Source organism: Micromonospora olivasterospora (assembly GCF_007830265.1).
Lineage (GTDB): Bacteria > Actinomycetota > Actinomycetes > Mycobacteriales > Micromonosporaceae > Micromonospora > Micromonospora olivasterospora.
Genome location: NZ_VLKE01000001.1, coordinates 288006 through 345483 on the forward strand (window position 1 = coordinate 288006; position 57478 = coordinate 345483).

The 57478-nt window shown below is 68.5% G+C and carries 51 protein-coding genes and 2 pseudogenes (2 of these 53 only partly in view); 20 read left to right on the top strand and 33 right to left on the bottom strand.

All coding sequences use genetic code 11. From position 1 onward, the window contains the following. From JD77_RS01050 to JD77_RS01060, 3 genes are all read right to left on the bottom strand, one after another. Nucleotides 1-6106: the 5' portion of a LamG-like jellyroll fold domain-containing protein gene (locus JD77_RS01050; protein WP_145772633.1), read on the bottom strand. The gene continues 4649 nt to the left of window position 1, outside the view; the window shows 6106 of its 10755 coding nt (coding positions 1-6106); the start codon lies at nt 6104-6106; its stop codon lies beyond the left edge, outside the window. A gap of 117 nt (nt 6107-6223) precedes the next feature. Further along, nucleotides 6224-6664, bottom strand: coding sequence for a BMP family ABC transporter substrate-binding protein (locus JD77_RS01055; protein WP_145772634.1), 441 nt, complete (start codon nt 6662-6664; stop codon nt 6224-6226). 264 nt (nt 6665-6928) lie between these two features. Continuing rightward, nucleotides 6929-7771, bottom strand: a complete 843-nt coding sequence (locus tag JD77_RS01060; RefSeq protein WP_425463555.1) for a transposase family protein — start codon at nt 7769-7771, stop codon at nt 6929-6931. A gap of 328 nt (nt 7772-8099) precedes the next feature. Between JD77_RS01060 and JD77_RS01065 the strand changes: the two genes are divergently transcribed. After that, complete coding sequence (locus JD77_RS01065) at nt 8100-9353, top strand: ISL3 family transposase (RefSeq protein ID WP_145772635.1); 1254 nt, start codon at nt 8100-8102, stop codon at nt 9351-9353. A 722-nt stretch (nt 9354-10075) separates the two neighbouring features. Here the strand turns inward: JD77_RS01065 and JD77_RS31745 are convergent. Both JD77_RS31745 and JD77_RS01080 read right to left on the bottom strand, forming a co-directional pair. Next, on the bottom strand, nt 10076-10462 hold the full coding sequence (locus JD77_RS31745) for a hypothetical protein (protein ID WP_170286298.1): 387 nt from the start codon (nt 10460-10462) through the stop codon (nt 10076-10078). A gap of 142 nt (nt 10463-10604) precedes the next feature. After that, complete coding sequence (locus JD77_RS01080) at nt 10605-11312, bottom strand: hypothetical protein (RefSeq protein WP_145772636.1); 708 nt, start codon at nt 11310-11312, stop codon at nt 10605-10607. Nucleotides 11313-11350: 38 nt separating this feature from the next. On the opposite strand from JD77_RS01080, the gene JD77_RS01085 reads away from it, so the two are divergent. Together JD77_RS01085 and JD77_RS01090 are read left to right on the top strand one after the other, a co-directional pair. Further along, entirely contained in the window at nt 11351-12292 is a 942-nt protein-coding gene (locus JD77_RS01085) for an ISAs1 family transposase (protein ID WP_246140480.1), read from the top strand. Nucleotides 12293-12400: 108 nt separating this feature from the next. Beyond that, the gene (locus JD77_RS01090) at nt 12401-13849 is read left to right on the top strand and encodes an IS4 family transposase (RefSeq protein WP_170286341.1); all 1449 of its coding nucleotides are present in this window, start codon (nt 12401-12403) and stop codon (nt 13847-13849) included. A 16-nt stretch (nt 13850-13865) separates the two neighbouring features. Here the strand turns inward: JD77_RS01090 and JD77_RS01095 are convergent. From JD77_RS01095 to icmF, 4 genes are all read right to left on the bottom strand, one after another. Beyond that, nucleotides 13866-14782 (bottom strand): IS5 family transposase gene (locus JD77_RS01095; RefSeq protein ID WP_425463588.1). Its coding sequence is split into 2 segments (ribosomal slippage): nt 13866-14435 and nt 14438-14782, totalling 915 coding nucleotides; the frame shifts between segments, so codons are not numbered across the junction. 212 nt (nt 14783-14994) lie between these two features. Beyond that, nucleotides 14995-15780 (bottom strand): enoyl-CoA hydratase/isomerase family protein, encoded by a 786-nt coding sequence (locus tag JD77_RS01100; RefSeq protein WP_145772637.1) that lies wholly within the window; start codon nt 15778-15780, stop codon nt 14995-14997. 16 nt (nt 15781-15796) lie between these two features. Then, nucleotides 15797-16975, bottom strand: coding sequence for a thiolase family protein (locus JD77_RS01105; protein WP_145772638.1), 1179 nt, complete (start codon nt 16973-16975; stop codon nt 15797-15799). Nucleotides 16976-17053: 78 nt separating this feature from the next. Next, on the bottom strand, nt 17054-20302 hold the full coding sequence (icmF, locus tag JD77_RS01110) for a fused isobutyryl-CoA mutase/GTPase IcmF (RefSeq protein ID WP_145772639.1): 3249 nt from the start codon (nt 20300-20302) through the stop codon (nt 17054-17056). 145 nt (nt 20303-20447) lie between these two features. Here icmF and JD77_RS01115 point away from each other — a divergent pair, with 145 nt between their 5' ends. After that, the gene (locus JD77_RS01115) at nt 20448-20954 is read left to right on the top strand and encodes a MarR family transcriptional regulator (RefSeq protein WP_145772640.1); all 507 of its coding nucleotides are present in this window, start codon (nt 20448-20450) and stop codon (nt 20952-20954) included. A 162-nt stretch (nt 20955-21116) separates the two neighbouring features. Here the strand turns inward: JD77_RS01115 and JD77_RS01120 are convergent, their stop codons facing one another. After that, a complete protein-coding gene (locus JD77_RS01120; protein WP_246140482.1) occupies nt 21117-21533 on the bottom strand; it encodes a helix-turn-helix domain-containing protein in 417 nt (138 codons plus the stop codon). Between the two features lie 85 nt (nt 21534-21618). Between JD77_RS01120 and JD77_RS35335 the strand changes: the two genes are divergently transcribed. From JD77_RS35335 to dmpG, 4 genes are all read left to right on the top strand, one after another. Then, nucleotides 21619-21843: an aspartate racemase/maleate isomerase family protein gene (locus JD77_RS35335; RefSeq protein ID WP_170286343.1), complete on the top strand. Its 225-nt coding sequence runs from the start codon at nt 21619-21621 to the stop codon at nt 21841-21843. Nucleotides 21844-22113: 270 nt separating this feature from the next. Then, nucleotides 22114-22932 (top strand): 2-keto-4-pentenoate hydratase, encoded by an 819-nt coding sequence (locus JD77_RS01125; protein ID WP_145772641.1) that lies wholly within the window; start codon nt 22114-22116, stop codon nt 22930-22932. Then, entirely contained in the window at nt 22929-23876 is a 948-nt protein-coding gene (locus JD77_RS01130) for an acetaldehyde dehydrogenase (acetylating) (RefSeq protein ID WP_145772642.1), read from the top strand. Before JD77_RS01125 ends, JD77_RS01130 begins: the two co-directional genes overlap by 4 nt. Beyond that, a complete protein-coding gene (gene dmpG, locus JD77_RS01135) occupies nt 23873-24895 on the top strand; it encodes a 4-hydroxy-2-oxovalerate aldolase (protein ID WP_145772643.1) in 1023 nt (340 codons plus the stop codon). The genes JD77_RS01130 and dmpG overlap by 4 nt, the downstream gene beginning before the upstream one ends. 193 nt (nt 24896-25088) lie before the next feature. Here the strand turns inward: dmpG and JD77_RS35020 are convergent, their stop codons facing one another. Beyond that, entirely contained in the window at nt 25089-25664 is a 576-nt protein-coding gene (locus JD77_RS35020) for a transposase (protein WP_342799676.1), read from the bottom strand. Beyond that, nucleotides 25664-25930, bottom strand: a complete 267-nt coding sequence (locus JD77_RS01145; RefSeq protein ID WP_145772644.1) for an RNA-dependent RNA polymerase family protein — start codon at nt 25928-25930, stop codon at nt 25664-25666. The genes JD77_RS35020 and JD77_RS01145 overlap by 1 nt, the downstream gene beginning before the upstream one ends. 171 nt (nt 25931-26101) lie before the next feature. On the opposite strand from JD77_RS01145, the gene JD77_RS01150 reads away from it, so the two are divergent. From JD77_RS01150 to JD77_RS33210, 3 genes are all read left to right on the top strand, one after another. Then, nucleotides 26102-27184 (top strand): acyl-CoA dehydrogenase family protein, encoded by a 1083-nt coding sequence (locus JD77_RS01150; protein WP_145772645.1) that lies wholly within the window; start codon nt 26102-26104, stop codon nt 27182-27184. 23 nt (nt 27185-27207) lie between these two features. Beyond that, nucleotides 27208-28386, top strand: coding sequence for an acyl-CoA dehydrogenase family protein (locus tag JD77_RS01155; protein WP_145772646.1), 1179 nt, complete (start codon nt 27208-27210; stop codon nt 28384-28386). Nucleotides 28387-28451: 65 nt separating this feature from the next. Beyond that, on the top strand, nt 28452-28670 hold the full coding sequence (locus JD77_RS33210) for a hypothetical protein (protein ID WP_246140483.1): 219 nt from the start codon (nt 28452-28454) through the stop codon (nt 28668-28670). Between the two features lie 195 nt (nt 28671-28865). On the opposite strand, the gene JD77_RS01165 is transcribed toward JD77_RS33210, so the two are convergent. From JD77_RS01165 to JD77_RS35345, 4 genes and pseudogenes are all read right to left on the bottom strand, one after another. Next, nucleotides 28866-29648 (bottom strand): SDR family NAD(P)-dependent oxidoreductase, encoded by a 783-nt coding sequence (locus JD77_RS01165; protein ID WP_145772647.1) that lies wholly within the window; start codon nt 29646-29648, stop codon nt 28866-28868. A 40-nt stretch (nt 29649-29688) separates the two neighbouring features. Continuing rightward, nucleotides 29689-30593: pseudogene (locus tag JD77_RS35340) on the bottom strand (enoyl-CoA hydratase/isomerase family protein). Continuing rightward, nucleotides 30520-32217 carry a class I adenylate-forming enzyme family protein gene (locus JD77_RS01180; protein WP_145772650.1) on the bottom strand — a complete coding sequence of 566 codons (1698 nt, stop codon included), beginning with the start codon at nt 32215-32217 and terminating at the stop codon, nt 30520-30522. Before JD77_RS01180 ends, JD77_RS35340 begins: the two are co-directional and overlap by 74 nt. Beyond that, nucleotides 32214-32372: a hypothetical protein gene (locus JD77_RS35345; RefSeq protein ID WP_170286299.1), complete on the bottom strand. Its 159-nt coding sequence runs from the start codon at nt 32370-32372 to the stop codon at nt 32214-32216. Before JD77_RS35345 ends, JD77_RS01180 begins: the two co-directional genes overlap by 4 nt. A 155-nt stretch (nt 32373-32527) precedes the next feature. Between JD77_RS35345 and JD77_RS35350 the strand changes: the two genes are divergently transcribed. Together JD77_RS35350 and JD77_RS35355 are read left to right on the top strand one after the other, a co-directional pair. Then, on the top strand, nt 32528-32773 hold the full coding sequence (locus tag JD77_RS35350; protein WP_387227979.1) for a hypothetical protein: 246 nt from the start codon (nt 32528-32530) through the stop codon (nt 32771-32773). A 35-nt stretch (nt 32774-32808) separates the two neighbouring features. Continuing rightward, nucleotides 32809-33066 (top strand): hypothetical protein, encoded by a 258-nt coding sequence (locus tag JD77_RS35355; RefSeq protein WP_170286300.1) that lies wholly within the window; start codon nt 32809-32811, stop codon nt 33064-33066. 107 nt (nt 33067-33173) lie between these two features. Here the strand turns inward: JD77_RS35355 and JD77_RS01190 are convergent, their stop codons facing one another. The 11 genes from JD77_RS01190 to JD77_RS01240 all read right to left on the bottom strand — a co-directional run bounded on the left by JD77_RS01190 (nt 33174) and on the right by JD77_RS01240 (nt 44939). Next, the gene (locus JD77_RS01190) at nt 33174-34373 is read right to left on the bottom strand and encodes an NAD(P)/FAD-dependent oxidoreductase (RefSeq protein ID WP_145772651.1); all 1200 of its coding nucleotides are present in this window, start codon (nt 34371-34373) and stop codon (nt 33174-33176) included. 225 nt (nt 34374-34598) lie between these two features. Next, entirely contained in the window at nt 34599-34904 is a 306-nt protein-coding gene (locus tag JD77_RS01195) for a non-heme iron oxygenase ferredoxin subunit (RefSeq protein WP_246140484.1), read from the bottom strand. Nucleotides 34905-34972: 68 nt separating this feature from the next. Continuing rightward, the gene (locus tag JD77_RS01200; protein ID WP_145772653.1) at nt 34973-36283 is read right to left on the bottom strand and encodes an aromatic ring-hydroxylating oxygenase subunit alpha; all 1311 of its coding nucleotides are present in this window, start codon (nt 36281-36283) and stop codon (nt 34973-34975) included. A gap of 57 nt (nt 36284-36340) precedes the next feature. Then, nucleotides 36341-37084 (bottom strand): dienelactone hydrolase family protein, encoded by a 744-nt coding sequence (locus JD77_RS01205; RefSeq protein ID WP_145772654.1) that lies wholly within the window; start codon nt 37082-37084, stop codon nt 36341-36343. Nucleotides 37085-37112: 28 nt separating this feature from the next. Next, nucleotides 37113-38798, bottom strand: coding sequence for a CoA transferase (locus JD77_RS34605; RefSeq protein WP_145772655.1), 1686 nt, complete (start codon nt 38796-38798; stop codon nt 37113-37115). Between the two features lie 18 nt (nt 38799-38816). Continuing rightward, nucleotides 38817-39980, bottom strand: a complete 1164-nt coding sequence (locus JD77_RS01215; protein ID WP_145772656.1) for an acyl-CoA dehydrogenase family protein — start codon at nt 39978-39980, stop codon at nt 38817-38819. Continuing rightward, nucleotides 39977-41053 (bottom strand): phosphotransferase family protein, encoded by a 1077-nt coding sequence (locus JD77_RS01220; RefSeq protein ID WP_145772657.1) that lies wholly within the window; start codon nt 41051-41053, stop codon nt 39977-39979. The genes JD77_RS01215 and JD77_RS01220 overlap by 4 nt, the downstream gene beginning before the upstream one ends. Continuing rightward, nucleotides 41050-41796: an enoyl-CoA hydratase-related protein gene (locus JD77_RS01225; protein WP_246140485.1), complete on the bottom strand. Its 747-nt coding sequence runs from the start codon at nt 41794-41796 to the stop codon at nt 41050-41052. Before JD77_RS01225 ends, JD77_RS01220 begins: the two co-directional genes overlap by 4 nt. A 44-nt stretch (nt 41797-41840) precedes the next feature. Continuing rightward, a complete protein-coding gene (locus JD77_RS01230; protein WP_145772659.1) occupies nt 41841-42602 on the bottom strand; it encodes a 3-hydroxyacyl-CoA dehydrogenase in 762 nt (253 codons plus the stop codon). 43 nt (nt 42603-42645) lie between these two features. Next, nucleotides 42646-43824 (bottom strand): thiolase family protein, encoded by a 1179-nt coding sequence (locus JD77_RS01235; protein ID WP_145772660.1) that lies wholly within the window; start codon nt 43822-43824, stop codon nt 42646-42648. Nucleotides 43825-43874: 50 nt separating this feature from the next. Then, a complete protein-coding gene (locus JD77_RS01240) occupies nt 43875-44939 on the bottom strand; it encodes a DODA-type extradiol aromatic ring-opening family dioxygenase (protein ID WP_145772661.1) in 1065 nt (354 codons plus the stop codon). Nucleotides 44940-45174: 235 nt separating this feature from the next. On the opposite strand from JD77_RS01240, the gene JD77_RS01245 reads away from it, so the two are divergent. Together JD77_RS01245 and JD77_RS01250 are read left to right on the top strand one after the other, a co-directional pair. Then, complete coding sequence (locus JD77_RS01245) at nt 45175-46188, top strand: phosphotransferase family protein (protein WP_211372459.1); 1014 nt, start codon at nt 45175-45177, stop codon at nt 46186-46188. A 14-nt stretch (nt 46189-46202) separates the two neighbouring features. Continuing rightward, nucleotides 46203-47462 (top strand): acyl-CoA dehydrogenase family protein, encoded by a 1260-nt coding sequence (locus tag JD77_RS01250; RefSeq protein WP_145772663.1) that lies wholly within the window; start codon nt 46203-46205, stop codon nt 47460-47462. A 28-nt stretch (nt 47463-47490) separates the two neighbouring features. Here JD77_RS01250 and JD77_RS01255 read toward each other — a convergent pair whose 3' ends face one another. Next, the gene (locus JD77_RS01255; RefSeq protein ID WP_145772664.1) at nt 47491-48234 is read right to left on the bottom strand and encodes an SDR family NAD(P)-dependent oxidoreductase; all 744 of its coding nucleotides are present in this window, start codon (nt 48232-48234) and stop codon (nt 47491-47493) included. 32 nt (nt 48235-48266) lie between these two features. Next, complete coding sequence (locus JD77_RS01260; protein ID WP_145772665.1) at nt 48267-49019, bottom strand: SDR family NAD(P)-dependent oxidoreductase; 753 nt, start codon at nt 49017-49019, stop codon at nt 48267-48269. A gap of 230 nt (nt 49020-49249) precedes the next feature. Here JD77_RS01260 and JD77_RS01265 point away from each other — a divergent pair, with 230 nt between their 5' ends. After that, nucleotides 49250-50101 (top strand): alpha/beta fold hydrolase, encoded by an 852-nt coding sequence (locus tag JD77_RS01265; RefSeq protein WP_170286345.1) that lies wholly within the window; start codon nt 49250-49252, stop codon nt 50099-50101. A gap of 47 nt (nt 50102-50148) precedes the next feature. After that, nucleotides 50149-50799 (top strand): TetR/AcrR family transcriptional regulator, encoded by a 651-nt coding sequence (locus tag JD77_RS01270; RefSeq protein ID WP_145772667.1) that lies wholly within the window; start codon nt 50149-50151, stop codon nt 50797-50799. A gap of 69 nt (nt 50800-50868) precedes the next feature. Here JD77_RS01270 and JD77_RS01275 read toward each other — a convergent pair whose 3' ends face one another. Next, nucleotides 50869-51642: an IclR family transcriptional regulator gene (locus JD77_RS01275; RefSeq protein ID WP_170286346.1), complete on the bottom strand. Its 774-nt coding sequence runs from the start codon at nt 51640-51642 to the stop codon at nt 50869-50871. A gap of 38 nt (nt 51643-51680) precedes the next feature. Between JD77_RS01275 and JD77_RS01280 the strand changes: the two genes are divergently transcribed. From JD77_RS01280 to JD77_RS01290, 3 genes are all read left to right on the top strand, one after another. Beyond that, a complete protein-coding gene (locus JD77_RS01280; protein ID WP_170286347.1) occupies nt 51681-52139 on the top strand; it encodes a hypothetical protein in 459 nt (152 codons plus the stop codon). Between the two features lie 65 nt (nt 52140-52204). Continuing rightward, nucleotides 52205-53323 (top strand): acyl-CoA dehydrogenase family protein, encoded by a 1119-nt coding sequence (locus JD77_RS01285; protein ID WP_145772670.1) that lies wholly within the window; start codon nt 52205-52207, stop codon nt 53321-53323. An 8-nt stretch (nt 53324-53331) separates the two neighbouring features. Continuing rightward, on the top strand, nt 53332-54522 hold the full coding sequence (locus JD77_RS01290) for an acyl-CoA dehydrogenase family protein (protein ID WP_145772671.1): 1191 nt from the start codon (nt 53332-53334) through the stop codon (nt 54520-54522). Here the strand turns inward: JD77_RS01290 and JD77_RS01295 are convergent. From JD77_RS01295 to JD77_RS01305, 3 genes and pseudogenes are all read right to left on the bottom strand, one after another. Then, nucleotides 54519-55176 (bottom strand): annotated as a pseudogene (locus JD77_RS01295) (IS630 family transposase); the annotation flags it as partial. The gene JD77_RS01290 and the pseudogene JD77_RS01295 overlap by 4 nt on opposite strands. 73 nt (nt 55177-55249) lie before the next feature. After that, nucleotides 55250-56293 (bottom strand): amidohydrolase family protein, encoded by a 1044-nt coding sequence (locus JD77_RS33220; protein ID WP_145772672.1) that lies wholly within the window; start codon nt 56291-56293, stop codon nt 55250-55252. Beyond that, nucleotides 56290-57478 carry the 3' portion of an acyl-CoA dehydrogenase family protein gene (locus tag JD77_RS01305; RefSeq protein WP_145772673.1) on the bottom strand. The gene runs 8 nt beyond the window's last position, so the window shows 1189 of its 1197 coding nt (coding positions 9-1197); its start codon lies off the right edge, out of view — the gene reads right to left on this strand; the stop codon is at nt 56290-56292. The genes JD77_RS33220 and JD77_RS01305 overlap by 4 nt, the downstream gene beginning before the upstream one ends.

A 57478-nucleotide genomic window follows, 5' to 3' on the forward strand; every position in this document is an offset into this window, starting at 1 on the left:
ACACGCCGTCCTGGCCCAGGACCCGCCCAATGAGACCCGTGCTGGCCAGGTTGACCCACGCGGCGAAAGTCAGGCTTCGCTTGGTGTCCACCACCGGACCCGCGGTCTGGATCTTGGTGGTCGATCCGTTGGACACCGCCGAACCGCCACGGTCACTCGACCAGGTGACATTGTTGGCGGTAGCCGGGCTGTTGCCGGCAGAGTCGGCGGCCGTCGTCCCGGTGGTCTCGTTGAGCTTCCACCGGGCGACGGGGGTCAGCTTCGTCGACGGATAGGTCGTCTCGGCGATGGCCCGGCCCGCCGTGTCGTACAGCGCTTCGGAGATGCCGGTGGTGCCGTTCGGGCCGGAGGACACCGAGGACACGACGTTGTCATCGGCGTCGTAGGTCAGTGTGGTGGTGCGCTTGAGCCCGTTCGGGTCGACGGTGGTGGAGATCGTCCGCCCGGCCGCGTCGTAGGTGGTCGCGGTGGTGCTGCGGCCGTTGTTGGTCTTCTCGGTCACCTCGTTGCCGGCGGCGTCGTAGGTGGTCTCCTTCACCACGAACGTGCGGGTGCCGTCGGTGCGGGTGATCTTGGCTTCGAGGCCGTTGTCGGTGTACGTGTGCGACGTCGTCCAGCCCATCGCGTCGGTCTCGGACGCGAGCCGGCCCGCCGGGTCGTACGAGCGTTGGGTGGTGACCAGGTCGCGGGCCGCGGACGGGGTGTTCGGGTCTCCGACGAAGCCCACGAGTTTCGAGGTGAGCAGGTTGCCCTCGACGTCATAGGTGTTGACGGTGACCCCGCCGTCGGCCTCAGTCTCCCTGGCCACCTGCCCGTACGGGTTGTACTCGAAGGTGGTGGTCTGGTCGGCGGCGTTGGTGGTGCTCGTCTCCTGGCCGTACGCGTTGTAGCCGTGCTTCTCGGTACGCGGGGCGTCGCCGCCGGTCAGGTCGCTGACCTTCTGCTCGGTGAGGTTGCCGTCCACGTCGTAGGTGGTCTCGGTGTAGGCGGTGTGCACCGCGCCGGTGACCCGGTTGGTGACCGCCGGCTCGGTCTCGGTGAGCGGCCGGCCCTGCTTGTCGAAGGTACGGGTCGTGGTCAGCCCGGCCGGGAAGGTGTTGGTGATTTCGGTTTCGCTGACGGGGCGGCCCAGGCCGTCGTAGGCGTATCGGGTGATCTTGCCGCCCGGCTCGACGACCTCGGCGACGTCACCGCTGGCGTAGTAGACGACCTGTTGCGTCTGCCCGCCGGGGGTGGTCACGGTCGAGGGCAGTCCCGCGGGCGCGAAGCCGCCGTCCTTGGCCGCGATGGTGGTGCCGTCGGTGTACGTGGTGCGGGTGACCCGACCCAGCGGGTCGGTGATGGTGGTCTGGTTGCCCTTGGTGTCGTAGCCGTACGTGGTGAGGTACGTGTTGTCGGTCTCCGACGCCGACCGGCCGTCGCGCATGGTCAGCATCAGGTCGTTGCGGGCGTCCGGGCTCAGCGTGGTGCTGGTGGCGTCCGGGTAGTAGGTGTAGTAGACCGACGAGCACTTGTTGGCCGACTGGTCCTGGCAGGTGATCACCTGCTTGGTGTTGCCCCGGGCGTCCTGGAGTTCCTGCGTCCACACGCCGTTCGGGTCGTACGTCAGGTTGCCGAAACCCCCCACGTCGTACCCGAGCTTGGTGGTGTTGCCGAGGCCGTCGGTCTGCGCCACCATCCGGTTACCGTTGACCAGGTCGTAGCTGTAGGACAGCTTCTCCCCCGTCGGGCCGGTCACCGTCACCGTCTGCACCGGCATCGGGATGGCCTGGGTCTGCCCGGACACCATGGTCACCGCGACGGGCACGGTCTGCTTGGAGGCCTGGAAGTGGGAGCTGACCTGGTCGGCGCTGAGCTGGCTGCGGTAGAACGCGACCTCGGCGATCGAGCCCGGGAAGTAGCCGACCTCCGGGGTGCCGTGCATCGGCCAGGCGCCCGACCACTTGCCTGCCCCGACGTACGCGTGCACCGAGCTCGTCGCGGCCAGCGTGTAGTCGAGCTTGCCGACCGCCACGCCGTCCAGGTACAGCGACTGGGTGGCGGTGCCCGCGGACAGCGTGACGTGGTGCCATTTGCCGTCGTTGACCGTGCCGGCGGTGGTGATCATCCGGCCGGAGCTACCGCTGCCGGTCCAGAAGCCACCGCGCAGCTTGCCGTCGGTGCCGACGTACAGCGACGGATTCCAGCTGGTGACGGCCGCCGGGTCGGTGATTGGGCCGTTCTGGTAGCTGTAGAGAACACCGCCGGCGGTGTTTTTGTCCGGCATCTTGAACCACATCTCCACCGAGTTTGGCCCGGTGGTGGGCAGGTCCTCCGGCGGCAGTTGGAGGTAGGAGGTGGAGCCGTTGAACGAGGCTGCCTTGCTGTCGCTGAACGGGCCGGCGACGCCGAGGGTGGTGTTGTTGAAGGTGGCCGTGCCGCCCTCGACCTCGTTGACGGCGTCGGTGACGTCGACGGAACCGAGCCGCCAGTAGTCGGCGGGCTTCGCGCCGAGCACCGAGGCGGCGTACACGCCGCTGTCACCGGAGACGGTCGGCGTGCCCAGGCTCCAGGTGCCGCCGTTCTCGTCCTTGACGGTGGCGACCCGACCGGTGGCCTTGTCGTACGTGATCTCGGCGGTGACCCCGCCGGAGGGCCGGACGACCTTGCTGAGCACCGGGTGGCTGGTCCGGCCGGCGCTGTTCAGCGCGGCCACCGTGGTGCCGGTGAGCGCCTGGTTGAAGAACGCGACATCCGAGATGGAGCCGGAGAAGTAGGAGGCCACCGCCGGGGAGGCACCGCTGCGCAGGTGACTCGGCCAGGCGTGGCCGACGAAGCCGGCGCCGACCAGCACGTTCGTCGAGCCGTTCGGGATCAGGGCGATGGTGCCGGGGAGCGTGCCCTTGGCGACGCCGTCGAGGTAGAGCGTCTGGGTGTCACCCGCCCCGGTCAGCACGACGTGGTGCCAGGCGCCGTCGGTGACGGCGGCGTTGCTGGTGATCGGCGTCGCGCTGCCCTGCCAGAACTCGCCACGCAGCTTGCCGTCGCTGCCGATGTAGAGGGCCGGGTTGTAGTTGCCGGCCGTGGTGCCCTTGCTGATCGCGTCGGCGCTGTAGCTGAACAGCACACCGTTCGGGGTGGTTGTCTTGAACCACATGCTGATCGACTGGTACTGGCCGTCGGCGACCAGCTTGCCGGGCAGCTGCACGTACGAGCTGGTGCCGTTGAACGTCGCCGTGGTCGCCGTCGAGCCGGCCAGAGCGGCCGGCTGGCCCAGGGTGACGTTGGTGTAGCGGGCGTTGTCGACGCCGGCGTTGGTGAGCACCCGGCTCGCCGCGATGCTCGCGCCGCTGGCCTCGTTCAGCGGCCAGTACGAGTACGGGCCGGCGTTCACCAGCGCGTTGGCGTACTGGGAGGTGGTGTCGGCCTGGTAGGTGGTGCAGGCGACGGCGCTGGTGGGCGGGCACACCTTGGCGATCTGGTCGTTCGCGCCGTAGCTGTAGGACCAGGTCTCGGCCGTGGTCGCGTTGCCGGCCACCGCCGGGTTGGTCGACACGGTAGCGACGTGCGGCACCGTGGAGCCGCTCGGGGTGCTCCAGGTGACGTCGAGATAGCGGCCCGACGCCGAGGTGAGCCGGGACGCGTAACCCGACGTGTCGTACGCGACGGTCAACGCGCGGCCGCTGGCGTCAGCGATCCGGGTCACCTTGAACACGCCGCCGCCAGCGGACCGGCCGAAGGTGTAGACCGTGGCGTCCTTGTCGGTCAGCGTGTAGCCGGTGACCGCACCCGCGGTGTCCTTCGTCTCGACGAAGGTGGAGAACCGGCCGGACGGCGCGGTGAAGGTGCCGTCGTTCTTGCGGCCGAACGCGACGTCCTGCCCGGTCGGGTAGGTGACCAGCACGGACTGGACGCTGCCCGCGACGTCCTTGACCTGGGTAGCGCGCATGTCGAGCAGGCTGGACCAGCCGGTGCCGAACGCGTTGCCCCGCCGGGTGTCCAGGCTGTTGTAGCTACGGGTCACCGACAGCGACGGACCGACCGTCGGCACGCTCGCGTCGGTCGCCGAGGTGGTGTAGTTACCGATGCTGGCGTCGTAGCCCTTGCCGGAGTTCTGCGCCAGGTTCGCGGTCAGCAGCGGCTGCGGCACCGACGTGGTGAACGCGTACCCCGGAGACACCGGACTGTACGTGGCCTTGTCGTACACCTGCACCGTGTACACGTACGTCTTGTTCCAGTCCAGCTTGCCCGCCGGAACCGTCCAGCTCGGCGTGGTGATCCACCCCGAGCTCGCCTTCTGCGCGCCGGTCTCGGCGTCCTTGACGACGTAGCTGTAGGTCAGTCCCTTGGCCGGCCAATTGTCGGAGTCCACCGCCCGCGACAGCAGCTCGGGGGTGAGCGTCTGCACCAGGGTGTTGTTGGCCGGGTACCGGAGGTTGACCTGCGGCGCGACGTTGTTGGTGTAGGTGAACTCGATGTACGGCTTGTAGGCGCCAGCGCCGTAGTTCGCGGCGGTGAACCGCTTCCACGCCGTCGAGTCGGTCTCCGACGCGGTCAGGGCCAGGCCCTCGTTCATGCCGCCGGTGGACCAGTCGTTGAACGTCGCCACGTCCAGCGGCACGCTCACCCACTTGCCGACGCTGCGGTTCACCGGGTTGTCGTTCTGACAGGCCGGATAGTTGTCCCCGACGGTCAACGAGCCGATCGACGACGAGATCGTCGGCCCCGGGTAGTTGCCGGTGGTGAGGTCCGCGACCGTCCACGCCTGGGTCGTGCGGTGCACGTAGAACGGCTTGTGCGAGGTGCAGTCGTACGTCCAGGTCAGGTACAGCTTCAGCGTCGCCGCGCTGAACCGCTTCCCGAGCAGCCCGTCGTCGTCGAACTCGTCGAAGTGGATAAACGAGCGCGCCTTGACCGTCCCACCGTTGTACGTACCGACCGGCAGGTTGTCGCCGTTGTGGTTGGTGGTGTCGGGGTCGTTGTCGACGTACACGTCACCGGTCGTGCCCGTGGTCACGGTCGGGTCGACCCGGACCGGGTACACCCGGGCAGGGTCGTTCAACCAGGCCTGGTCCGCGGTCACCTTCAGTGCCGGCGCGCCGTCGACGGTAATCAGCTCCATGGCCACCCCGTCGGACTCGGCGGGAGCGCCGGACTGCGGGTGGACGTTCGAGTCCTGCATCGAGCCGTGCGGGAACCAGGCGACGGCCTTGCCGTCGGCGTCGAGCAGCTCCACCGAGCCCCGCGTCGTCAGCCGCGGGGTGAGCCCATCCAGCCGCAGCGGGAACACCCAGGTCGACGCCGCCTGCGGCGAGCGCAGGATCAAGGTTTCCTTGATGCCGGCGTCGAACGTGGTCAGCTCGAGATCGGTCTGCGGCAGGATGTCGTGATAGCGGGCGGTGGGGCCGTCGACCACCGGTGCGCTGACCGTCGCGCCCTGGAGCTGGTAGCCGACGCTCTCACCGGTGGGCAGGGTCAGCTGCGCGAGGTCACCGCTGGCGGTGCCGCCGGCATCGGCCGTCGCGGTCCGGTTGGTGGCGGCCCGGGCGGTGGTGCCGGCGACCGAGACACCGAGGCCATTCGCCTTCACGTGCAGCCGACCATCGGCCCACCGGGCCAGATCAGAATCGATCTTCTTCCAGGTGCCGTCGCTGGCCCGGTAGTTCACCGGCCGGTTGTAGGTCCGCTTCGTGTACGAGCCGTCCGCGTTCGCGTACACATCGGACCGCGCGCTGGACCGCGCGGCCAGCCGTGTGCTGGTCCGGCTGTTGAAACCCTGCTCGGCGGGGCCGGTGCTCTCCGGCGTCACCTCGACCTGGTGCGGCTGGTACGACTCGAGCGTGCCGGCCGCCGGCTTCGGCGCCCGACCGGCGCCCTGCCGGGCATCGGTCGCCGACGCTGGGACGTGGTGGTCGATCGTGGTCGGCCGGCCCTTCTGCTGCACGGGGAGGCCCAGGAACGCGGCGGTGGCCGACCAGGCGGGCCGCTGGACGAACCAGGACAGCCAGGTCAGCGGGAACTCGCCGCCAGGTCGCACCACGCCGGACGGCACGGCCACGGTGAGCGCGAAGACAGCCGCGACCACGATGGCCGAACGGCGCAAGGAACTGGTGACGGATCGGCGCATCGCCGGTCCCCTCCCCCGTGTAGTGAAACAGCCACGCGGAGTCTGCGGGCCAGCCGGCCGACGTCACAAGTCATCCGAACGGATGATCCTGGGAGGAGGCTGGGAGACGGACCTCGGTCAGGCGGCGAGCGAAGCGACCAGTTCCTTTGTCTTCCGGCGGGCAGAATCCGGACCATCCACACTCACAACGGACACGTTGTCTGCGGCGGATCCGCCCCCGATACCTACGAAATGGACACTCGGGAACCTTGCCGCGGTCGCCCGCAAAGCACCAACCGGCACCGAACCGACAGTGAGGATAAGATCACACTTGCTCTGCGCCAGGCTCGCCAGAAACGTCTCCGCGTTCTCGGCTGTCTGCGGACCGCTCACCTCCAGGTATTGAACCTTGACATGGGTGACCACCGACGCCTCCTGCATGCCGGCCCAGACCGGCGCGGCATCCGGGTCCGCGACGCCCTTCTCACCTGTCAGCAGGCACGCGGTCTCGGCCCGGTACTCACGCTCCCGCTTCGTCGGGTCAGCCGGCCACAGCAGCCAGACCAGGAACACAACCACGACCACCGCTCCAGCGGCCAAGGCCCACCACGGCGGCCGTACCCTCAGCCACGCCGGAAGCGGCACCTGCCGCGCAGGCCGCTGCTTCGCACGAGCCCGACGCCCCACACCTCCACCAAGCACGGCGCGAGACTACTCGCCACAACAACGGCACGGTGGCGAGGCAACCGCCCGGCCGCGGGCCGGGCGAGTAGCCAACTCGCGAATCGGCAGGCGACCACGCCGCAGGCGAGCCTGACACGCTTTATCAGCACTGAAGTGATCTCAACAAGATTCGGGTAGGTACTTGTACTCGAAATGAGTCAGATGCAGCGCGGCGGCGACGACGTCGCCGATCCGGCGTGGGCTGGCGGTGGTATGGCGTAGCGTTTTCCAGCGTCCGATCAGGATGGCGAAGCCGCGTTCGCCTTGCCAGCGCAGCCCGCGCAGCAGCCGGTTGTAGGCGCGGTTGTCGGGTGCGAGCCGGCTGCCGTCAGTAGGCTGCTTGACCGGGGTCTTGATGCCGTGGCCTGCGCTTTCGTAGCCGGAGTCGCCCAGTGCGGGTAGGTCCAGTTCGGCGGCGGACCAGTTCAGCGCGGCGGTCACCCCGAGTTCGCGGGCGCAGCTGGTGTCGTGCAGGTGCCCGGGCATCGCCGCCGATGTCCAGATCGGCAGTCCGTCCGGGCGGATGATCGCTTGGATGTTCGCGCCGAAGTCTCGGTGCTTTCCGGAGTACCAGGCGTCGATGATCTCGCCCTTGACCGACAGGGTGGTCTCGGTGAGCCGGTCGCAGTCGAACAGCTTGCCGTCGAGGATCACGTGGGACCAGCCGTCGTCGGCGACTCGGCGCAGCGCGGTGTGCAGATCCTGCGCCTGCGCGGCGAGCACGGCGATGCCCTCGTCGCGGTAGCGGTACGCGGTCGCCCGGGAGATGCCGAACCCGGCGCCGAGCAGGGTCACGTCCTCGGCCTTGCGGAACCAGACCAGCACCAGCAGTGCCTGGTAGAAGCAGGTCAACGCGCGGGTGCCGCGCCGTGTCCCCTTGGCTCGGCGTTCCGCGGCAAGCAGCCGGCTGAGGTACCGCACGAGTTCCCTCGGGACGTCAACCATGGCACGATATGCGATCACGTGGGGTCCTCACCGTGTGGGTGATCTTGTGGTGAGAACTACCTACCGAGGACCTCACGTCCACTTCCAGCACTGTCCGGCCTGAGTGCCTTCATCCGTGTCGCACCAATCAACACATTCGCGTCGCTGAGATCAGCTCACTGTTCGGCACTCGCCGACACAGCAGCCTTTTGATTCCGCGTCTTGTGCGGCGCACCGCGGATCGGGCCCAAATGCGGCTCTTGTGATGTTCTCGTGGGTGGGTTGACGCCCTGATCAACAGGGCACGCCGTGTCCCGTCTAGGTTTCTGGCTTGTCGAAGGTCAGAAACTGAAGATTGGGAAACGGCGTGCGTTTGACCAGGTTATTGCATCGACAGGCAGGGCTGGAACGGGCCGTCGTCGAGGGCGTGCGCCTCGATGACGACACCGACGGTGAGGTCTTGGTGATCTCTGCCCGGCCGCGCAAGGGCGCGGCGCGTCGCTGCGGGCGCTGCCGGGCTCGCGCGCCGTGGTACGACCGCGGCTGGGGCAGACGGCGGTGGCGGCACCTGGACTTCGGCACGCTGCGGGTGGTCATCGAGGCCGCCGTGCCTCGGGTCGACTGTGCCGAGCACGGGCCGACGGTGATCGCGGTGCCGTGGGCGCGTCACGGTGCCCGGTTCACCACGGCGTTCGAGGACACCGCGGCGTGGCTGGCCGCGCGCACGTCCGCGTCGGCGGTGACCGGGCTGCTACGCATCGCCTGGCGCAGCGTGGTCGCCATCGTCGGCCGGGTCGTCGACGCTGCCGCCGCCGGCACCGATCGACTGGCCGGACTCAAACGGATCGGTATCGACGAGGTCGCCTACCGCAAGGGCCAGCGCTACCTGACCCTGGTCGTCGATCACGACACCGGCCGCCTGGTGTGGGCCGCCGACGGGCGGGACAAGGCCACCGTCGCCGCGTTCTTCGACGAGCTGGGCGCGCAGCGGGCCGCGGCGCTGACCCACGTGTCGGCCGACGCCGCCGCCTGGATCGGTGACGTGGTGGCCGAGCGGGCGCCGCAGGCGGTCCGCTGCCTTGACCCCTATCACCTGGTCGCCTGGGTCACCGACGCCCTCGACGAGGTACGCCGGGCGGTGTGGAACACCGCCCGTGGCGGCAAAGGCGGCCGCACCGAGGCGTCCAAGACCCTCAAAGACGCCCGGTGGGCGCTGTGGAAGAACCCGCCGAACCTGACCGACAAGCAGAAGGCGACCCTGGCCACGATCCAGGCCACCAACCGGCCGCTGTACCGGGCGTACCTGCTCAAGGAACAGTTCCGGGAGATCATCGCGGTCAAGGGCGCCGACGGCAGGCTCCTGCTGCAGGCGTGGCTACGCTGGGCGAGCCGGTCGAAGCTGGCCCCGTTCGTCAAGCTGGCCAAGACGATTCGCCGTCACCTGCCCGCGATCCACAACATGCTCGACAGCGGACTGTCCAACGCCCGCATCGAGGCCAACAACGTCCACCTGCGCGTGCTGACCCGCCAGGCCTACGGCTACCACAGCGCCAAAGCGTTGATCACCATGGCCAACCTCCGCCGCGGCGGCCTCTGCCCACCACTACCCGGACGATCATGAACCCGACCCACGAGAACGGCAGTAGACCCCCAAATGCCACCATCCGGTCACGCCCATAGCGTCAAATGCCGACTTTCCTACGTTATCCAGAACCACAAAAAGACGATCGCGGTGGCCATCTGGTCACGACGATCGTCCAATGTGTTCGTTGCGAGCGTCTATTTCACCAGCTCACACCGTCGGGACGGCCGGATTCGAACCGACGACCCCTTGACCCCCAGTAGTCCGGTGGCCCAGCGGCATGCTCACGCACGTTTGCCCAGGTCGCCTGAAGCATAAACCGGCCGAGTAAAGGAGTCGTCACACCACTCCCCCGTTACAATCGATTTCCCTGCCGTCAGCCAAAGAAGCAGCACGTGACCTCCCGCCGACTGTCGGAGGAGTTCAGGTCCGATGATCGACCCGAACCGATACCCAGCATGGGTTGCGCCTTCTCGGCGCCGTCCCTACCGTGCCGCCCTTGCAGGGTTCGCCCTTCATTCAGGTATCTGACCGGGTGGTGAAGTATGCGACGGCCGACGTAGAGCGATGTCTCTCGGCCCGTCGAGTCGTCCCGAGGACCGCATGATGGCAGCTTGCCAGCACCGATCGGCGTACGGCTCGCCACCGATGTGGAGTTCCGCGCCGGCCGGGATCGCCCCTACCGGGCACGCGTCCGGTGGGTCGACGCAAGCGGGCGCCGGCTGTCCAAGTCCGACGGAGGGAAGCCCACCCGCCATGCCTCACTCCTCGGCCCACATCCCGGGGAAGCGTGCCCGCACAAGCTCGATCAAACCCGGGTCGACCTGCCGGATGACCCGGACAACGGGCGGGCCGTCCAACCCGTCGAGCACGTACATACCGAGTACGTGGGACACCTCGTACTCGTCCGGGCCGGTGTAGCCCAACAGGTCACGACAGAACAGGCAGAAGCGCCGCACCAGATCGAGGTCGAGTTCGACCAGGCCGAGGTCCCGGACCAGCGGACCGACGGCGTGCAACGCGTAGTTGTGCTGATCCACCGGTTCTGGTGCCCGGTCCTCGTCGATCGCGTCCTGCAACTCGGTGCAGACGAGGTCCTTGATCTCCTCCCGGGCCTCCGGGAGGTGTCGCCAAGCGGAGTCACCCACGGGGCCGAATTCCCACGGCTGAGCGGGCATATGTTTACCTCCGAAGAAGGGTGCTCGAATCGCGCGGGTAAGGACCTCCGGCCGTCACCGCTGAGGCGAACTCTACCGGTGACGGCCGGAGGCGGATCTTCACAGGCGCGTATCAGGCAGGTGGAATGACGATTGTCTCACCGTCGTCGCCCCGGATGTACTGGTGACCACTGTCCGTACCACCCAGATAGGGGCTGCAGGCCGGGGAGCCGAAGCCGCAGAGGATCTCGTTGAGCGCGTCCGCGGGATTGTCCGACGCGAACGCCCTGCCGACCTCATGCATGAGGATGAGATCCCCCACTACGCTCAGTGTGCCCGCGACGCCGACCATGCGCGGCGCCCCGCTGGGCTCGGGCACACCGACCACCCTGCCGTTATAGACCTTCGGCTTGAACGGCGTGCCGGTGATCTCCCTCACCGCGTAACGGCTCGCGCCCCTATCTATGTCCTTTTTCGCCTGTGCGAGCAATTCCCGACCCTGGGGAGTCGCCGTCACGTTGGCCTTGAACTTGCCGCTGGTGTCCTCAGTCTGGAGCGCCTTCCACAACTCTCGGGCTTCGTCGAGCGCGATCTGTCGCTCCCGGTCGGTCAGCAGCGGCGGCTTTCCGGTAGCGCGCGCTCTCCGGTCCCTCTCCAGCAGGTCGGAAAGGCCGTTGAACACCTCTGCGGCCTTGTCGTAGTGCCAGGGCCCCGGCAAGGTGGCGGTATGACCGTTGTGGGCGTTTGGGTGCGGACGCTCCGGATCATGGTGGTATAGAGACGGGCGTGGCCTTTCGATGATCATCCAGGTGTCGAGTCTGGGAAGATCAAAGAGGACCACGCCCGTTGGGATCATCATCGCTGATTGACGTGTTGGCCGTGCACGCGGACCGCCTGGACAAGTCGTTGCCGGCGCAGCGCCGGTCGAGCCTGGTCGCGGCGTTGAGTGCGGTGCCGGACCGGCGAGATCCCCGCGGTGTCGTCCATGCGTTGCCTGGGGTCCTGGCCACGGCGGTCGCGGCGGTGCTGACCGGTGCCCGTTCCGCGGCGGCGGTCGCGGAGTGGGCCGCTGACGCGCCGCAGCAGGTCCTTGCTGAACTGGGCGTGTTCCGGGATCCGTTCACCGGGCTGTATCGGGCTCCGGACGAGTCCATGTTCCGGCGGGTCCTGGCCGGTGTCGATGCTGACGCCCTGGACGACACGGTCGGCCGGTGGGTCCTCGCGTGCCGGCCGGCGGCGGACACCGAGCGGCGGGTGTACAGCGTGGACGGCAAGACCTTGCGAGGCAGCGGCCCGGCCGGCGCCCAGGTGCATCTGCTCGCGGTGCTGGACCAGCACACCGGGACGGTCCTGGGTCAGGTCGACGTCGACGGCAAGACAAACGAGTTGACCCGCTTCCGGCCGCTGCTGGGCCCGCTTGACCTGACCGCGGTGGTCATCACCGCCGACGCCATGCACACCCAACGCGAGCATGCCCGCTGGCTGATCGACGACAAGAAGGCCGCCTACGTCTTCACCGTGAAGAAGAACCAGCCGCGCCTGTATCGCCAGCTCAAGACCCTGCCCTGGGCGAAGGTCCCGATCCAGGACGAGACCAGCACCCGCGGGCACAGTCGCTACGACATCCGCCGCCTGCAGGCAGTCACCTGCACCGGGCCACTCGCCCTGGACTTCCCGCACGCCACCCAAGCACTACGGATCCGTCGCCGACGACTGAGCCTGACCACCGGCCGCTGGTCCACCGTCACCGTCTACGCGATCACCAACCTGAGCGCCGCCCAGGCCGGTCCCGCCGACCTAGGCCCAAGGCCGGGTAGTTAGGCGGCGGGCGTGGCTGTCAAGCCGATGGGCCCGGGGGCGGTAAAAGCAACGGAACTCCGGTAGAACTGGCGGTCGACCAAGATCCACCGTTTCTGCCCGGGAGTTCCGTTGCCGGATCATTCTGCCCTGTCCCGCACTGTGGCCGCCATCACCCGCACTGTCCGGGTCGCGGCGGGAGTGTTCGCCCCGGGCCATCTCGGGGAACTCACCTCGATCGTGCCCTTTGAACTCGTCGATGCGGTGCTGGCCGAGACCGGTACGGTGCAGGCAAGACTACGGAACCTGCCGTCCCGGGTCGGGGTGTACTTCGTGCTGGCGATGTGCCTGTTCCCGGAGGTCGGCTACCGGCGGGTCTGGGCCAAGATGATCGCCGGGCTGGTGGGGCTGGTCGTGGTCGTCCCATCGGGTAAAGGGCTACGTGACCTGCGCCGCCGCGTCGGTCCCGCTCCGGTGAAGGCCCTCTTCGAGGTCCTCGCCGGGCCTCTCGCGCAGCCACACACTCCCGGGGTGCGGTTCGGCCGCTATCGCACGGTGTCCTTCGACGGTTGTACCTCCCAACGCACCGCCGACACCGCCCGCAACCGTGCCTGGCTCGGCAAACGCACCGGAAACGGCTACCCGGCGGTGGAGTTGATGACGCTGGTCGAGACCGGCACCCGCGGCATGCTCGGTGCGGTGTTCGGACCGACCGCCGAGGGCGAGACCAGCTACGCCAGCAAACTGCTGCATCTGCTGGATGCCGGCATGCTCGTGCTGTGGGACAAGGGCTTCGACTCCAACATGTTCCTGACCGCGGTCGCCGGCACCGGCGCCCAATTCCTGGGCCGGCTGCGCGGCAACCGCCGCCTGCCGGTCCTGGCCCGCCTCGACGACGGCTCATACCTGAGCGTCCTCAACCACGTCCCCGTCCGGGTCATCGACGCCACCGTCACCGTCACCTGCGCCGACGCCACCACCTACACCGGCGTCTACCGCCTCGTCACCTCCCTGCGCGACCCCCGCCGGCACCCGGCACACCGCCTGGTCGAGCTCTATCACCAGCGCTGGGAACACGAATCGGCGTACTACGCCCTGCGCCACACCATCCTGCACGGACGAATCCTGCGCTCCGGCGACCCGACCGGCATCCAGCAGGAACTGTGGGCACTGCTGACCGTCTACCAGGCGCTGCGCACCGCGATGGTCCACGCCACCGAAACCCGGCCCGGGACCGACCCCGACCGGGCCAGCTTCACCATCGCCCTGCACACCGCCCGGGAACAACTCACCAACGCCGCCGACGTCCTGCCCGAGAACACCGACCTCACCGGCGCTATCGGCCGCGCCGTCCTCGCTGAACTCCTCCCACCACGCCGAGCACGCACCAGCACCCGCCGCGTCAAATCACCACTGTCCCGCTACGCCAAACACCCACCCGGCAGACCCACCACCAACCAGAAGATCACCAACCTCGCCATCACCATCCACGACGACACCACCGAACCACTCCCACCACCCACACCATCCCCACCCCGCAAACCCCGCAAACCCCGCTTGACAGCAGCCGCAACGCCCTAACTACCCGGCCTTGCGCCTAGGCCGTGTCTCGTCGATCTTGGGCGAGGTCACGTAGCCAGATCTTCATCGTGGCGATGTCGACGGTGGCCCGGTACATGTAGTCGCGCTTGTCGTACCTGGTCGCGACCGCCCGGAACTGCTTGAGCTTGTTGAACGCCCGCTCAGCGGTGTTGCGCTGCTTGTAGCGCTCCCGGTCGAAGGTCGGCGGCCGGCCGCCGCGAGATCCCTTCTTGCGACGGTTGGCCGCCTGATCGGCCTTGATCGGGATCGTGGCCATGAAGCCGCGGCGGCGTAAGTGAGAACGGATAGCCTTCGAGCTGTACGCCTTGTCAGCCAGGACATGCCCGGGGCGGGTACGCGGCCGGCCGACCCGGCGCGGGATCCGGATAGCGGCCATGACCTGCGTGAAGCCGGTACAGTCGGCCCGCTGCCCGCACGTGGTGTGCCGGGCGATCGGACGGCAACGACGGTCAGCGGCCAGGTGCAGCTTGGTGGTCAACCCGCCACGGGACCGGCCGAGGGCTTCCCTTCCGCCCTTTTCGTCCCTGGCGGCTTCCCCCTTTTTGGGTGATCCGCCGCCGGGGCGTGCCGCGCACCCGCCGCGTGCTGGTGCGCCCGGATCGAGGAGGTGTCCACTCCGACCGTCCACTCGTCGCCTTCCTCGGCGTCGCAGTCGATCCGCAACGCCGCGCAGATCCGCGACCAGGTCCCATCCATCGCCCACCTGCGTTTGCGCTGGTAGACCGTCTTCCACGGACCGAACCGCTCCGGCAGGTCACGCCACGGAATCCCGGTACGTTCCCGGTACAAGATCCCCGAGACCGTCGTCCGATGGTCACGCCACCGGCCCCCACGCGGCGGATCCGCTGGCAGCAACGGCGCCAGAAGCGCCCACTCGTCATCGGTCAACTCATGCCGTCGAGACACGCCAATCTATCTACCAAAACCCGCCCCGAAGATCCACGAGACACGCCCTAATGCCGGCCAAGCCTGTCGTTGACTCGACGGCCGAATCCGATTCAACATCGTTGCGTTAGCAACGCCGCCCGCAGGGGCCGCCATGGCATCACCACCGCACGCGACCTCGGCCCTTTGCCCGGACACGTATTCTCCGGTGCTCGGTCCGGTGACTAGACCGACGCAGGTCATTGAACTCGCGCGGCCGAGCTGCTGACCCGGGCAAGAAATGTGGCGATGAGGGCGGCGGCTTCCTTGCCAGCGACGAGACGGGCGATGGTGTCGGCCTCGTCGCGTGAGATGTCCTCGGGCGACGCTTCCCATCCGGTGCGTAGCAGGCGCTTGGCCTCGCCGTAAGCCCTGGTCGGGCCTTTCGCGAGTTGTTCGGCGATTGCCGTCGCCCGTGCCACCACTGACTCGTCTTCCACGACTTCGGCGATCAGTCCCCAATCTCGTGCCTGCTCGGCGCTGAGTGGGCGCGGCGTGAGCGCCATCTGCAGGGCGCGCTGCTGGCCGATCGCCCGGGGCAGCAGCACGGACACCCCGCAGTCGGGGGTCAGCCCCACCCTGGTGTAGGCGAAGGCGAAATTCGTCGAGCAGGCAGCCACCACCAGGTCCGCGCTGAGGACGACGCCCAGGCCCGCGCCGGCGACCGCCCCGTGTACGGCGGCGACGACCGGTTTGGGCAGCGCGGCCAGGCGTCGCAGGCCCCGGTCGAGGACCATGGCCAGTTCGCGTACGTAGCCGGCGGGGTCCTCGGCGGCCGCCATCGATGCGAGGTCACCACCCGCGCAGAAGCGCGGGCCAGCCCCGGTGAGCAGGATGGCCCGCACCTCGTCATCCGCGCCGGCGCGCTTCACCGCCGCCTCGAACGCGTACGCGGCCGGCAGGTCGGCCGCGTTGGACACCTCCGGGCGGTTGAGGGTGATACGGGCGACGTTGCCGTCGACGACGTACAACACGGGCTCGACCATCGACCGGTCCTTTCTCTCAGACGCGGCGGAAGAGGGCAGCCATGGCCTGTCCCCCGCCGATGCACATGGTGACAATGCCGAGTTCCCCGTCCGTGCGGGCCAGGTGCTTGGCCACCCGCAGGGCCAGGATCGCGCCGGTGGCGCCGACCGGGTGGCCCAGCGCGATGGCCCCGCCGTACGGGTTGGTCCGCTCCGGGTCCAGCTTCGCGTCCCGGATCACCGCCACCGCCTGGGCCGCGAACGCCTCATTGCACTCGACCACGTCGATGTCGCGGGCACTCGTGCCCGTCTGGTCGAACAACTTCTGCAGCGCCAGCACCGGGGCATAGCCCATCAGCGACGGCTCCATCGCCGCGGTCGCCACCGCCTCCAGACTCACCAGCGCGCTCAGACCCCGCTGCACGGCGACAGACTCCCGGGCCAGCACCACCGCCGCGGCGCCGTCGTTGATCCCCGACGCGTTGCCCGCCGTGACCGTGCCGCCCTGCTCGAACGCGGGCCGCAGCCCGGCCAGCACCTCCAACGTCGTCTCCGGCCGCGGGTGCTCGTCCCGCTCGACCGTCACCGGCCTGCGCCCGCCGACCTCGACCGGGACAATCTCCTCGCCGAAGGCCGCCCGGGCCCCGTCCGACGCCGCCCGGCGCTGCGACTCCACGGCGAACTCGTCCTGGTCCTGCCGGGAGACGCCGTAGTTCCGGGCCACGTTCTCCGCGGTGATCCCCATGTGGATACCGTGGAACGGGTCGGTCAACATCATCACCGTGCCGTCGATCAGGGTCCGGTCACCAAGCTTGTAGCCTGACCGGGCGCCGAAATCGTAGAACGGCATCCCCGTCATGTTCTCGTCCCCGCCGGCCACGGCAATGTCCGCGGCGCCCCACCGCATCTGCGCGGCCGCCGACCAGAGCGCCTGCAACCCGCTGCCGCACAACCGGTTCACCGTGTACGCCGGAGTGCTGATCGGCAGGCCTGCGGACAATGCCACCCGGCGCGCGTTGTACGCGTCCGGCCCCACCTGGCCGATGCAACCCATCACCACCTCGTCGACCGCCTCGGAGGGCACGCCCGCCCGGGACAGTGCCGCCCTGACCGCGGTAGCCCCGAGCTCATGCGCCGGCACGTCCTTGAACGCGCCACCGAAACTGCCCACCGGGGTCCGGGCACCTTCAACGAGGAGAACTTTCTCCGAGCTCACCCATCCACCTCCAGCTAGCCGGGCCGCATCCGCGGCACCGGTCCGCTATCACAATTCGCCGCACCCCGGCGAAGCGCGTCACACGTTGCGGCGGTACTGGCCGCCGACCTCGAAGAACGCGTCGCTGATCTGCCCGAGGGAGCAGTGGCGGACGGCGTCCATCAGCGCCTCGAAGATGTTGCCGCCGCTGGTTGCGGCGGCCTTGAGCCGCTCCAACGCGGCGGGAGTCTCCATCGCATGCTGGGCGTGGAAGGCGGCGAGCCGATCCAGTTGCGCCTGCTTCTCCTCGTCGGTGCCCCGCGCCAGCTCGATGACCTGGGCCGGCTTGTCGGAGTCCTCGGCGAGGAACGTGTTGACGCCGATGATGGGCAGCGACCCGTCGTGCTTCTTATGCTCGTAGAGCATCGACTCGTCCTGGATGCGGCCGCGCTGGTAGCCGGTCTCCATCGCGCCGAGCACTCCGCCGCGGTCGGCGAGCCGGTCGAACTCGGCGAGCACCGCCTCCTCGACCAGGTCGGTGAGCTGCTCGACGATGTAGGAGCCCTGCAGCACATTCTCGGTGTCGGCCAGCCCGCACTCGGCATCGATGATCATCTGAATCGCCAGGGCCCGGCGCACCGACTGTGCGGTGGGGGTGGTGACCGCCTCGTCATAGGCGTTGGTGTGCAGGCTGTTGGCGTTGTCGTAGATGGCGCACAGCGCCTGCAGCGTGGTGCGGATGTCGTTGAAGTCCATCTCCTGGGCGTGCAACGACCGGCCGGAGGTCTGCACGTGGTACTTCAGCTTCTGCGCCCGATCGCCCGCGCCGTACCGGTCGCGCATCGCGACCGCCCAGATCCGCCGGGCCACCCGCCCGATGACGGTGTACTCCGCGTCCATCCCGTTGGAGAAGAAGAACGACAGGTTGGGTGCGAAGTCGTCGATGTTCATACCCCGCGCCAGGTACGCCTCGACGTAGGTGAAGCCGTTGGCCAGGGTGAACGCCAACTGACTGATCGGGTTCGCTCCGGCCTCGGCGATGTGATAGCCGCTGATACTCACCGAGTAGAAGTTGCGCACCTGATGGGCGATGAACCACTCCTGGATGTCCGCCATGGCGCGCAGGGCGAACTCCGTGGAGAAGATGCAGGTGTTCTGCCCCTGATCCTCCTTGAGGATGTCGGCCTGCACCGTGCCGCGGACCGTCGACAGGGCGCGCGCCCGAATCTGGGCGACCTCCTCGGCGGAGGGTTCCCGGCCCTCAGCCGCACGGAACCGGTCCAGCTGCTGGTCGATTGCGGCGTTGAAGAACATCGCCAGGATCGTCGGCGCCGGCCCGTTGATGGTCATCGACACCGAGGTGTTCGGCGCACACAGGTCGAACCCGGCGTACAGCTCGCGCATGTCGTCGACGGTGGCGATGGAGACGCCTGAGGTCCCGATCTTGCCGTAGATGTCGGGGCGCTGGTCGGGGTCCCGGCCGTAGAGGGTGACCGAGTCGAACGCCGTGGACAGGCGGGTCGCCGGCTGGCCGGCGCTGAGCAGGTGGAAGCGGCGGTTGGTGCGGAAGGCGTCGCCCTCGCCGGCGAACATCCGCGCCGGCGCTTCCTCGGTCCGCTTGAACGGGAACACCCCGGCGGTGAACGGGAAGAAGCCGGGCAGGTTCTCGTTACGCAGGAACCGCAGCAGCTGCCCGTCGTCGCCCTCGCGCGGCAGGGCCACCCGCGGCAGCTTGGTACCCGAAAGAGTCGTGCGGGTCAGCGGGGTGCGAATCTCCTTGCCGCGGACGGTGTAGACGTACTCGTCACCGCCGTAGCGAGTGCGGACATCCTTCCACTGCTCCAGCAGCTCGCGCACGTCACCGCGCAGGCTCTGCTCGGTCCGCTCCAACAGCGCGGCGACCGAGACCTCGGCCGAATCGCCGGCTGCCGCGAGCAGGTCCCGGGTGGTCCGCAGATGCTGGCGGCGGCGAACGAGTTCCATCTGCTCTGCCGTGGTGGCGTGGTAGCCGCGTACCGTTTGCGCGATGTCCGCCAGGTAACGCTCCCGCCCCGCCGGCAGCACCGACCGCAGGCTGGTGGAGGTGCGGCCTGGTACGACCGGCAGCACACCGGGGAAGGCCGACAGGCCATGCTCGCCAAGCAGCTGCTTGAGGTGGTGGTACAGGGCGGTCACACCATCGTCGTCGAAGCGGGCCGCGCTCGTGCCGAAGACCGGCATGTCCCGCCACGGGGTGCCGAACTGTTCGCGGTTGCGCACCAACTGCCGAGCCACGTCACGCAACGCGTCTTCCGCGCCGCGGCGCTCGAACTTGTTGATGGCCACCACGTCGGCCAGGTCCAGCATGTCGATCTTCTCGAGCTGGCTAGGTGCGCCGAACTCCGGCGTCATCACGTACACGGACACGTCCGCGTACGGCACGATCGCCGCGTCGCCCTGGCCGATGCCGGGCGTCTCGATGATGACCAAATCGTAGCCGGCGGCCTTGCAGGCGGCCACGATGTCGTCCAGGTGCTCGGGCACTTGAGCACCCGGGGTCCGGGTCGCCAACGAGCGGAAGAAGACCGTGCCCGGCGCGATGCTGTTCATCCGGATCCGGTCACCCAGCAACGTGCCACCGCGCCGACGGGTCGGGTCGACCGCCAACACGGCCACCCGGACCTTGTCCTCACTGTCGCGGCGCAGCCGGCGTACCAGTTCGTCGGTCAGCGACGACTTTCCGGAGCCGCCCGTCCCGGTGATGCCCAGCACCGGACCGTTGCGCGACGCCGCGGCGGACTGGACCGCGTCGGCCAGCGCTGCGTCGGCGCCCGCCTCCAGCACCGTGATTGCCCGCGCCAGCGCGGCGTCGTCCCCGGCCAGCAGCGCGTCGATGACCGGCCCCTGGGCCGACAGGTCGACGTCGCAGTCCCGGATCAGTTCGTTGATCATGCCGGGCAGACCCAGGCGCTGGCCGTCCTGTGGGCTGAAGATGCGCACGCCACGCTCCGCTAGGAGGGCGATCTCCTCGGGCACGATCGTCCCGCCGCCGCCGCCGAACACCCGCACGTGTCCCGCCCCGCGCTCGCCGAGGCGCTCGGTCAGGTAGCTGAAGTATTCGACGTGCCCACCCTGGTAGGAGGAGATCGCCACGCCCTGCACGTCCTCCTGCACCGCCGCCGTAACGACCTCCTCGACGCTGCGGTCGTGGCCGAGGTGCACGACCTCGGCGCCCTGGCTCTGCAGCAACCGTCGCATGATCGTGATGGCGGCGTCGTGCCCGTCAAAGAGACTGGCCGCGGTCACGAAACGCACCGGATGCACCGGCACGTGCAACGGGGGCCGGGACGAGGAATTCGGCTGACTCATGGCGCTCCTAAGCCGAGGGAGTCGTGACGACGCAGTAACCGACTGTTCGCATTACGCATGCACGCTACGAGGCGGTCGCGGGAAACCCTAGGGCACCCAACTATCCGAAGTCCACGTATCGTGCGCCACGCTCTAGAATGGCCCCATGCCCGCTCGCGACCACCTCCCCCTCGACCCGATCGCCGAAGCGCGCCGCCAGTGGGCCGCCCACGGCTGGGAGGCTGCGGCCGGCGGAATGGCAGCAGTGACATCGCTCATGCGCGCGCAACAGATCGCCCTCGCCCGCGTCGAGTCCGTCCTACGGCCCTACGGTGTGACCTTCGCCCGCTACGAACTCCTGATGCTCCTGCACTTCAGCCGCGCCGGCTCCCTGCCCATGGCCAAGATCGGCAACCGGCTCCAGGTGCATGCGACCAGCGTCACCAACGCTGTCGACCGACTCGAAGCCGCCGGCCTCGTCAAGCGAACTCCCCACCCCACCGACCGGCGCACCACGCTCGTCGAACTTCTCCCGAAGGGACGGGAACTGGCGGCCAAGGCGACCGAGGAGCTCAACGCCCAGGTGTTCACCCAACCCGGCCTGCCGGCGGACAGCGTCACGACCCTGGTCACCATCCTCGCCGAGATGCGCCACGAGGCTGGCGACTTTTGAGTCATCCCGTTGATCATGACGACATGGAGCGGCGCCCGCAAATATCGAAGAGCGTTACACTCGCCGGCTGGCACTCTCCCTGACCAAGGTCGCGGACGGAGTGGCCGAGTTCTCTCAATCAGGCATCCGCGTAGCAGCGTAGGCCGTCGACGTCGGCTCGGGTCAGACGCCCCTGCGCGACCAGCAACTCAAGGTGTGCCGCGGTTTCGGTGACGGCGAGCATCCGGTTGAGCAGGTCGAGACCGTCCCAGTGGTCATCGACCGTGTCGACCGGCGACTGTCCTGATTGGGCGGCATCTCATCGAGCGTCTTTGTGATCACCGCCTCGACCTGGGCGTCGCCGATCTTTCGTGGCGCACCCGGACGCGGTTCGTCGCGCAGCCCGTCCACCCGATCGGCCACGAACCGCTTACGCCACTTGCCGACCGTCGGCAACGACACCCCAAGCCGGCGAGACACCTCGCTGTTCGACAGCCCTTGGGCACACGCCAGCACGATCCGCGCCCGCACCGCCAACGCCTGCGCCGTGTTCGGCCGCCGCGCCAGCCCCCGCAACGCCTCCCGCTCCTCGGCGGTCAACTCCAGCCGCGCCAGCTTCGGACCACGGCCATCACCCATACCCGCAATCCACCAACGAACTAACGACTCGGCACACTAGCTAGGAGTGGATCGCCATTGCCTCCCGGGTCGACGCTCTGCGGCCGACGCCGTGCCGGTCAGCTGCGCGGGTACGCAGACCGCGCGAGCCATCTCCGGGATCGAGGACCTGACCGGCCTGCCGGTCGTCACCTGTAACCAGGCGCTGCTGTGGCAGGTTCTCACTCAGGACGCTTCGGATCCACGAGCCACTCCCGGCTACGGTCGATTGCTGTCCTCGGCTCGCCCATAGTCAGATTGCGCCGCATCCGGCGGTCGACGGACCGTCGATGCGTACGCACCCCGTGGCGATGAGTTGGAAAGATCCCAGGCCGAGGCTGGGCGGCGCGTCGCTGCTCAGGAAACTCCGACCCTCGTCGATCCGGGCTGTATCGTACTGCTCGACGCGCACCCAGGGAGAAGTGCGCCGAAAGCTCGCCGGCAACACGCAAGGCTGCGCCCCATTCCGGCAAGCGGAACACTTCGCTCGGTAAATGGACCTGTGATCGCCAAAGTGTGCAGCATGGACGTCACCCTTGCCGATCCCAGGACACCGGTCGGTGCGGCCGCCGAGCGCCTCCGCGCGGCCGCGCGTGACCGGATTCCCTGTCCACCGTTGCGCGACCTCATCGATCCCGACGACATCGCCACGGCGTACGCCGTGCAGGAGCGGTTGAGCGAGTTACGTCTTGTGAACGGGGCCAGGGTGGTCGGCCGCAAGATCGGCCTGACGTCCCCCGCCGTCCAGGCTCAGCTCGGCGTCGACCAGCCCGACTTCGGCGTGCTGTTCGACGACATGGAGTTCGCCACGGGGGCCGAGTTGCCCACCGAGCGGCTGCTGCAACCCAGGGCAGAGGCCGAGATCGCCTTCGTCCTCGGCGCCGACCTGGCGGACGGCCCGCTCGATCCGGCCCAGGTGCGGGCGTCTGTCGCCTACGCCGTCGCGGCACTGGAGATCGTCGACAGCCGGATCGCCGGATGGGAGATCACCTTCGCCGACACCGTCGCCGACAACGCGTCCAGCGGGCTCTACGTGCTCGGCTCGGAGCGCCGTACGCTCGCCGAGGTCGAGCCGGCCGAGGTCGAGATGCGGATGCTCGTCGACGGCGAGGTCGTCTCCACCGGAAACGGCGCCGCCTGCCTCGGCGACCCCCTGGAGGCGCTGGCCTGGCTCGCCCGCACCGCCCGGGAGTTCGGGGAGCCGCTGCGAGCCGGCCAGGTGGTGCTCTCCGGCGCGCTCGGCCCGATGCACCCCGTCCATCCCGGCGCCCTGGTGACGGCCGAGATCAGCGGCCTCGGCAGCGTGACCACCACGTTCTCGGCACAGGAGGAGCGAGCATGAGCAAGACCAAGGTCGCGATCATCGGGTCGGGCAACATCGGCACCGACCTGATGATCAAGATAATTCGGCTCTCCGACACCCTCGAGATGGGCGCCATGGTCGGCATCGACCCGGCGTCCGACGGCCTGGCCCGCGCTCGTCGCCTCAAGGTGCCCACCACCCACGAGGGCGTCGACGGGCTCATCGCGATGGACGGCTTCGACGACATCGAGATCGTCTTCGACGCCACCAGCGCGAAGGCCCACGAGGCCAACGCGGCCCGGCTGGCACCGTACGGAAAGCGTCTCATCGACCTGACGCCTGCGGCCCTCGGCCCGTTCGTGGTGCCGGCGGTCAACCTCGGCGAGCACCTCGACGCCCGGAACGTCAACATGGTCACCTGCGGCGGCCAGGCGACCATCCCGATCGTCGCCGCGGTCTCCCGGGTCACCCCGGTCGCCTACGCCGAGATCGTCGCCTCGATCGCCTCCAGGTCGGCCGGGCCGGGCACCCGGGCCAACATCGACGAGTTCACCGAGACCACCTCGCACGCGATCGAGACCGTCGGTGGGGCGGCGCGCGGCAAGGCCATCATCATCCTCAACCCGGCGGAGCCGCCGCTGATCATGCGCGACACGGTCTTCTGTCTGATCGGCGCCGACGATCCGGCCGTGCACGACCGCATCCGTTCCTCCATCGAGCAGATGGTCGCCGACGTGGCCGCCTACGTGCCGGGGTACCGGCTCAAGCAGCAGGTACAGATCACGGCGATCCCCCAGGGCCAGCCGGTGCACACGCTGGCCGGCACAGCGCCGCTGAGCCATCAGGTGTCGGTGTTCCTCGAGGTGGAGGGCGCTGCGCACTATCTGCCGGCGTACGCCGGCAACCTCGACATCATGACCTCCGCGGCCCTGCGCACCGCGGAGCGCCTGACCACTCACAAGCCCACGGAGGTGGCCGAATGACCGACATCTTCCTCCAGGACGTCACCCTGCGCGATGGAATGCACGCCGTACGCCACCGCATCGCTCCCGCCGACGTCGGCCGGATCGTGGCCGCACTCGACGCGGGCGGCGTCGACGCCATCGAGGTCGCCCACGGGGACGGGCTCGCCGGCAGCTCGGTCAACTACGGTCCGGGCAGCAACACCGACTGGGAGTGGATCGAGGCCGCTGCCGCCAACCTCTCCCGGGCTCGGCTGACCACGCTGCTGCTGCCGGGCGTGGGCACGATCGCCGAACTGAAGCACGCCTACTCGCTGGGCGTCCGCTCGGTGCGGGTGGCGACCCACTGCACCGAGGCCGACGTCGCCGCCCAGCACATAGCGACTGCCCGCGAGCTCGGCATGGACGTGTCGGGCTTCCTGATGATGAGCCACCTCAACGACGCCGCCGGCCTCGCGCGGCAGGCGAAGCTGATGGAGTCGTACGGCGCCCACTGCGTCTACGTCACCGACTCCGGCGGTCGGCTCACGATGGATGGCGTGCGCGAACGGATCCGCGCCTACCGGGACGTGCTCGACCCGGCCACGGAGCTGGGCATCCACGCCCACGAGAACCTCTCGCTCTCCGTCGCCAACTCGGTCGTGGCCGTCGAGGAGGGTGTGCGCCGCGTCGACGCCTCGCTCGCCGGCCACGGCGCCGGAGCCGGCAACTGCCCGATCGAGCCGTTCGTCGCCGTCGCCAACCTGCAGGGCTGGAAGGTCCGGGCCGACCTGTTCGCGCTACAGGACGCCGCCGACGACCTGGTCCGGCCGTTGCAGGACCGGCCGGTACGGGTCGACCGGGAGACGCTCACCCTGGGGTACGCCGGCGTCTACTCCAGCTTTCTCCGGCACGCCGAGGCCGCGTCGGAGCGCTACGGCATCGACGTACGCACGATCCTGCTCGAGGTCGGCCGGCGCCAACTGGTCGGCGGCCAGGAGGACATGATCGTCGACATCACGCTCGACCTGCTCGCGGCGCGGGAGCCGGCGGCATCATAGGGCTGGTGTGTCGCCCTCACGGGCGTGGCGCGACCGCATTGCCGCCCGGATCGCGGCCTACCGTTCGGGATCGGGCGGCACGGCGAAGGCGCACATTGGTCGTCGCCCCGGATCGTGCGCAGCGCCGCCTGCCGGTCCGGTCGGCGAATGAGTGTGGACCAACCGTGCTTTCGCAGATACAGACGTTGAATGGTCAGATTGTGTCGGGTTCGAGTGTCAGTCCGGTCTGAGCGAGGAAGCCGTCGAGCAGGTCGGTGCGGTACTGGACGCTCTTGAGTCGGTTCTTGATGACCGTGAGGAGATGATCGACGCCGGTCACGGCGAGGTTGCCGATGCTGCGTTTGTGGTGGGACCAGACGCCCTCGGTCGGGTTCAGGTCCGGGGTATAGGCCGGTAGCCGGATCACGGTCAGCCAGTCCCGGCCGGCGATAATCTGCCGCATCGCCGCGCTGATGTGGGTGTGAAAGTCGGCCCGAAGCGCGGTGCTGGTCTTTCGACCGGTCCGTTTCTTCGGGCCGCTTCCCGCACCCGGCGTGCCACTTTCACGGCACCGGGCGCTCCACAGGTCCCGGGTGGGCGGGCGTTGTCGATCAGGTGCTTGGCCAGGGGGTGGGGATGACCGTTCCCCGGTAGCGGTAGCGGATGATCGCGACCGTGGCCGGGTTGAACAGTTCCCTTCCTGGCTGGTGGGCCACCAACCGCCGCCGCAGTAGCGGCGTCGGAGGTCTTTCCAGGTGATCCGGCGGTGTTTGCGGCGTAGCCATCTGATTACCCGGTCATGCCTGCTTTGAGGAACGCCTTCACCAGTGCCAGGACGCGGCGGTCCGCGATTCGTAGCCGTACCCGCGCCATAAGCGCCGGGTGCGAGATCTCATCGAAACAGGCCGTGATGTCGCCCTCCACGATCCACTCATACGACTTGGACGTGAAGTAGCGCACCTCGGCCACCGCGTCATGGGCTCGCCGTCCGGGACGGAACCCGTAGTTGCACGGGTGGAAATCCGCTTCCCAGATCGGTTCGAGCACCAGCTTCAAGGGGCTTCGGCGCTTCCGCTAGACCGCAGCGCCCTGACCAGCGACAGGACCGGCAGACGTGCCACAGGACCCCGATCATCTGTGGAACCCGACGGACGCGTCGCTTGACCTGGTTTCGTGCAGCGGAACAACCGCGGGCACCGCTTTCACCGAGGTTCTACGGTCCTAGGAGTGATTTCCTTCATGCCGACCGACGACGAGCAGGCGATCGCCGACGTTGTTCGAGAGTTCGCACGCACAGAGCTGCGGCCGATGGCGAGCCACATCGAGGACGACCCCTCCGTGCTCGATGACGCGCTTCGGTCGTTCGGGCAGATCGGTCTGGTCCAGACGCTCGCGGAGGCAGGCCTTACAGGCGACGAGCTCTACCCGCGTGTTCTTTCGGCCATCGTGCTCGAGGAGCTGGCGTGGGCGGACGCGAATACGGCCGCCGCGTTCTCCGCGACGACCGCCTTCGTCCGCGCCGTAGCCGAGTTCGGCACCGACCACCAACGACGCACGGTGCTTGCGACGTACGCCGACTCGAGCCACGCGACAGCCGCGATCACGGCCACCGAGCTGGGCCTGCTCGATGATCCGCAGTCCCCCGCGACCGCCCTCACCACGACGCCCGACGGACTGGTCCTGAACGGCACGAAGACCCTCGTGCCGTTGGCGGACAGGTGCCAGCACTTCCTGGTGACGGCGCGTCACAACGAGCGACTCGTCGCGGTGATCGTGCCGGCGGACCGTGCGGGGCTCGAAATTGGACCCACGCGCGAGACCATGGGACTGACGGCTCAGAGATTCCGAGACATCACCTTGCGCGACCTCCCGATTGACCCGGCGGACCTGCTCGGCGAGAGCGACATCCCCGCACTCGTCAACAGCTCGTGGACCGCCGCCAGCGCCATCCTCACGGGTCTGTGTCGCGCGGTGCACGAGCACTCCGTCGAGTACACGAAGATGCGGTCGGCCCACGGCAGCCCGCTCGCCCGAAAGCAGACGGTCGCCCTGCGGCTCGTTGACATGCTCATCGACGTCGAGTCGATGCGATGGATGAGCTGGCGCGCCGCCACCCACATCGACAAGGGGATCGGTGGCGCCCGAACACCTCGCCTCGCCCACGCCCTCGCGGTGAAGAGGTCGAACTGGATCGTCGACGAAGGCGTCCAGCTCATGGGCGGCCACGGCTACATCACCGAGAACCCCGTCGAGGCGTGGTACCGGAATGCCAAGACGACCGCCACGTTGAGCTTGACGGTCGGCGTCTGACGAGCACTGGAGAACGAGACAACATGATCAACTTCGACCCCAACCCGTTCGAAGCCGAGCTGCTCGCAGAGACGGCGCGCCAGGCGACGGTGTACCGCCGCTACGCTCGTGAGTTCGACCGCCCGCAGGACCACGACCTGAACGGCTCGGTCACGATGCCGGTGCCCGAGGAGGCGGAGTTCCTCCACGTCCGCAACCTCCTGCGCCAGCGCATCGACGAGACGAGCGGCTACGACCTGATGGAGGCGCTGATCTATCTCGAGGAGTGCAAGGGTGCCAAGCCCTTCTACCCCCGGCCGGTCGACGCGGACGCATTCGACACCAACCTCTCGAAGTTCCTGCTCAAGGCGGTCGGCACGCCTGAGCAGTACGAAAAGTGGGGCGACGGGTACGGCTTCCTGTCGTGGGGCATGACCGAGCCCGGAGCAGGCTCCGACCCATCGTCGATGCGCATGACGGCTGTCCGGGACTCGGCCACTGGCGACTGGGTCCTGAACGGCGAGAAGATCTTCATCTCCCAGGTGCAGGAGGCCGCCGGCATCGTCACGATGGCTCGCGTGCCGGAAGAAGGCCCCCACAGCATCGGACTGTTCGTGGTCGAGAAGGATCGGCCTGGGTTCACCCTCGGCAGGCAGTTCAAGAAGCTGGGCATCCGCAACCGGGACCTCGCGAGCTTCGCGCTCGACGACTATCGCATCCCCGACGTCAATCGGCTGCGAGGCAGTCTCAAGGACGCCCTCAACGAGTTCAACGGCACCCGCTCGCTGATCGCCGCCGAGGCGCTGGGACTCATCAGCGCGGCGCTCGACATCACCCGCGGGGCGCTGGAGGAGGCCGGCGTCGAGATCGACTACACGGCCTCGGCGGCCCGGTCCACGGCTGCGGCAGACCGGTTCATCGATCTCGAGGCCGAGTACGAGGCGGGCTACATGACGCTCCTGCACACCCGGTGGCTGCACCAGACGCAGGGCCGCGACAAGGTCCGGACCGCGATGGCCAAGGTTGCCGCGGCCGGCGGTGCGCGCCGGATCATCCGCGAGTGCATGGACATCCTCGGGCCCAACAGCACGTCGAAGGACTACTTCCTCGAGCAGGCGATGCGTGACTCGCGCATCACCGACATCTACGAGGGTCCCGGCGAGGTCCTGCGGCTCCTCATCGCCCGGGACATGCTGGGCTACTCCGCGCGCGAACTCAACTGACCCGTCCGTCTGGTCGGGGCGCGACCACCAGGCCGATCCGCCCGTGCTGGACGCGACGTCCCCCGGTGGTCGACGAGCTCGAACGATCGGTCGAGGATGCCGGCGCCCCTCGTGACGTCCTGCGGGCACCGGCGATTTCGACGCGACAGCTCACCTTGCCTGGGGCGGAGAGCGGGGCGACGAAGGCCCGGGCGTCGACGCCCAGCAGAGCGATCGAGCACTGCTCGAACGCGGTGAGCCGCGACGCGAATCCCATCGCCGTCGACAAACCGAGCAGGCCGTGAGTGATCGTCCGAACCGTCCACCGCGCGCGGCCACCGCGTCGGCGTGCGACGGGTTCGTGTCCCAGCTCCACGTCGGAAACGTGGTGATGTCGGACTCGGTGATGGTTTTCGCCGCGCGCAAAAGACCTGACCGACGGCGAAGTCCTCAAACCACCAGGTCGTCAGCATGGGTATCGCCCCTCTCGATCGCGGGCGTCAGTAGGACATCGTGACGCCTCCGTCGACGACGACCTCGGCGCCAGTGACGAACGACGCGTTCTCCGAGCAGAGGAAGGCGATGACCGTCGCGATCTCCCCCGGCTCAGCCATCCGCCGCAGCGGGGTGGTCTCGATGATGTGGCGAGCAGCGACCTCGTTGGTGCGCTCGTTCATCTGGGTGTTGGTGCTCCCTGGACAGACGGTGTTGACCCGCACGCCGAGCGTGCCGTACTCCGCTGCGGCTGAGCGAGACAGGCCGATGACTCCGTGCTTCGACGCGACATAGGGAGACATGCCGGGAAAGCCCTGCACGCCGGCGATCGAGGAGATGTTGACGATCGCCCCGCCTCCCTCGACCAGGAGTGGGAGCTCGTACTTCATACACAGGAACACGCCGGTCAGGTTGACGGCGATCACCCGATCCCACACCTCGCGCGGCTGCTTGATGACCGAGGCGAGCGTGCCGTCCGTGCCGGCGTTGTTGATCGCGAAGTCGAGACCGCCCAGCTCGGCCGCCGCCGAGTCGACCATGGATCGCACCGATCGCTCGTCCGTGACGTCGCACCACCCGGCGACGGCCTGTCCACCGGCGGCCGTCACCTGGCGTGCGGTCTCAGCGGCCGCCTCGACGTCGACGTCGGTCGCGAGCACGCGCGCACCACGCGCCGCCAGCACCAACGCCGTCTGACGACCGATGCCGGCACCGGCGCCGGTCACGAGAGCGCGCTTGCCCTCGAAGTCACGCAGCAGGTGCGAGTGGTCGATCACGGTCTCGGTCATCGATCTCCTCAGCGAATCGAGGGCGGACGGACGGGTTGGTTCAGCGACCCGCGATCTGCGGAGGTCGCCGCTCCAGGAAGGCGTGGGCGGCCTCGCGACTGTCGTCGGTGTGAGAGTTGTCGACGTAGCGCGTGATCTCGGAGTCGAGGTAGCGGGCCAACGGAAGATGCTGGCTGTCGAGGAGATTCATCTTCATCGCCTGCAGCGCCAGGGGCGCGAACCCGGCCAGACGTGAGGTCAGCGCTGCGACCTCGTCCACGAAGTCCGGGTCGTCGAACACGTGGCTCACGAGCCCGAAACGTTCGGCACACTCGGCGTCGATCGTCTCCGACAGCAGCATGAGCTCCGCCGCGCGGGCGCTCCCGAGGAGCCTTGTCAACGTCCACGGCAGGCCCATGTCAGCCGGTTGCCCGACTTGGCGAACGCCGTGGTGATACGGGACGATCGCGTGGCGATCCGAAGGTCGGTGGCGCAGGCCAGGGCGAGGGCTCCTCCGGCGCACGCTCCGTTGATCGCCGCGACCGTGACCGGTCTGGTCGCGCGGATGGCCTCGATCGTGCGCTGCGCCCCGTCGCACAGCAGCGACCAGGCATCACTGTCGGACATGCCCGCGGTGGCCCCGCCCTGACCAAGCACGCTCACATCTCCGCCGACGGAAAACGCACGTCCGGTACCGGTGATCACGACGACGCGCACCTCGGGGTCGTCCGCGCTCTGCTGCACCAGCCGCTCGATCTCGCCCACGTGGTCGAAACGGAAGGCGTTGACCTTCTGCGGCCGGTTCAGTGTGATGGTGGCGACGTGCTCCTTGACGTCGTAGAGGATGTCGGACATACCGGGAGTCATCTCCGATCGGGTCGGCGCGTGGGGCCTACGCGGTCGTGCCCGCGATCCGCGCCTCGGCCCACGGACGAAGCTCGCGCTTGAGCAGCTTGGCGTTGGCATTGCGCGGGAGTGCCTCGGCACGGACGAAGACCTGGCGTGGTCGCTTGTACTTGGCGAGCTGCTCCTCGCACACTCGGTGGACCTCCACCTCATCGAACTCGCCGTCCGCGACGACGATCGCGACCGGCGCTTCGCCGAAACGTTCGTCCGGCACTCCGACGACGGCCACCTCGACGACGCCGGGAAGCGTGTGGATCACGTCCTCGACCTCCTTCGGGTAGACGTTGAGGCCGCCCGAGATGATCAGGTCCTTGGTGCGTCCGACGACCGTGACGAAGCCGTCCTCGTCGAGGTCGACGAGGTCGCCGGTGTTCATCCAGCCGTCGCGGAAGGCCTCGGCGGTCTGCTCCAGCCGGTTGTGGTAGCCGCGCATAGTCGCGTTCGACCGGATCAACAGCTCCCCCCTTCCCGAGGACTCGACCTGTCCGGACTCGCCGCGCACCGCGACGTCGCAGTGCGGCAGGGGTCGTCCTGCCGATCCGTCGTGGTCGGCGACCTCGTGCGCCTCGAGCACGGTGGCGACAGCGGGGAACTCCGACAGGCCGTAGCCCTGCACGACGGCGACGCCGGGCAGTGCCTCGACGCACGGGTCGATGACCGACCGCGGCACCGGCTCCGATCCGGTGATGATCCACTGCAACGAGCTCGTCCTGAGCTCCTCCATCAGGTCGGGCCGCTTGAGAAGCTCGCGCAGGATGCTCGGGACCAGCATCACGTGGGTGATGCGGTCGTCCACCAGCATCCGCACGATGTCGTCGGCGGTCGTGCTCCCGGTGCGCTTGATCTGGGAGTAGCCACCGATCCAGATCAGCGGCAGGAACACGATGTGGAAGCCCGCGGCCCACGAGAACGACGGCACCACCGCGTACCTCACGTCGCGGGTGAGGTGCAGACCAAGCACCTGTCCGAAGGCGTTCCACAGCACGCCTCCGTGAGTGTGAACGGCAGCCTTCGGGCGGCCGGTGGTGCCCGAACTGTAGTAGAGGACGAACTCGTCATCGAGGTCGGAACCCGTCGGTCGGTCGTCGGGCGATCCGCTGGACAGCACCTTCTCGTACCCCACCGAGGTCACCCCCTCCGGCGCGACCGCACCGCCGACGGTGACGACCAACTCGAAGGCCGACGCCAGACCGGCGACGCTCTGCGACGCGATCTCGTCCATCACGAGCACGCGCGCTCCACTGTCGTCGCACACGTGCTCGATCTCGGGCCCGACCAGCAGCACGTTAACGGGAACGCAGACGGCGCCCATCGCTGCGAGTCCGAAGAACACTTCGGGCCATTCGATACGGTTGCCCATCATCACGGCGACTCGATCTCCGGGCTTGACGCCGTGCGCCTCCAGACCCGCCGCGACGGAGAGAGCTCTGTCTCGCAGCTGCCGGAAGGTCCTGGCCTCACCCTCGAAACCGAGACACTCATGATCGCCGTAGTATGAACGAGCAGAACGGTCGAGCATCGTGAACACGTTGCGTTGCAGACCCATGAGCACCTTCCTCGATGGCGGACACAGGGAGTCTGCATCAACGATCACGGCGGGAATTGGCTTCGTTCTGCCAAGCGGAAAGAGCGTTCGCTCCCCATCGCGCAGCCCGAACGATCGGCGCATGGTCAACTCGATCACGACACCGTCGTCCACCTGGCGAGACAGCCGAGTGGATCTCCGCGGTGGCCTACGTCGCCAGCAACGCCCGCCTGACCACGCTCCTGCTGCCCGGCATCGGCACGGTCCACGATTTCAAGGCCGCCGCCGACCTTGGGCATCACCTCGGTGCGCATCGCGACCCACTGCACCGAGGCCGACATCGCGGTCCAGCACGTGGGCACGGCCCGTGATCTCGGCCTCGATGTCGCGGAACTCCTGATGATGAGCCACATGGCCGATCCAGACACGCTTGCCCGTCAGGCTCTCATCAGGGGGCGGCGGGAGCCGAGTGCGTCTACGTGACCGAGTCGGGCGATCGCCTCACGATGACCGGCGTTCACTACCGCGTCCCCGCGACGTGCTCGCCGCCTCGACGGCGATCGGTGTGCACGCGCACCACAACCTCGGGCTCGCCGTCGCGAACTCCGTGCTCGCCGCGGAGGAGGGGGCGCACCGCGTCGATGCCTCGCTCGCCGGCCTCCGGGCCGGAGCAGGCAACTGCCCCTCGAGGCCTTCGTCGCGGTCGCCGATCTGACGGGCTGGAAGCACGGCTGCGATCTGTTCGCGCTGATGGACGCCGCCGACGACCTCGTTCGGTCCCGGATGACCCGCCCGGTCCGGGTAGATCGTGAGACGCTCTCGCTCGGCTACGCGGTGTACTCGAGCTTCCTGCTGGACTCGGAGCGCATCGCCGCCGAGCACGTTCTGAACGCACGCGACATCCTCGTGGAGGCCGGGCTGCGCAAGATGGTCGGCGGGCAGGAGGACCTGCTGGTCGACGTGGCACTCGACCTGGCCCGCGAGGGAGCGGCCCTCGTGCCCTCGTAGCTCCGTGGCTCGGCGCTCACACACTTCCGACCACACGGGCTGCTCGGACGCGTCGTCCCGGATCGAGAGGGCTGCCGGGCGGGATCGGCACGGGCTCGAGCGGCCGCTCAGAGTGCCGTCGGAACGAGGGCGGCAGTGAGCGCCTCGACCTGATGGCGCCCGGTCACGGCCTTGCGGCAGCGCATCAGCGTTCGCGGATCATCGAGCGCCACGGCGCCGACGACCAGACCCCCGTCGTCGGCGTACACTGCGACGTAAGTGTCCGAGTCGACGCTGCCACGAGTCAACGCGACCGACCCCGCAGCCGGCCTTCCGACAATCTGGATGCGACGGCCGTACTGATCGGACCAGACATAGGGAGCCTGAGGGCGCGGCGGCTCGCCGCCGGTGATGCTCGCAGCGACGATCGACGCGTGCTCGTTGGCATTGGTCCAGTGCTCGATGCGGAGCCGGGTGCCGTAAAGCGGATGCTGGCGAAGCGCCACGTCGCCGGCCGCGTAGATGCCGGTCCAGCCCGCGACCTGCAGATCCTCGTCGCAGACCACCCCGTCGTTGACGGGCAGGCCGGACGACGTGAGCCACTCGGTGTTGGGCACGGCGCCGATGCCGACAACGACGAGGTCCGCCGGCAGCACGCGCCCGTCGGTCAGCCGTACCCCGGTGACGTGGCCGTCACCGACGAACCGTTCGAAGCCGACGCCGGTCTCGAGACGGACGCCGTTGGCGCCGTGGAGCCGGGCGAGCTCACGACCGACGTCCGCTCCCAGCACGTGCGCCAGGGGGACGGGCTGCGCCTCGACGATCGAGACGTCGACGCCGTGTCCCACCGCTGCCGAGGCGAACTCGGCCCCGATGAAACCCGCGCCGATGACCACCACCCGCGGTCGTCGTCCCAGGGCCGAGCGCAGCGCAGCAGCATCGTCCACCGAACGGATCGTGTGCACGCCGGCGAGATCGCCGATCCCCGGCAGTGTCCTGGGACGCACCCCGGTGGCGATCACCAGACGGTCGAACGGGATCTGCGCACCGTCGGCCAGGGTGACCAAGCGGCTCGCCGCGTCGAGGGAGACAGCCGCGGAGCCCAGGCGCAGGTCGAGGTCCAGCGAGGCAAGCTCAGCCTTCTGCACGAGCGGAACCACGTCAGGTGCCCCATCGCGTTCGATCATTTCCTTGGAGAGCGGCGGCTTGTCGTACGGCACGTGCCGTTCGTCGCCCACCACCGTGATCGCGTCGCTGTAGCCGGCCATGCGCAGGGCCTGCGCGGTACGCACTCCCGCCACTGACGCGCCGACGATCAAGACTGTCATGGCGTCAGTCTTCGTGCAGAGTCGACGGGCGCCAACGGCCGTTACCGGCAGACGGAACGGCCGGCCGGGACTGATCGTCGACGACCGGCCTCTCGCCGGGGGCCGGGGCGGCAACGGCCGTCCCTCCCTGCCCGGCTCGCAGGCTACGTCGTCGTCATGGCTCCCGTCGCTCGATGCGGCGTCGGGGTCTCCAGCGGTGCGAGCACGCCTCGTCCTCGCAGGGGTTCACTCGACGAACACCTGGCCGTCCTCGATGACGACCGTGTAGGTCTGGAGCGCGATCGTGGCCGGGAGGCAGAGCGCCTTCCCCGTGCGAAGGTCGAAGCGGGCCATGTGCAGAGGGCACACCACCTCGTCGCCCTCCAGGTCGCTGTCCTCGCCCAGCGACCACTCCTCGTGGGTGCACGTGTCGCCGGTCGCGAAGAACTCTCCGGCCTCGGTCCTGAAGAGCGCGATCGAGTCGTCACCGGGCAGGACCATGGACGTCCCGGGTTCGAGGTCGTCGACCTTGCAGGCGAACCGGCGCGGCACCGCGCTCGTCCCGCTCCCCGTTTCCGGGCCGGAGCCCGTCGATGGCTCACCGTGCCTGACCATCGTGCTCAGGCCTCGGTGACGGCCGGTGTCTTCCGGCGACCGGCGTACGTCTCGTTGAGCGGCTCGTGGATCTCCTCGGGCTGCTTCTCACCGGTCATCAGCTCGTTCCACCGGCGCCACCAGGCTCGCATCTGGAGCTCGTCCGAGCTGAACGGAATCGGCTTGTGCATGCCGCGCGAGATGTCCGACCATGGGAGCTCCTTTACGCCGGCGAAGCTGCGCTGGCAGCTTTCGAGCGCCTCCACGTCGTCCGGCGTCGCAAGTCCTCCCGGTCCCCAGAACGTCAGGAAGTTGTCGAGACGCTGTTTGCGCAGCTCGTCACCTTCCTCCGGGGGTGCCAGCTCCCACGACGTGACCTCCATGTAGTCGGGAGCGATCGGGTCGATCTTGCGGATGAGCACTCCCATCACGAGGTCGATAACGACGAGATTGGGGAAGATCACGAGGTTGCGAGCGTTCGCCATCCGGTCGACCCAGGCGTCCCCGAGCTCGGCACGGAACTTCTCGAACCTCTGGTCGCGCTCGGCCTGCCCCTCTGCCGACAGCGGCCGGCCGAACAGCGAGGCGGTGCTGGCGCCTCCGGCTGCCACCGAGTGCCCGTTGCCGAGATCGATGCCTCGGGAGTCCATCAGACCGGAGGCGTCGAACCCACCGCGAGCGGCGACGACCATCTCGAAGTAGCGCTGGTGCGTCGTAACGGCGTGGTAGGCGTCGTAGCTGTTCTCGACGAGCAACTTCCAGTTCGCACGCACCGAGTACTCGTGCGTGCCATCGAGCACCTGCATGCCCTCAGCAGACTGGTCGCACACCAGGTCCAGGTACTCCGCGGCGCCGCCCAGGTAGGTGCGGAGATCGACGATGTCGGGATCGAAGCTGACGAACACGAAGCCTCGGTAGGAATCGATCCTGGCCGGTGCCACGAGCGAGGGCCGCTCGAAGTCGGGGCCGTAGCCGTCGTCGCCCGGGATCGAGACCGTCTTGCCGGCCGTCGAGAAGCTCCACCCGTGGTAGAAGCACGTCAGGAAGCGGGCGTTGCCCGCCGGCTCACGGCAGATGGTCGCCCCACGGTGCGGGCACGAATTGAGCCACACCTGGATCTGGCCCTTGGCGTCCCGCGTGAAGATGAGCGGGCGACCGCCCACCGAGCGTGTCTTGAAGTCGTTCGGCTTCTTCAGTTCGGTCTCGTGTCCGACGTAGAGCCAACTGTGGTCGAAGATCTCCGAGCGCTCCTTGGCGAAGATTTCCGGATCGATCATGGTCTTGCGATGAACCCGGAAGCGAGGCATCTGGCGGTCGTCGATGACGTACTCAGACATTGCTGTGCACCCCAGTTTCCTTCGTTGCTCCGTCAGTTGAATCCTGGACGCCGTCCATCACCCGCTCTGCCGCCGTTCCCAGGCCTCGGCCAACGGCGTGGGTCGAGGCACGACGCGCAGGTTGAGCCACTCGATGACCCGCTGCCACGAGTCGAACGACGCCGCCCGACCGCGGTAGTCGACGTGCTCGCGGTAGAAGGCGCCCGACAACGCGGGGTAGCGGACCACCTCGGTGTAGGCGGGCGAGCGCTCGTAGACCTGCGTGCCGAGGATCGAGAGCGTCCGCGGGCTGATGTGAGAGTCCTCTCCGCCGAACATCCCAAGCCACGGCGAGCGCAGGACGGGCATCTGGTCGGCGAGCGCCGGCGCCGTCTCCGCGAGCGGCTCCTCGATGCCGGACGGCGAGACGCTCACGACCGCGCCCAGCGTGTGGCGCTCGGCCGCGAGCATGGCGGCCCGGCCACCCAGCTCGTACCCGACCACGCCGATCTGCTCCGGTTCCCAGCCACGCTGGCCGTGACATGCAATGAGGGCCTCGACGTCGCGGACGAGCTCCTCGTCGGACGGCGGGGACGTGCGGTCGCCACGCGGCGCGGCGAGATCCACGCAGAGCGACTCGTACCCGTGCTCGGCGAGGCTGTTCATCAGATCGACGGCATCGGTGTCGATGCCGCGGCTGTCGGTAAGCAGCAGGGCCGCTCCCCTCGGAACGCCACCGAGGGACACCGCAGCGACGGTCAGGTCGCCATCGACGACGGGCACCGACACGACGGTGGGCTCGATGCGGATGGTGCCGCTCATCGCCCGCCCCCCGCAGCCTGGAGACCGCTCACAGGATGATGCTCACTTTCGCCTGCGGCCGCAGCGCATCGAGGTCGAGCACCGACTTGCGCTCGACGAACCGGAACCCCTCGGACGTGACCCGCAGCACGTGTCTGTAGGTGCCGACGTAGGTGTCCAGGATCCCCGAGCGCACGCGGAACACGGCGAAGTTGGCCTTGACGCGGACGTGATCCGCGTTCTCCGGACGGGCCTGGACGTTTGTGATCATCCGGCGGGTCCGTGAATGCGGGTACTCCGCGTGCGCGGACCGGGTCAGCAGCGAGTTCACCCGGTGTTCGAGCAGAAAGCGGTCGTCCTGGATGAGGAAGAGGTCACGCCCGGGATCTCCGTTGGGCAGATCCGTGGACGGCATCAGGTACGTGCCCTCCGGGACGAACAGCTCGAGCCACTCGTGCAGACGCCAGTCGTCGAGGAGGTTCGCCTCGTCGAACAGGAACGCCTCGACGTTGCGCGTCAACGTCGTGTTGGCGGCGGCCAGCTGCGGCGACCATGTCTGGACTTGCTCCAAGGTGTGCCCTCCCAAAGTAAGTCGGCCGCCAGCGTCGATCGCGCGGCTGCGTTCATCCAGCGAATGTTCCGGGCGGCGGAACCGACGTCGTCCGCCCCAGCGGCCCCGCGCAGCGAGCAGGTCCATCAGGGCCGAGTCCGCCGTGACGCAGGAAGCGGAACGCGAGAAGCGCGGCGCAGGCGCTCCGGCGGGCCCACTCGGGGTCTCCACCACGCTGCGGCGTGCTGCCAGCTGCGGATGCTCGACGGCCTCGACGAACGACAGGACGGGCGTCACGCACGCGTCGCTGCCTACGAACACTTCCGCCCACTCGTCCCGCGTGCGCTGCTTGAACCGCTCGGCGAAGACCGTGCTGAGCTCGCACCAACCCGACGTGTCGTTCTGCTCGGGGAGGTCGCCGTCGGTCAACGACAAGCCCTCAAGCAGGAGCGCGTAGAACTGGGGCTCGATCGCGCCGACGGCGACGAACCGACCGTCGGCGCACTCGTAAGTCCGGTAGAACGGCGCCCCACCGTCGAGCAGGTTGCTCTCCCGCTCGTCGCCCCACGTCCCCTCGGCACGGAGCTCGAGGATCTGCTGGCCCAACGAGGCCACACCGTCCACCATAGCGGCGTCGACGACCTGACCACGCCCGGAGACGGTCCTCTCCCAGAGCGCCGCCAGGATGCCGAGCAGCAGGTACATGGAGCCGCCGGCGTAGTCGCCCACGAGGTTGAGCGGGGGCACAGGGCGATCAGCGGGACCGATGGCATGCAGGATCCCCGTCACGGACACGTAGTTGATGTCGTGCCCAGCCGTGCTGGCCAGGGGTCCGTCCTGCCCCCATCCCGTGACCCGGCCGTAGACGAGTCCCGGGTGCGCGGCCAGGCACGTGTCTGGGCCGAGCCCCAGCCGCTCCGTGGTGCCGGGTCGGAAGCCCTCGATCACCACGTCGGCGGCACCGATCAGCCCGAGAACCTCGTCCCGGTCGGCTGGGTCCTTCAGGTTCGCCACGACCGTCGTGCGACCTCGCAGCACGTGTGTCGCGAGAGCAGCCGCGTCGGCGTGCGAGCGGACGATGCGCACGACGTCGGCGCCGAGGTCGGCGAGAACCATTCCGGCGTGGGGGGTGGGCCCGATGCCGCCGAGCTCGACGACGCGGAGTCCGGCCAACGGACCTGTCACAGGGATCTCCTTCGTGATCTACCGGTCTGGGCGATCGACGAGATCACGGGCGATGATGTGCTTCATGATCTCGTTGGCTCCGCCGAAGATGCGTTGCACACGGGCGTCCTGGAAGGCGCGTGCAACCGGGTACTCGGTCATGTAGCCGTATCCCCCGTGGAGCTGGAGGCAGGCGTCGACGATCTGGTTCTGGACGTCGGTCGCCCACCACTTGGCCTTCGCGGCGTCTACGGCGGTGAGCTCCCCGGCGTTCAAGGCATGGATCGACGCGTCGACGTACGCCTGGGTGACGTCCAGACGGGTCGCGAGCTCAGCCAGCACGAACTGGGTGTTCTGGAAGTCGGCCAGCCGTCGTCCGAAGGCTCGCCGCGTCCGCGTGTACTCGAGGGTCTCGCGGAGAACCACCCGCGTCGACGCCACGGCATGGGCGGCGATCGAGAGGCGTTCACGAGGCAGGTGGGTTGCGAGCTGGTGCATTCCTGCGCCCAACTCGCCGAGAAGATTCTCGTGCGGCACCACGACGTCGTCGAAGAAGAGCTCGGCGGTGTCCTGGGCGTGCAGGCCGATCTTCTCGAGCTTGCGTCCCCGGGAGAAGCCGGGCATGTCCTCCTCGACGACGAGGAGGCTGAAGGCGTCACGTCCGCCTCCTGGGTCCGTCCGCACCACGACGATCACGACGTCGGACTGGATGCCGTTGGTGATGAAGGTCTTGGCGCCGTTGACCACCCAGCCGTCACCGGTCGGTCGCGCCGAGGTGGTGATGCCCTGCAGATCCGATCCCGTGCCGGGCTCGGTCATGGCGATCGCGCCGATCAGCTCTCCGCTGCACATGCCGGGCAGCCAGCGCGCCTTCTGCTCGTCGGATCCGAGCGCCGCGACGTAGGGGATCGCGATGTCGTCCTGCAGCGAGAAGCCCGAGGACAGCGAGGTGGCGTGCACCTCCGCGAGCTCCTCCAGCAGCACGTTCCGGAAGCGGTAGTCGGACAGTTGGTCGGCCCCGCCGAAGTCCGACGGTCCGGACAGCCCGAGGATGCCCTGCGTGCCGGCGGCGACCCAAACTCCGCGGTCGATGAGCCGCGCTTCCTCCCACCGGTCCAGGTGCGGCAAGACCTCTCGGATGACGAACTCGCGGGCGGTGTCACGGAAGGCCTCGTGGTCGGCCTCATACAGGCCGCGGTTCATGAGGCTCCCCGCCGGCGGAGCCCCGGCAGCGCGAGACCGTCGGCCGCCTCCGCGAGGAGCTCCTCCACCATCGGCCCGACCCGTCCATGCTCGCCGTCGCCGACCGTGTTACCCATGAGGTGGCGCGCGTGGATCTGCTCGAGGATGATGGCGAGCTTGAACTGGGCGAAGACGAGGTACCAGTCGAGGTCGTGTGCGATGTCGCGGCGCCGTCTCGCGTACCGCTCGACGACCGCGTCCTTGGAGAGGAAGCCGTCGACGGCCGTCAGCCCGCCGGTGATCGGGTTGAAGCGGCGGCCCGGCTCGTCGGTGAACATGACGAGCGTCGCGAGGTCGGCCAAGGGGTCGCCCAGCGTGGCCATCTCCCAGTCGAGCACCGCAGCCACACGCCCGTCGGCGGCCGCGATGACGTTGTCGATCCGATAGTCGCCGTGGACGATGGACACCTCGCTGTGTTGCGGAAGCCTCGCGGACAGCACGCGGGCGATCTCGTCGACCTGGTCAAGCTCGCGGACCTTAGTGGTCGAGTACTGTCGCATCCAACGGGCCAGCTGCCGCTCGAGATAGCCCTTGGGGCGGCCGAGATCGGCTAGGCCCACCGCCTCGGGATCGACGTCGTGCAGATCAGCGAGCGTGTCGACGAGACCCTCGCCCAAGGTCCGGCGTGCCGGGACCGGGAAGGCCTCGACGAGCTCGGGCGTCCGCAGTACATGACCGGCGACCTCGTCCATGAGGTAGCAGGGTGCGCCAGCCGACACCGTGCCGTCGTCGAGCAGCACCACGCGCGGCACCGGCACCTTCGAGGCGCTCAGTCCCGCCATCACCCGGTACTCGCGGATGACGTCGTGCGTGCCCTCCATGATTTCACCGAAAGGCGGCCGACGAAGGATCCATCGACGACTGCCATCGGTGACGCGATACGTGAGGTTGGAGCGCCCCCCGCTGATCAGCTCGGCGCTCAGCGGAGCGTCCCCAGCTGCCGCCCCGGCGTCGCCGAGCAACGTCGCCAGCGCGTCGAGGTCGAGGACGTCGGTCTCCCTTGACGATCCGGACGCGTCGGGCAACGTCGTCATCGCGCCTCCCAGACGGGAGGCCGCTTCTCGGTGAAGGCAGTCGCTCCTTCGTGGGCATCCCGCGTGGTGAGCAGGCGGGCCATCTCCTCGTCCTGCCGTCGCCAGAGCTCGACGTCCCAGGCCGCGCCCGTCCCGACCGCGTCACGCACGAGTCGTTTGCTGACCGCCAGTGCCAACGGGGCGTTCGCCGCGATGCGTCTGCCGAGGGCAAGCGCACGCTCGACGACATCGTCGGGTGCCACCACGTCATTGACGAGACCCCACCGCAGCGCGGTCGCGGCGTCGATCGGGTCGCCCGTCAGGACGATGCGCATAGCGACCTTCTGCGGAATCTCGCGGGGAAGGCGCAGCAGTCCGCCCGCGGCGGCGAACAGTCCGCGCTTCACCTCGGGCAGTCCGATCACGGCGGTCTGAGCCATTACGGCCAGGTCGCACGCCAGCACTATCTCGGCGCCCCCTCCCATGGCCGGACCATTGACAGCGGCGATCAGCGGTGTCCGCAGCTCGTGCTCGACCAGACCGGCGAAGCCCCACTCGGGGTGGTCCGGTGCTGTCAGGAGCTGTCCGGCGGCGATGCCCCTGAGGTCGGCTCCAGCACAGAAGGCGTCGCCCTCACCCGTCACGACGATCGCCCTGACAGTGGGATCGGCGTCCGCCTCCTCCAACGCGCCGCCCACGGCGGCCGACAGGTCGGCGTTCACCGCGTTGCGCACGGCCGGCCGTCGCATCGTCACCAGCGCCACGCCGTCGACGAGGTCGAGGGTGGCCGCCGGGGCATCCGTGGTCGTCATCGAGGTGCCATCCGGATCGCGCCGTCGAGGCGGATCGTCTCGCCGTTGAGCATCGGGTTCTCGACGATCTGCTGCACGAGCTGCGCGAATTCGTCCGGTCGTCCGAGGCGTGCAGGGTGCGGCACCTGGACGCCGAGCGACTCGATCGTCTCCTGCGGCAGGGCCTCGAACAACGGCGTCAGGAACAGTCCGGGGGCGATGGTGTTCACGCGGATGCGGTGTTGAGCCAGGTCACGCGCGACCGGGAGGGTGAGTCCGACGATCCCGCCCTTCGACGCCGAGTAGGCGGCCTGACCGACCTGACCATCGAAGGCGGCGACGGAAGCGGTGTTGACGATGACTCCGCGCTCCTCGCCGCTGTGGTCGGCCTCGACCATGCGCGCGGACGCCAGACGGATCACGTTGAACGTGCCGACAAGATTGACCATCACGACCTTCGTGAAGTCCGGCAACGGGTGAACGCCCCCGCGGCCGAGCACCCGCATCGGCGGGCCGATGCCGGCGCAGTTCACGACGATCGACAACCCGCCGAGCGCCGTCGCCGCATCGACGGCGGCCTGCACCTGGTCCTCGTCAGTCACGTCCGCGGCGACGAACACGACGTCGTCGCCGAGCTCCTTGGCGACCTCACGACCCGCTGAGATCGGCAGATCGAGGATCACCACCTTCGCCCCGGAAGCGTGAAGACGCCGGACCGTGGCGAGCCCGAGCCCGGACCCTCCTCCGGTGACGAGCGCGGTGCTGCCTGCGATGTCCATCTGGGCCGTCCTTGTTCGTCGGTGATGTCGGGATCGAGATGGGTCAGAGTCGCTCGATGATCGTGGCGTTCGCCATGCCGCCGCCCTCGCACATGGTCTGCAGACCGAAGCGACCGCCGGTGGCTTCGAGGTGATGGACCATGGTGCAGAGCAGGCGGGTCCCCGAGCCTCCGAGCGGATGGCCCAACGCGATCGCCCCACCACGCGGGTTGAGCTTGTCCTCGGCGACGGCGAACTCGTCGGCCCACATCAGCGGCACCGGAGCGAACGCCTCATTGACCTCGAAGGTGTCGATGTCCGCGATGTCGAGCCCGGACCGAGCCAGCACCTTGCGCGTGGCCGGGATGATGCCGGTGAGCATCAGCAGCGGGTCGCTGCCGGTGACCGCGAAGGAATGGAAGCGGGCCCGCGGCGTCAGGCCGAGTCTGCCGGCGACGTCCTCACTCATGATCAGCGCGGCCGACGCGCCGTCCGTGAGAGGTGAGGAGTTGCCCGGCGTGATGATCCACTCGATCTCGGGAAAGCGCTCGGCGAGCGCGTCGTCGACGAAGGCCGACGGCAACCGTCCGAGGCCCTCAGCGGTCGTTCCCGGTCGGATGGTCTCGTCGGTGAGATGGTCGCCGGCACCCGGACGGGGCACAGCGACGATCTCGTCGTCGAATCCGCCCGCGGACGCGGTGGCAGCCGCACGCTCGTGCGACCGGGCCGAGAACTCGTCCAGTCGCGCGCGGTCGAGCTTCCAGCGTGCAGCGATGAGCTCGGCGGAGACACCTTGTCCGACGAGGCCGTCAGGGTAGCGCGCCGACAGAGGCTTCAGGGCGGCGCCACCGGCGCTGGCCATGCCCATCGGCACCCGGCTCATCGACTCCACGCCGCACGCGATCACGATGTCGTAGGCGCCGGCAGCCACCCCCTGGGCGGCGAAGTGCGCCGCCTGCTGGCTGCTGCCGCATTGACGGTCGACAGTGGTGGCGGGCACCAACTCGGGAAGCCCCGCGACCAGCGCTGCGGTACGGGCGATGTTGAGCGCCTGGTCGCCGGCTTGCCCCACGCACCCTGCGATGACGTCGTCGATTTGAGCGGGGTCGACGCCGGTGCGTCGCATCAGCTCGCCGATCACCACGGCGAGGAGGCCCGCCGGATGCACGTCCGACAGAGCCCCACCAGGCTTCCCCCGCCCGGAGGCGGTGCGGACGACGTCGACGATGACGGCATTGGGCATGAGGAGTTCTCCTGAGGGCCGAGGTGAGACGACGAGCTGGTGAGCAGACGTCATCGATAGAGCGCGAACACCTTGTTGGAGTTGAGCACCTCCGTGTGGACGAACGCACTGTGCTCCAGCGTCATGCCGAGCTCGTGCATCGCGCCCAACAGGCAGAACCAGTTGAGCATCTCGTGCTGACCGGCGTCGATGATCTCCCTGGTCGTCACCGAGGTCCAGGCATCGACCTCGCCCGCCACCATCGCGTCGTACAGACGGCGGTCGGCCTCCGTGTCGGGGCGCAGGTGCCAGTCCTTGTCGTTCAGGAACGCGTGCGACCAACTCGCCGACGCCACCAGCGCCACCCGCAGGCCGCTCTCGCGCACAGAGCGTCCCACGGCACGGCCCGTCTCAAAGCACCGCTTGGGGGTGGGACCGGGCGGATCGAGGTTCTCACCGGCCTGGATGTCCGCGAACCGGGCGATCCCGCCCTTGCGCGCGATGACGTGCTCGCCGTAGCAGTTCACGGCGATCGGCACGATCGGATAGGGGAACTTCTGGCCGACGTTGTCGTAGTCGAGGAAAATCTGCGTGTTCGCGAACGCGTGCGGGAAGTGCACGCCCTTGCGCTGCTGGTAGGAGTAAGCGGTTTCGATGCCGTCTGAGATCAGGTCCGCGGCGAGCCGCTTGGCGAACTCGGGTTTTCCCTTCATTGAGAAGGTGAGGTCGTCTGGTGCGCCCCAGGCGTTGGGAACACCGAGCATGTGCAGGACGGCGAAGGCCTCGACCTCCGTGTCGTCGTAGGCCAGGACGCAGAACGACGGAATGACCTCCTCGCGGAAGTTCTCGTACTGGTCATCGCCCCAGACGACGAGCAGGTCCGGCTGGAACTCGTCGAGGGCGGCACGCGTTTTCGCCAGCTCCGCGAGCAGCTCGGCGCGGTGAGCGGCCGCCGCCGTGGTGCCCTGGTCGTCACCCCACTCTCGCTGCGCCACCTCGCTCCAGTTCGCCGGGTCCTTGCGCTCGGCCGGGATGTCCGGGTCCTTGAGAACGGTCCTCATGAGGTTCGCCATGTGCGTGTCGGCACCAGCGAGCATCGGATAGTGGGTCATCCCGATACCGATCACGTTCGACATCCTGCACTCCTCCGCTGTCCGATGACGCGTCTGGTTCTACTCAGGGGTCACGCAGCAGGCGAGCCGGCGTTCAGCACCTCGGAACCGTCCGTGCAGGCGTCGGCATGTTCTCTCCTGCGGAACTTCCGCACGGAACGGCACGCGCGCTTGCCTAGGGTCCAGGCACATGACCTCAGAGCCGCCACGGACGACGGGCCGGTTCGACGCCTTCGCCACCGAGGCGCTGGTGTCGTGGATGGACGCGCACGGCATCGGCGAGGGCTGCCTGGAGGATGTCCGCGCTCTGAGCGGCGGCACCCAGAACGTCATGATCGCCTTCACCCGCGGTGGTGACTCCTTCGTCCTCCGACGCGGGCCGGTCGTGCCGCCGCCGAGCAGCGACGACACGATCCGACGGGAGGTGCGCCTGCTCACCGCACTCGCCGGAACCGACGTGCCCCATGCGCGACTCGTCACCGCATGCGACTCCCCCGACGTGCTGGGGTCGGCGTTCTACCTGATGGAGGCCGTCGAGGGGTTCAACGCCGCCGAGGCCTTGCCACCCGCCCAGGCGCATCGTCCTGAGCTGCGCCGTCGGATGGTGATGACGATGGTCGACGGCCTGGCGCACCTCGCACAGGTCGACCCGTCCGAGGTGGGACTCCAGGGATTCGGACGCCCCGAGGGATTCCTTGAGCGACAGACCGAGCGTTGGCTCGATCAGCTCGCCCGCATCGAGTCCGCCGACCACGACGGTCCCACCGTCGTGACGATGCGCCCCATCGCGGACTGGCTCGACCGCCACCGGCCTCGTGCGTCGGCTCCGGGCATCCTGCACGGCGACTTCCACGTCGCCAACGTCATGTTCGACGAGCCGACCTCTAGCCTCGCTGCCATCGTCGACTGGGAGTTGGCGACGATCGGGGACCCGCTGCTTGACCTGGGAACGCTGCTCGCCCTCTGGCCTGCCGCCGACGGCCAGCCGGACCTGCTCGGGTCCGCTCTGTCACTCGCGGGTGGCCTGCCGTCGGAGTCCGAGCTCGTCGAGCGCTACGCCGCGAGCAGCGGTCGCCAGGTCGGTGACATCGACTACTACTACGTGCTCGGCTGCTTCAGGCTCGCGGTCCTGCTCGAGGGCACCTGCGCCAGGGCCCGCGTCGGCCGAGCGCCGGCCGAGGTCGGCCGACGGCTCCACACCATGGCAGCCGAGCTCGTGCAGCGTGGCGCCCGGCGCGTCGCCGAGACCCCTGCAGATCGTCACATCCCCTGAACCGGAAGGCAGTCATGTTCGACACCACCCCCCGCGCCGCCGAGCTCTCACGCCGGCTGACCTTGTTCCTCGCCGACTCCGTCTACCCCGCCGAGGAGGTGCACGAGCGTGAGCTCGCCGAGCTCGGATCGCATCGACAGACGCCGATCATTGAGAAACTCAAGCTGCAGGCGCGTGAGCTGGGTCTGTGGAACCTCTTCCTCCCGCACCCGGAGGTGGGTCACGAACCGCTGACCAACCTCGAGTACGCACCGCTCGCGGAGCTGAGCGGCAGGAGTCTGCACGTCGCCCCCGAGGCCATGAACTGCTCAGCGCCCGACACGGGCAACATGGAGTTGCTCTCCTTGTTCGGCACACCCGAGCAGAAGGAGCGCTGGCTCCGACCCCTGATGGACGGCACGATGCGCTCGGCGTACGTGATGACCGAGCCCCAGGTCGCGTCGTCGGACGCCAGCAACATCCAGACCTCCATCGTCCGCGATGGCGACGAATGGGTCATCAACGGTCGCAAGTGGTGGATCTCGGGCGTCAACCGGGAGCGGTGCGAGCTGCTGATTGTCATGGGCATCACCGATCCGGACGGCTACCGGCACCGGCGCCACACGATGATCCTCGTCCCCAAGGACACCCCGGGCATCGAGATCGTGCGCGATCTGTCGGTATTGGGCTACTCCCCGTCCGAGAGCCATGTCGAGATGGCGTTCACCGACGTACGGGTGCCGGCATCGAACCTGCTCGGCGACGTCGGCGCGGGCTTTGCCATGTCACAGGCGCGACTCGGTCCCGGACGCATCCATCACTGCATGCGGATGGTCGGCGCAGCCGAGCGAGCGCTGGAGCTGATGATCGACCGCGTGGGCAAGCGCGTCGCCTTCGGCAGTCCCCTCATCACTCAGGGTGTGATTCGTGAGTGGATCGCGGACTCCCGCATCGAAATCGACCAGGCCCGCCTCTACACGATGTACGCGGCGCACCTGATGGACACGGTCGGCAACCGGCGGGCCGCGAGCCAGATCTCCGGGATCAAGGTGGTGGCCCCCAACATGGCCGCGAAGGTGATCGACCGGGCGATGCAGGCTCACGGTGCGGCCGGATTGAGTCAGGACTTCCCCTTGGCACGAATGTGGGCCGAGAGCCGCATCATCCGTTTCGCCGACGGTCCTGACGAGGTTCACCGTCGAGCGGTGGCGCGCACCGAGATCGCCAAGTTCGCCCAGGCGACCACGCCTGCGCCGTCCGGCCTGCTGGCCCATCTGCCGGGCACCCTCGGCTGAGTGGTCCGCCATCCATGGTGGGTGGCGCTCAGCGCCACCCACCATCGATGCGAAGGACCGCGCCCGTGACGTAGGACGAGGCCGACGTCGAGAGGTATTTCACGGCACCGACCACCTCGTGCGGCTCGGCGCACCGCTGGAGGGCCACCTGGGACTCCATTTGCTCTCGCAGACCCTCCGGCCACCTTTCGGAGATGTCGGTGAGGAAGGCGCCGGGTTGGATCGTGTTCACCCTCACCCGGGGGCCGAACGCCTGCGCGAACCCCTCGGTCAGCACGTGCAGGCCCGCCTTGGCCGCGGCGTACGGCAACGCGAACTCATGCGGCCGGATAGCCTCGATTGAGCCGATGTTTATGATCGAGCCACCGCTGCCGGCAGCCATCCGGGTGCCGACGAGCGCGGTCAGCCGGAAGGGCCCCTTGAGGTTGACGGCGATCACCTTGTCGAAGAGCTCCTCGCCGACCTGATCCAGGCTCGGGTAGTGCGGCGACGACCCGGCGTTGTTGACCAGCACGTCGATGCCGCCCATCTCGTCGACGACACGGTCGACGACCGCGGTGCATGCGTCCCAGTCGCTCGTGTTCAACGCGACCGGAAGGGCCCGAACCCCGTGGGCCCGTCGCACCTCGTCGGCGACGATCTCGCACGCGGGCAGCCGTCGGCTGGCGACGACGACGTCCGCCCCTTCCGCCGCGAGAGCGTGGACCATCTCCCGTCCCATCCCACGGCTTCCACCGGTTACGAGGACGACCTTGCCGGCCAGCTCGGACATAGCTTGCTCCTTGCCTGTGCACGAGAGACGACTCACAGCATCGAGCTACCGCCGTTGACGCTGACGACCTGCCCTGTCACGAAGCTGGCCTCGTCGGAGGCGAGGTACGCGACCACCGAGGCCACCTCCTCGACCGTCGCGGCACGGCCGACCGGGATCAGGTCGATCATCCGCTGGATCAGCTCCAGCGCGGTCGGGTCGGTCAGGGCCGCGACGGCCTCGGTCATCACCGCCGACGGAGCCACCGCATTGACGGTGATGCCGTGCTCGGCGAACTCTCGGGCGAGTCCCGTCGTGAAGCCGTGCACCCCACCCTTGGCCGCGTTGTAGACGGCATGCCAGTACAACCCGTTGCGCACCGACTCGGCGCCCAGGTTGACGATGCGTCCGTAGTGCTGGTCGACCATGGTGGGCAGCACGGCGAGGGTCGCCCGGATCGTCGTCCACAGATTGCGGTCGATTGTCGTCTGCAGCGTCTCCTCAGTGTGCTCGAGCGTCGGCAGGATGACCCCACCGCCGGCGTTGTTGACGAGGACGTCGACGGACCCGAAGGCCTCCTGGCACTGCTGGACCACGCTCGCAGCGGCCGCCTCGCGGGTCAGGTCGCCGACCACCATCACCGTCTCGCCTGCGCGGGGCCCCTCGAGCACCGACCTCGCGTCGCGCAGCGCCTGCCCGTCGACGTCGGCCATCACGACGGCGAACCCGTCGGCGACCAGACGTCGTGAGATGGCCAAGCCGATGCCCCGGGCCGCACCGGTGACGATCGCCGACCGCTCAGTCACGCCTCATCAGCCCTCTCTCCGAGTCTCCCGGGCACCATGCCCCGGGTGAGGGTAGGTCGACGAGGCGCTGCGCCCCGACGCGCGATTCCGTGAAACGGAACGTGTCGCCGCAATGCCGCGGCGGTTCTGATGTCTGGAACCGCGAGATGCGCTGACCCTGTCTCGAGTGGTTGGCTGAGGCCATGACAGCAACCACCGCTCGCCCACGGCCACGGCGCCCCGCGCCGACCATGCTCGAGGCCGGCGACGGCACGCGCGTGGCGCTGCACGATCTCGGGGGCGACGGACCGGCCGTGCTGTTCGTGCACGCCACCGGCTTCCACGGCTGGGCCTACCGTTCCATCGCCGGCCACCTGACGTTCCCCGCTCACTGCTGGGCCGTCGACCTTCGCGGGCACGGCGACTCCGACCCGCTGCGTCCGGACAGCCTGTCGTGGGACGAGTTCGGGCTCGATATCCTGGCGGTCGTCGACCACCTCGGCGACGGGATCGTGGCCGTCGGACACTCGCTCGGCGGTGCGGCGGTCGCGATGGCCGCGGCCGCCAGACCGGAGGCCTTCGACCGGCTCTTCCTGTACGAGGCGGGCATCGTGCCGCCGGCGGACAAGGTCGAGGACAGTCACCGTGTCTACCAGCAGCAGGCGGTGGATGTGGCCTCGCGGCGACGGCCGGTGTTCGGCTCTCGGGCGATCGCCTTGGAGAACTACGCGAGAAAGGCTCCCTACGCCGGCCTGCGCGCCGCCACGCTCTACGACTACGTGGACCACGGGTTCGCCGACCTGCCGGGCGGTGAGGTCCAGCTCAAGTGCACACCTGAGACGGAGGCCGCGATCTACCGCGAGACGTACCGCCAAACCACTCGCGACGGCCTGGGGCGGATCGCCTGCCCCGTGCAGGTCATGATGGGCAGTCGGACCGATCCCATGCAACGGGCATCGGCGCACGACCTGGCCGAGCGGTTCGGGGGTGATCCTCTCGTCCTCGACGGGGTCGATCATTTCGGCCCGCTCCAGGACCCCGCCCGCTTCGCGGCCGCCGTGGCACAGTCACTGGCACCCCACCACGAGCCCGTCCGGCACTGACGTGCGACGATGGCCACGGATCGCGGACGAGGGACTAAGGTTTGAGCGTGACGGATAATCACGAAACGTCCTCCAAGGGGGTTGGTTCGACGCGGGAACGCCTCATCGAGGCGGCGATGAAAGCGTTTTCGGCATCCGGTTTCGACGGCGTCTCCGGTCGTCAGATCGAGCGGATGGCCGGTGTCGAGCGAGGGCTGCTGGCGTACCACTTCGACACCAAGCAGCGTTTGTGGGAGACGGTCGTCGACCTGGTGCTCGATCGATGGACGGACGAGATGTTCGCCCTGCACGAGGCGCTGCGCGACGTCTCCCGCAGTGAACGCGCCCGCGCCATGCTCATGGCGTACGCCCGCTACAGCATGAGGAACCCGGAGTTCTTCCGCATCCTCGTGCTCGAGGGCTACGTGCGGACGGAACGAAGTCGCCACCTCGCGAAGCACCTGTGGTCCGGCGTGCAGGTCTTCCGCGAGACCTCCCACCCCGACCAGACCTACAGCCCGGCCGAGGTCATCCAGATCTTCCAGATCATCGGGGCGGCCGGTGCGATGTCGGCGATGACGGCCTATCTCGACGACGACCTGGCGGACAGGCTGACCAGTCCCGACGTGATCGAGATGTTCGCTCGAACGCTCGCGACGTCCTCCGCTCCCCGTTCCCAGCGCGGCAACCAGGACGACCTCTCCTCGTCGTTGCCCTGAGCACGACCGCGAGGCTGGGTGCACGGACCAGCTCGAGGCGAGCAGATGTCACCGGGACGCTCGCCACAGTCAGGCCAGCCACTCGGAAATCTCCTGGGCAGTACGCAAGACATCGCGCGCGTCGGTGGGCGCAAGGGCGCGAGCGTAGACGCGCGTGATGGAGACCGCGGCCACCACACGATCGTCGACGGCAACGGGGGCGGCCACACAGAGAACTCCCGGCTGCGACTCGTGAACGTCGTAGGAGAGCCCGGTCCGCCGGATGTCCGCGAACTGTTGGAGCAGCACACGCGGCAGGACGATCGAGCCGCGTGACACCTGCGGCAGCGGCTTGGACATCACCGACCGGATGACATCTACGCTGGAGTAGGCCAGCAGACACTTGCCGAGCGCGGTGCGAACGGCCGGCATAGTGCCGCCCACCCGGGTCGGCACGACCGTGCCACCACGCGCGGTGAGCTTCTCGAGGTACAGCACCTCCTCCTCGTCCAGCACCCCGAAGTGGATGGTGGCGTTCGTGCGCTCGAACAATCGCGCCAGAGGCTGGCGCGCCTGCTCAACGAGTCGCACCCACTCGGACGAGCTGAGCGCCGACTGCAGCTCGAACCATGCATGTCCCAGACAGTAACGTTGGCCGTTGCGCCCCACCAAGCCTTCTGCCATCAACTCTGCGAGCACCCGGTGCGTGGTGCTCTTCGGGAGACCCGCGTGCAGCGCGACGGAGGTCACGCCCACGTCGCTGCCTCCAGCCTCGGCCAGCGAGCGAAGCACGCGTGCCGCCTTGGCGATCGACGACAGGTTCTCGTCGGAATGGATCGCACGCCCAGCGCTGAGTGTGGTCATGTCGTACCCCATCTCCGTTGCACCGATCGTCGCGCTCGGTGCGCATCGCCTTGTCGCCTGACGAATTACTGGTAGGCTACTACGGCATCTGGCAGGCCTCAATCGCCTATGATTTGGTGATGCACGCAACATTTTCGGCGGGAGGGCTCATCACGACGCACGACTACGCAGGCTCTGAGCCCCACGACACCCGCGGCCCGCTGCTCGAGTCCGCAACGACCGCCTTCGCGACCCATGGCTACGACGCCGCCTCGATCCGCTCCGTCGAACGCGCAGCCGGCGTCGAGCGGGTCTTCCACATCGCCGGAGTGGCGCTCTGCTCGATGGCCGCATCGGCGCACTTCGACGACGACCTGATGCGCCAGCCCAGATCGAACCGTTCGATGACCTGTTCGCAGCCACTCTCGCGTCCCGTTTCATCGGACCGTCCCGGGACTGACGGCTTCGGCGAGGGACGGAGAGGAACGCCCGGCGGGCGCGTCGTCCCGCAGAGCTGAACGACGCGTTGCCCGGCGGTCACCGGCGATGCAACCATCGACCCGACTTCCAAAAGGGGGCAAACGTGGTCGAATCGACTCTGACCCAGGAACAGCTAGCGGTGCGCGACCTCGCTGCCGAGATCGCACGCGACGTGCTGGCCGAGACGGCCGCTGCGTCGCAGTCGAGCCGCCGCGTGGACGACGGTGCGTGGAGGGCGCTGCACGAGAGCGGTCTCGTTGCGCCGGTCGCCGAGGCCTTCGGCGGCGATGGCGTGCCCGACACCGTCAGCCACCTGATGGCGGTCGAGGAGCTTGCGGCCGGCGATCCCGCTTCGGCCGCCGCCGCAGTGTGGAGCGGTCACGCAGCCGTCCTCATCGGGGCCTGTGGAGACGACGACCAGAGAGCCCGCTACCTGCCTCGGTTCCTCGACCCGAGCACACGGTCCGCGGTGGCCCACCTCGAGGGCTTCGGGCGGCAGCCATCTGAGCTGCGCGCGACCATCACTGCCGAACACGGTGGTGGCTGGCGAGTGACGGGCCGCAAGGTGGCCGTCGCGTTCGCCGCAGAGGCGGATCCGCTGGTCGTGGTCGGGACCGATCCGTCGACAAACGCGCTGCGCGCTGCGGTGCTCGAGGTGCCCGACAAAGCCCGCTGCCAGATCGAGACGTCCGATCACCTGGGGCTCGACGCAGTGCCGCTGTCCAAGGTCACCCTCGACCTGGGCGTACCTCACAACCGCATCATCGGCGATACCCCTGCCGCCTCCCGCTCGCTGTCCGCAGCGATCACCCGATGCCGCCTGACCAACGCGGCATTGATGATCGGCGCGGCCCGCCGTGCCCGCGAGTACGCCGCCCGCTACGCGACCGAGAGGGTCGCCTTCGGCCGCACCCTGTCGGAGTTCCAGGGCGTCGCGTTCCTCATCGCCGACGCGGAGACCCAGCTCATGGCCGCGCGTTTGTCCATGCTCGACGTCGCCTCCCGGCTCGACGCCGGAGTCACCGAGCTGGAGCGCCGGACCACGCACACCCTCAGCTACGCAGCGAACGTCTCGACGCAGGTCACGCGCGATGCGATCCAGGTCATGGGTGGGCATGGATTCATCACCGACCATCCTGTCGAGCGGTGGTATCGCGCGGTCGCCGGGCTCGCGTCGCTCGATCTCGACCCGCTCTGTTCCTCCTTCGCACCCGCTCTCTGAGGAGATCCATGTCCGTCGGTCTCGACATCAGCAACGAACTGAAGGCGTACCGCGAGAGCCTGAAGGAGTGGGGCCGAGAGGCGGTGCGCCCGTATGCACGTGAAGCCGACGAGACCCATGCTCTCCCCGGACTCGCCGCCACCATCCTCGACTCGGCACCGGTGCCTCTCGATCGCTACGACGTACCGACCGACGGACTGCCCCCCGTACCCGACGGCGACATCGTGCGCCGGAATGTCTGGTACGAAGCGGTCGCGTACTGCGATATCTGGCTCAGCGAGGCACTCAGCCGGGGCGTGGGTCACCTCGTCGTCGATGCCGTCGGCACGGCCGAGCAGAAGGAGCGCTGGCTCCGGCCCGTGCTCGAGGGCGGGCGGATCACGTCGCTCGGCCTGTCGGAGCCGGACGCCGGCTCCGACACGAGCCGCATCGCCACCACCGCCACGCGCGAAGGCGACGTCTGGCGGATCAACGGCAGCAAGATGTACTGCAGCTACGGCGCCATCGCCGACTACGTCGTAGTCTTCGCGTCGACCGACAGGGAGCGTGGCCGCTCGGCCATCCTCCCCTTCATCGTAGAGAAGGACACTCCTGGTCTGACCGTCCTCCGACACAACGAGGACAAGCTCGGCCTGCGCTGCTGGACCACCTCCCAGCTAGCCTTCGACGACCTGATCGTCCCAGCCGACCACCAGCTCGGCTGGACGGGCGAGGCGGCAACGTCGCTGACCGCCAACGGGCTCGACGCCGCTCTCGCGAGCCTGAACCACAACAGACCCAACGTCTCGGCGCAAAGCGTCGGCCTCGCCCAAGCCGCGCTCGACCTGACCGCCGATCTCCTGCGGGACGACCGAGCATCGTTCTCGCCGAATCGGTGGCGGCTGGTCGAGACCGAGCTCGAGCAGATGAACGCGGCACTGCACCGCTCCCGCACGATGAACCTTCATGCCCAGGCGCTGGCGGACACCGGCGTCCACAACAGGCTGGAGGCGTCGGCGGCCAAGGCGTACGGGCCGCCGACATCAGAGCGTGTCGTTCGTCGGTGCATGCAGCTGCTCGGACCGGACGGTTCGTCGAACGAACTGCTGCTGGAAAAGTGGTACCGCGACGTCAAGATCCTCGACATCTTCGAAGGCACCGGCCAGATCATGCGACTCCTGATCAGCCGTCAGCTGATGGGTCGCCGGGCCGCGAGCTAGTGTGCTGAGTCGTTAGTTCGTTGGCAGTATGCGGCGATCGTTTCGAGGATGTCGTCTGCCGTCTTGGTCCACACGAACGGTTTCGGGTCGGCGTTCCACGCCTCGATCCAGGCGGTGACGTCGGCTTCCAGCGCGGCAACGCTGCGGTGGGCCGAGCGGCGGAGTTTGCGGTTGGTCAGCTCGGCGAACCAGCGTTCGACCAGGTTGAGCCACGACGAGTACGTCGGGGTGAAGTGCAGGTGGAACCGGGGGTGCTTGAGCAGCCACTGCGCGATGGCGGGCGTCTTGTGGGTGGCGTAGTTGTCCAGCACCAGATGCAACTCCAGCTCCGGCGGGGTTGCCCCGGTCGATGGTGCGCAGGAAGCGCAGGAACTCCTGGTGGCGGTGTTTGCGCTGGGTTTGGCCGATCACCTTGCCGGTGGCCACGTCCAGGGCGGCGAACAGGCTGGTCGTGCCGTGGCGGACGTAGTCGTGGGTCACCCGGCCCGGGACACCGGGCATCATCGGGGCGGTCCGGTCGAGGGTCTGGATCTGCGACTTCTCGTCCACGGCGAGGACCATGGCGGCCTCGGGCGGCAGCTCTTCGAGCGTCTTCGTGATCACCGCCTCGACCTGGGTGTCGCCGATCTTCCGTGGCGCACTCGGACGCGGCTCGTGGTCGGTGATCTCACCCTCGAGGGCCGACTCCACGAGCGTCACGGCGGACGCGCCCGAGGCTTCGGCAGGCTCAACCCGTCTGCAGGCCACCTCTGATCCGCGCGACGAGCCTCTCGGCGTTGCTGCGGCCGACCGCGTCGAGGCGGTCGTCCGGCCACGCGCCGGCCACGGAGTCAAGCACGCGCTGCGAGGCCGTCTCACGCGCCGCGAACGGGTAGTCGGTCCCAAACATGACGTGGTCCTCACCGAACCGGGTGACCGCGAGCTCGAGGGACTCGACGTCGTACGTCAACGAGTCACTCCACAGTCGTCGGGCGAGTTCGACCGGTCGGGGACGCCCGGGAGTGCCCAGCGCCACGCCGCGGTCGATGCGGCCCAGAATGCCCGGCAGGGTCCCGCCCCCGTGCGCCAGGCAGATCGTCAGGGCGGCCCGGTCGACCAACAGGTCCGAGACGAGCAGACCTGCGGCCGCGGCCCCCGTCTCGGTCGGCATGCCGACCCCGAAGGTCAGTCCCATCGGCGCGAGGCGTGGATCGGTCGTCTCGTCGACGGGATGCACGAACACCAGCGCCCCCAACCGGTCCACGGCATCGAAGAACGGCGTCAGCGCCGGGTCGATGAGCTCCCGGTCCCCGACCCGGGTGCCGATCTCCACGCCCGCGAAGCCGAGCTCGAGCACACATCGCTCGAGCTCGGCGATGGCTGCGTCGACGTCCTGCAGCGCGACGCTGCCGAGCCCGACGAAGCGGTTCGGAGCGCACGACACCATCTCCCCGATCGCGTCGTTCACCGCCCGCGCCAGCTCCCGTGCACCATAGGCCGGAGCCTCGTGGCACAGGATGGCGGGGATCGGCGACAACCACTGCACGGCCACGCCCTCGGCTTCCATGTCGCGCAGCCGTGCCTCGATTGACCAGCTGCGGTCGTCGACGGTGCGGTACGTCGCCGAACCCAGCCTCAGCTCCGCCGTGACGTCGTCGACCATCCGCACCGACGGCCAACGCCCCCAGGGCACTCGCTCCTCGAGGTCGGGCAGCTCGAGCGGGACGACGTGGGTGTGCACGTCCACGAGCCCCCCGACGGCGGGCCCGCGCTGCGCACCGATCGGGATCATGCCTTGGAAGCCATGCGCCCGATGTACGCCCGCGAGACTCCGATCCGGTGCATCTGGTTCGTCCCCTCCGTGATGTCGAGGAACTTGACGTCGCGGTGCCACTTCTCGACCAGGTGCTCCTTGGAGGAACCGGCCGGGCCCATCATCTGCATAGCCCGGAAGGTCACGGCCTCGATCACCGGTACCGCGTGCCCCTTCGCGACGTGGGCGAAGGTTCCGTCCGCTGTCCCGAGATCGTGTCGCCAACCCGCGCGCAGAACGAGGTTGCGGACACGGTCGAGTCCGTGGCGCATCTCCTTGACCTGGTCCTCGAGAAGATCCCAGCGCTTGGACGAGTAGCCCTTCTCGTGCTCCTTGACCCAGCTCCACGCGTAGTCGAGTGCACCTCGCGCCGTGCCGATCCCGATCGCAGCGCAGTACGGCCGTGTGCCGTTCATGATCGCCATGATCTCGCCGAAGTTGTCACTCGGCAGGCGCCGGTCGTCGTCCAAACGGATGTTGTCGAACTGGAGCTGGGCCTGGGGGTACCACCGGGTGCCCATCTTGTCCTCCGCCCGCTTCACCACGCTCAGTCCCGGGTCGTTGCGATCCACGATGAAGGCGCGTATCCCTGCGAGACCGGACCCCGGGTCCGTCTGGGCGAACACGACCAGGTAGTCCGAGATCGCCCCGAGCGAGATGAAGCGCTTCTGCCCGTTGAGCACCCACTGGTCGCCGTCGCGCGCGACGTTGGTCCTGATCTGCGAAAGGTCGGAGCCGCAGTGCTCTTCGGTCATGCAGATGGAGGTGAACTTGTACTCACCGCGCAGCGTGCCGTCGGCCCACTTGTCGATCTGCTCGGGCGATCCGAGCAGCCGCACGGCCCGTTCGCCGAGGTTGTTGCCGGGGAGGGCCTGCCAGCCCCACCCGTCCCCGTACGCCATCTCCTCCATCACCAGCAAGCCGAGCAGGTCGCCCCCGCCCTCGAGCTTGCGCAGCACCTCGGGGTCATCGGTGTGCCCAGGCCCGGAGTAGCGGAAGTCCAGTGGGCTGTGCCGCACCGGGCACACGGCCAGCACCTCGTCGGTGTCCGCAGGGAACGCGCAGTTGTCGTCGACCTCACGGGCGCGAGGCCGCACGTGCGTCACTGCCCACTCGTGCACGTCTGCGAGCAGATTGCGCGTCTCGGTGGAGATGTCCATTGCC

What these genes read in the sequence shown, in the direction of transcription:
- JD77_RS01100 (WP_145772637.1), bottom strand. Translation starts at nt 15,780, where the DNA reads ATGGTCGAGCCCGTGTTGTACGTCGTCGACGGCAACGTCGCCCGTATC.
- icmF (WP_145772639.1), bottom strand. Translation starts at nt 20,302, where the DNA reads ATGAGTCAGCCGAATTCCTCGTCCCGGCCCCCGTTGCACGTGCCGGTG.
- JD77_RS01115 (WP_145772640.1), top strand. Translation starts at nt 20,448, where the DNA reads ATGCCCGCTCGCGACCACCTCCCCCTCGACCCGATCGCCGAAGCGCGC.
- JD77_RS01125 (WP_145772641.1), top strand. Translation starts at nt 22,114, where the DNA reads ATGGACGTCACCCTTGCCGATCCCAGGACACCGGTCGGTGCGGCCGCC.
- JD77_RS01130 (WP_145772642.1), top strand. Translation starts at nt 22,929, where the DNA reads ATGAGCAAGACCAAGGTCGCGATCATCGGGTCGGGCAACATCGGCACC.
- dmpG (WP_145772643.1), top strand. Translation starts at nt 23,873, where the DNA reads ATGACCGACATCTTCCTCCAGGACGTCACCCTGCGCGATGGAATGCAC.
- JD77_RS01155 (WP_145772646.1), top strand. Translation starts at nt 27,208, where the DNA reads ATGATCAACTTCGACCCCAACCCGTTCGAAGCCGAGCTGCTCGCAGAG.
- JD77_RS01165 (WP_145772647.1), bottom strand. Translation starts at nt 29,648, where the DNA reads ATGACCGAGACCGTGATCGACCACTCGCACCTGCTGCGTGACTTCGAG.
- JD77_RS35345 (WP_170286299.1), bottom strand. Translation starts at nt 32,372, where the DNA reads ATGCGCACCGAGGTGATGCCCAAGGTCGGCGGCGGCCTTGAAATCGTG.
- JD77_RS35355 (WP_170286300.1), top strand. Translation starts at nt 32,809, where the DNA reads ATGGACGCCGCCGACGACCTCGTTCGGTCCCGGATGACCCGCCCGGTC.
- JD77_RS01190 (WP_145772651.1), bottom strand. Translation starts at nt 34,373, where the DNA reads ATGACAGTCTTGATCGTCGGCGCGTCAGTGGCGGGAGTGCGTACCGCG.
- JD77_RS01200 (WP_145772653.1), bottom strand. Translation starts at nt 36,283, where the DNA reads ATGTCTGAGTACGTCATCGACGACCGCCAGATGCCTCGCTTCCGGGTT.
- JD77_RS01205 (WP_145772654.1), bottom strand. Translation starts at nt 37,084, where the DNA reads ATGAGCGGCACCATCCGCATCGAGCCCACCGTCGTGTCGGTGCCCGTC.
- JD77_RS01215 (WP_145772656.1), bottom strand. Translation starts at nt 39,980, where the DNA reads ATGAACCGCGGCCTGTATGAGGCCGACCACGAGGCCTTCCGTGACACC.
- JD77_RS01220 (WP_145772657.1), bottom strand. Translation starts at nt 41,053, where the DNA reads ATGACGACGTTGCCCGACGCGTCCGGATCGTCAAGGGAGACCGACGTC.
- JD77_RS01230 (WP_145772659.1), bottom strand. Translation starts at nt 42,602, where the DNA reads ATGGACATCGCAGGCAGCACCGCGCTCGTCACCGGAGGAGGGTCCGGG.
- JD77_RS01235 (WP_145772660.1), bottom strand. Translation starts at nt 43,824, where the DNA reads ATGCCCAATGCCGTCATCGTCGACGTCGTCCGCACCGCCTCCGGGCGG.
- JD77_RS01240 (WP_145772661.1), bottom strand. Translation starts at nt 44,939, where the DNA reads ATGTCGAACGTGATCGGTATCGGGATGACCCACTATCCGATGCTCGCT.
- JD77_RS01245 (WP_211372459.1), top strand. Translation starts at nt 45,175, where the DNA reads ATGGACGCGCACGGCATCGGCGAGGGCTGCCTGGAGGATGTCCGCGCT.
- JD77_RS01250 (WP_145772663.1), top strand. Translation starts at nt 46,203, where the DNA reads ATGTTCGACACCACCCCCCGCGCCGCCGAGCTCTCACGCCGGCTGACC.
- JD77_RS01255 (WP_145772664.1), bottom strand. Translation starts at nt 48,234, where the DNA reads ATGTCCGAGCTGGCCGGCAAGGTCGTCCTCGTAACCGGTGGAAGCCGT.
- JD77_RS01265 (WP_170286345.1), top strand. Translation starts at nt 49,250, where the DNA reads ATGCTCGAGGCCGGCGACGGCACGCGCGTGGCGCTGCACGATCTCGGG.
- JD77_RS01275 (WP_170286346.1), bottom strand. Translation starts at nt 51,642, where the DNA reads ATGACCACACTCAGCGCTGGGCGTGCGATCCATTCCGACGAGAACCTG.
- JD77_RS01290 (WP_145772671.1), top strand. Translation starts at nt 53,332, where the DNA reads ATGTCCGTCGGTCTCGACATCAGCAACGAACTGAAGGCGTACCGCGAG.
- JD77_RS33220 (WP_145772672.1), bottom strand. Translation starts at nt 56,293, where the DNA reads ATGATCCCGATCGGTGCGCAGCGCGGGCCCGCCGTCGGGGGGCTCGTG.